Origin of the sequence: Rathayibacter sp. YIM 133350 (genome assembly GCF_037404875.1) — a bacterium.
Taxonomy (GTDB): domain Bacteria; phylum Actinomycetota; class Actinomycetes; order Actinomycetales; family Microbacteriaceae; genus Orlajensenia.
Genome location: NZ_JBBELO010000039.1, coordinates 114,535 through 167,936, shown reverse-complemented (window position 1 = coordinate 167,936; position 53,402 = coordinate 114,535). Strand labels below are relative to the sequence as shown.

Sequence of the window (53,402 nt, the reverse complement as noted above, 5' to 3'; positions counted from 1 at the left end):
GCGCCCGCGCCTCGACCAGTTCTCCCATCCACTCGACTTCGAAGCCGAAAGGCTTGTTCGCCTCGCGGTAGAAGATGATCGCGGCCAGCACGACGACGAGGAGAAGGGCGCCTGCCGCCGACACGACCCACCAGAGGCGGGCGATGCGAACCGGCGCAGGAGCGTCGGATGATGCGAGCTCCGCGATCTTCTCGTCCATCGTCCGATCCTAAGGCGCGCCTGCCGCTAAGCTCGGCGCGATGACTGACACGGCGAAGAAGGTGGCCCGAACGGCCAAGAACAGCAGGGCGATGCAGGTGCTCGCTCGGGCCGGATTCGTGGCCAGCGGGGTGCTGCATGTCATCATCGGGTTCATCGCCATCGCCGTGGCGAGCGGGGGAGGCGGCGGACAGGAGGCCGACCAGTCCGGGGCGCTTGCCCAGCTCGCGCAGATGCCCGGCGGGCTGTTCCTGCTCTGGGCCGCCGCGGTCGGCCTCGCCGCGCTCGGCATCTGGCTGATCCTGAGCGCTTTCCTCGACCGGGCGTGTGAGACCAAACGCAAACGGTCGGTGCACATCGTCCAGAACATCGGCAAAGCTATCGCCTACCTGGCGGTCGCTTTCACGGCATCCGTCTTCGCGATCGGGGGAACGACCAGTTCGGCGCAGTCGACGAGCCAGCTCGGGGCGACGCTTCTCGCCAGCCCCGGCGGAGTGTTCCTCGTCGGGCTCATCGGGCTGGTGCTGCTCGGCATCGGCGGTTACATGGTCTACAAGGGCGTGTCGAGGCGATTCGAAAGGGATATCCGGATGCCGGCTTCGTCCGCCGGCCACGCCGTTCGCGTTCTCGGCATCGTCGGGTACGTGGCCCGCGGTGTGGCATTCGGCGCCGTGGGTGTGCTGTTCCTCGTCGCCGCGATCACGAACGATCCCAGCAAGACGACGGGTCTCGACGGTGCACTCAAGTCTCTGGTGACTCTGCCGCTGGGTGTGCTGGTGCTGCTCGTCATCGGCGCGGGATGGATTCTCTACGGCATTTACGCGTTCTTCCGCGCGCGCCTCGCCCGGCTCTGACCCGTCCGTGCTCAGGCGCCCGGGGACTCGACTTTCACCGTTCGCCAGGTGTCGACGGCGATCACGCCGCCGAGTACGACGAGCGACAGCGACAAGGAGCCCAACACGTCGGTCGGCCAGTGGTAGCCGAGGTAGACGCGGCATGAGGCGGTCAGTGCGACCAGGACGATCGCGACGAGAAACGCCACCACCGTCGAGACGGGATTACGTCGGCGGGAGAAGACCAGGAACGTCGTGATGAGCAGGAAGTCCGTCGCCCCCATCACGTGGCCGGACGGGAACGACGGCGTGTGATCGACCTCGAGGAGCATGGAAGTTATGGGGGGCCGCTCTCGACCGACGATCGGCGCGAGAATCTGCACGATGGCCACGCCGAGAATCATGCCGCCGGCAAGCAGCAGCGGCCGCCATGCGTGCTTCGCTGCGAAGCCCCACCACACTGTCGTGACGAGCACGATGACAGGCATCGCGATCGGGCCGAACACCGTGGCCGCGATGGCCATGATCACCGTCAGCGTCGGGGACCGCATGCCCTCGAGCCAGCCTTGGATAGGGCCGTCGATGACCGACAGGCCGTCGCTCTCGCGCACGGAGTCGAGGATCAGGAGAAAGCACGCCAACCCGACCACGGCGAGCACCGCCGCGATGATGTACAGATTGCGACGCTTCGAGGCGGGCACCGTGCGTACCTCCACGATGAATCTCTCGTGGAAGCGACGCAGTCGTCCGGGCGTCTCGATCGTGGTCACCATCTGTCTCCTGTTTCGTGCGGTCAGCGCCCTCCACCGTAATACGGTCCGCATCCGCTCAGTGGCCATGACAGCTACGCCGACGGCGCTGGCGCCATCTCGATCGCCGCATGCATCTCGCGAACGGTGCCGGAGAAGCGGGCAGCACGGAAGCAGGGGATGCTCCCGCGACAGCTGACAGCAGAATCAGACGCTACAGCGCCCGATCAGCGTTCGCTGGCTCGGTCGACCACCTCGCGTGCCACGACCGACAGCAGGCGACCGCTCTCCCGAGCGCGTTGACGCAGAACGCCGAACGCGTGGTCCATATCGATCTGCTCGGTGTGCGCCAGAACGCCCTTCGCCTGCTCGATCACGACTCGGCTGTCCAAGGCACGTTGGAGCTGGTCGCGCGTGACGTCGGCCTCGCGGAGTGCACGTTCGTGGAGGATGCCGATCGTCGCGATGTCGGCAAGGGCCTGCGCGACCACCGCATCCTCGGTGCCGAGCGGGCCGGGGCGATCGCTGAAGAGGTTGAGTGAACCGATCGTCTGGTCACGCAGGCGCAGCGGGATCGCGTGCATCGAGCGGTATTCGAGCTCTGACGCGGCGAGTGCGAACGCGGGCCAGCGTGCATACGTCGAGGCGATGTCGTCGACGGTCACGACTCGGCCCGTCTCGTACGCATCGACGCAGGGCCCCTCGCCCGCATCCAACTGCAGGAGCCCGATGAGACGGCTCCGCTCGCTGGTAGAGGCGACGACCTCGAGATCTCCGGCGGCGTTGGGCAGGAGGATGCCGGCGTCTGCGGCCTCAAGAGTGTGGACGCAGCGGGTGACCAGGCCATAGAGGAGGTCCACCACGTCGTAGCCGACGACAAGTGTGTCGGCGAGATCGACGAAGGTCTGGACGATCTCCTTTTCCCTTGTGCCGGTGGCCATCTCACCAATCTACGCCTGTCGGAGAACCCTTAGTCGCTGAAATCGAGCGTGCGAGCGGTGATATCCGCCGCCACGTCCCTGACCGATCGGCCTGATGCGTAGGCGTGGCCCCGGATGACCAGGAGCGCGTCTTCCGCTGGGACATTCAACTGGGCGATCACCATGCCGGTCGCTTGGTGGACGATGCGCCGTGACGACGGGTCCTTCGGGTCGTGTATCTGTTCGACCGCGCGACGCAGAACTTCGAACGCAGCCTCCCGCGCGAGAGTCGCCGCCTGTGCGACCTCGCGCTCCGACAGCGCATCGGGAGTCGACGAATAGAGGTCGACCGCTCCGATGTCGAGCGAGCCGACGGCCAGAGGGAACGCATAGGCAGCCCTGATCTCGTGAGACGCGATGGCGGCCTGAAGAACCGGCCAGCGGGCCGCCGGGGATGAGTGCCGCAGGTCGCGAATCAGCACCGGCGACCTCGTGTCTCGCGCGGCCCAGCACGGGCCCTCGCCATAGTCGAGCTGCAACTCATCGAGCAGGGCGGCGAGTGGATCGCTCGCGCACACCGTCTCGAGCTCGAACGGGTCGCCGAGTGTTGAGATGGCGACGTGTTGCACAGGCAAGCCTGTGAGGAAGGCCGAACACAGACTCGCTGATTCGGCTTGGGAAGATGGCAGCGACATGGAGTCCCCTTGATTCGTACCGCCTGCGATGGCGGCCTGGGTCCACGACTACCTGGCATCAGTCTATAGCGCGATGCTGTGAGGGTCGGGGGAGGACCCTCACCCTGTCATTCGGCCGCAGTCCGGCCTACACTCGTGAGCGGAGGCATCCCACTCGGACGCGCACGCGCCCTGCAGAGAAGGAATGTCTCATGAAGAAGATGTTGGCCATAGCGGCTGCCACCGGAATCCTCGTATTGATCGGCGCATCGCCGGCGCACGCCAATGGATACACGCCGCCGGGAACTCTCGTCGACGTCGCCGTGGCGGCCTCGGGCGGTGGGACTCCCGATGACAACCCGAACGACTACGACATCCTGGTTCAGGCCGTCGTCGCCACGGGTCTCGCGCCCGTGCTCTCCGACACGTCGCGCTCGTTCACCCTGTTCGCTCCGAACGACCGTGCGTTCGAGCGCCTCGTGACCGACCTCACCGGCGTCGAGCCTGCCTCGGAGTCGGCAGCCCTCGCGACGATCACGACCGCCCTGACTCTCGACCAGATCAAGAACGTGCTGCTCTACCACGTGGTGCCGGACCGCCGGCTGGGTCCTCTGCAGGTCATCTTCGCGGGCTCACTGACGATGGCCAACGGCGGCATCGTGAAGCCGCGCATCATCACCCTGCGGGACGAGAACGGCGCCCTGCGTGATCCTCGCCTCGTCCTCAGTGCCATCAACATCAGGGCGAGCAATGGGGTCATCCACACGATCGACCGGGTTCTCGTTCCGGCTACGCTCTAGGCCCGCCGGGTTCCCGAAAAGTCGGTGATAGGCAGCCGAGAGGGTCGCGCGGAGGCATCGGATCGCGACCCTCTCGGTTCGCCGGGACCTCACTCATGCATGAGTGGGGAAACCCCTGACACTCCCATTTCCCTCCCGCGGGTGCAATCGGATGCAGTGAGGGGCGCATTCGTGGAACGAGCGGCGGAGGTCATTACTCGATCAGGGCTCCGCGGCGCTGGTCGTCCTCGACATCCTGGCGATGGCCGGACGGATCACCGCTCGCTCGGCCGGACTGAACAGCGATATGACCTGTTCGACGCTGGAGGAGATCATGGTCAGTTCTGATTCCATGCGGGCCCTGCCCCGACGGGTCAGGAAGTACTCGACGTGTTCGCTGTGCCGGCCTCGGATACGGCAGAGCAGTGCGCCGTCCCGGACGAGCCGGCGCACGATGTCGGTGCCGTCATCGACGCTGATCTGGAGAGTACCGACGAGGTACGCGACGGGGAAGGCCTCCCGGTCGCGCACATACTGCAGCGCGAGCAGCTCCTCGAGCCGTTCGTCGACCTCTTCGGGAATAGGGCTCTCGTGGACACCCTGCATGTTCGCCTCCGGTTCTCGGGAGAGTGCTCGATCGTGAGCCCCTTACCCTTGGAATACGGCCGTGACGGGCCGAACGGATGCACTGCGTACTTCGACCATCCGCCTCTGCCGTTGCGCCGAGGGGGCAGGGCATGCGGTCACTATGCTGGAGCCGACCATCGTGGGCCGAAGCAGGCGGCTCCCGTGCTGCTCACTGGGGCGGCGCATGGGCATCGTGGAGAGGCCTTGACGAAGGTGACCGGACTGGATGACGACGCGGCTGTCGCGACGGCATTTCGCGACGGCGACGAGCTCGCGCTGGCTGCGGCGTACGCCCGATGGTCCGGACTTGTCTATACGCTCGCGCTGCGTGCGCTCGGAGTGGCTGCGGATGCCGAAGACGTCACTCAGCAGGTCTTCATCTCCGCGTGGCGAGGGCGCGCGACCTTCGACCCCGATCGGGCACCACTAGCCGCATGGCTCGTCGGGATCACGAAGCGGAGGATCGCGGATGCGTTCGATGCTCGATCCCGCATCCGTCGTGCCGAGGAGGCCGCGGCATCGATCGTCGCCGTGCGTGAGCAAGGGCCGGCTGTCACGGACGTGACGGAGCGACTGCTCATCGCGGATGAACTCGCCCGACTCGAGCCCGTTCCGCGCCGCGTCATGTCGCTGGCCTTCTACGGCGACATGACCCATTCGGAGATCGCGGATGCGACCGGGCTGCCCCTCGGCACCGTCAAGAGCCACATCCGGCGCAGCCTCGGCCGCCTGAGAACACGATTGGAGGTGGATGACGATGCATCTCGATGAGGAGACCCTCGCCCTCTTGGCACTCGAGAACACGGCGCCGGATGACGCACAGCGCGCTCACCTCGGCAGCTGTTCCCGCTGTTCCGCCGAGCTCGAGTCACTCAGCCGTGTCGTCGCCACCGGGAGGGCATCGGGGGAGGTCGAGATCGCCCAGCCGCCCTCGAGCGTGTGGAGCGCCATTCACTCCGAGCTCGGACTCACCGCCGCAGTGGCCGCGGTACCCGTCGCACGGCCCGAGCCCCCGGTCGTCGACGTCGGGCCCGTCATCGCGCGGCGCCGATCGGGCTTCGCACGCTCGTGGCCCCTCGCGGCGGCGGCGCTCGTCGTGGGAGTGCTCGTGGGCGCGCTCGCGACGACGCTCTGGTTCGTGCCTGCGCCGCACGTGGTTGCCGAGGCCGCCCTCTCCCCATTCCCGTCCTGGCAGGCGTCCGGCACTGCTCGCGTCGAAAATCGCGGTGGCGTGCGGGACGTGGTCGTGCAGCTGAAGGCGCCCGGGGGCGGCCTGCGCGAGGTCTGGCTCATGGACCCCGACACCTCTGGACTCGTGAGCCTCGGCCTGCTCGACGGGAGTGCCGGAGAGTTCCGAATCCCGGCCGACCTCGACCTGGCACGCTACTCCGTCGTCGACATCTCCGAGGAGCCCGATGACGGGAACCCGGCGCACTCCGGCGACTCGATCGTGCGAGGACGGCTCCATCCCCTCTGAAGCACCGAGAGCGCACAGTCGAGGAGCGGCTAGAACGGGTATCGACCGGGCAGGGTGCTCGTCGTGATCAGCCGGATCTCGGTGAAGTCCTCGATGGCATAGTGGCCGGAGCGTCCCCAGCCGCTGTCCTTCACGCCGCCCACGGGCAGCGCCGCCTCGCTGGCCATGGTCGGAGCGTTCACGTGCACGATGCCGGCGTCGAACCTCTCGGCCAGCTCCAGCCCACGGGCTCGATCGCGCGTCATGATCGAGGCGCTGAGCCCGTATCGGGTGCTCTGAGCGTCTCGGAACGCGGACTCGACATCGTCGAAGGCCTCTACGACGAGCAGCGGCCCGAACGTCTCGTCCGACCCGGTGGTGCAGATCGCATCCGCCGGGACATCGGTGAGGATCGTCGGCGGGTACACACGCCCGTCGGCTCTGCCTCCGGTCACCAGCGTCGCGCCGCGGTCGAGTGCATCCTGAACGCGGGTCTGGATCTGCGTCACGGCGCCGTCGCTGATAAGCGGCCCGATGATGACTTCGGGGTCGGTCGGGTCGCCGATCTTGAGGGAGCGGACGCGAGAGGCGAGGCCGGCGACGAACTCGTCGTGGATCGCGCGGGCGACGTACACCTTGCGTGAGTTCATGCAGACCTGACCCTGATGCAGGAACGCCCCGAACGCGACCGCCTTTATCGATTCCTCGACATCGGCGTCCTCGAGCACGATGACCGGGTTGAAGCCGCCGAGTTCCAGCACCATGCGCTTGAGTGACCGCCCGGCGCGCTCGCCGAGGATGCGTGCGGTCCTGTCCGATCCGGTGAAGTTGATGCATCGCACGTCGGCGCTCTCGAAGAACACGTCGGCGATCGCGGCGGCGTCTCCCGGTGCGTGCGTGACGACGTTGAACGAGCCGGCAGGAAACCCGGCCTCCTGGAGGATCTCCGCGTGCACCAGCCCGGCCGACAGCGGGGCGAGTTCCGACGGCTTGATGACGGTCGTGTTCCCGAATGCCATGGGGAGCAGGAACGTGCGCCAAGCGAGGTAGAAGGCCCCATTCCAGGGTGTGAAGCCCGCGACGACGCCGAGAGGCTTTCGCGTGACCAGCGCCATCCGGCCGGGGGTGTCGCTGCGCAGCACGTCTCCAGCGGGAAGGTACCCCCACCCGGCCGCCTGCCGGAGCATCGCGGCCGATAACCGGATCTGGAAAGTGGAGAAGGTGCGGCTGGCCCCGCCCTCGACCGCCATCAGCCGCACGAGTTCCTCGGTGCGGCGCTCGACGATGTCGGCTGCTCTGAGAAACAGCCGCTGTCGCATCTCGGGAGCAAGGTCCGCCCAGGCGGGGAAGGCGGCAGCGGCAGCGGCAACGGCGGCTGCCGCATCGGCGGTGCCCCCGGCTGCCGCTTCGGCGACGAGTGTGTCGTCGAGCGGATTGCGAACCGGGAAGGTTCGATCGTCGGAGGTCGTCCATTCCCCGTTGATGAAATGCGACGTGGTGGTGGCAGTGCCTGCTTCTTCGGTGATGCTCATCGTCGTCCTTACTCAATCGGTGAGGCGTTGCCTCGGTCGAAGGCCGTCGCTTCAGATGTGGAGAAGCGATTCCGCGTTTCCGTGGGCGATCTTGTGCAGATCGCCGGAATCGAGGGGTGCTGATCGCAGGTAGTTGGTCGCCGTGGCGCTGTTGCCGAATGGGTGATCGACGGAGAACATGACGCGATCCACTCCGAACGCGGCCAGCGCGCACAGCAGCGGCGCATCGGAGTTGTAGCCGGAGGTCGTGAGGTGCAGATTGCGGCGCAGCGTGTCTGCGACGCCCAGGTCGTGTCCCGTCACGACCGGATCGAGCATGGTCGCGATCCTGTCGAGGTGAAACGGCAGGCCTTCCCCCATGTGCCCGACGATGAGCTTCAGAGTGGGCAGTTCCTCGAAGACGCCCGCGACCACCATCCGCAGCACGTGGAGCCCGCATTCCGAGTGCCAGCCCCAGCCCGACGTCGACAGGCAGGCGCTGACCTCCGGCGGCAGACCCGAGTAGTAGCTGTCGTAGACGGCGGAGGGCGGTGGGGCCGGATGCAGGTACACGGGCACATCCAGTCGTGCGGCTTCCCGCAGGATCGGCCGGACCGACAGGTGGTCGAGGAACACGCCACGCGTCTGGCCGTGGATCATCGCACCGAGGAAGCCCAGCTCCTCCACGCACCGGGTGAGTTCCCCGACCGCCCTCGTCGGGTCGGCCATCGGCAGTGCGGCGAATGCCCGGAAGCGATCGGGATGCCTCGACACCGTTCCGGCCATCCGGTCGTTGAGCTCGCGACTGAACCGCAGGGAGGACTCCGGTTCGAGGTCCTGCACGAAGTAGCCGAGCACGGAGAGCACCTGCACGTCGATGCCGGCCTCATCCATGATGCGCAACCTGCCCTCGCCGAGGTCGTCGAGCGCACCGGCCCGCGCACCCGCGCGCGCCCCGAGGTCGATGCCTGCAGCCGCAACGATGTCCCGAGGCAGCATGTGCTCTTCCAAAGCGATGATCCTCATCGAACTCCCAACGTGAGGAAGGTGGATCGCGGGCTGATCGAATCAGACACGACGGATGCCGGCGCACCAGACGCCCCGGATGGAGCGCGTCGCTGCGATGTCCACGGTGGGGTCGTGATCCAGCAGCACGAGGTCGGCGCGGAGACCCGGGGCGATCCTGCCGCGATCAGCCAGTCCGAAATGCCGGGCAGCAACCGATGTGGCGGCGTTCAGTGCCTCGACCGGGGTGAGTCCGGCTGCGACGAGAAGAGGGAGTTCGTCATGCAGGCTGCTCCCGAAGGGCGGAGACGCGGGAGCCGCGGGCGTCTCGTTGGCGTCTGTACCCGCGAGGATCGGCATTCCGGCAGCGTGCAGAGCGGTGACCGACGCCTGCGCCGGCGCGTAGTCCGGACCGGGAATCCCGGCGGCGGCGAGTCGATCGACGATGCGCTGCATCATCGTGAGGGTCGGAACGATCACTGCGCCTGCCGCCACGAGTTCGGCCGCCTGCGCGGCCTCGATCGACCGATCGAGCGGGGCATGGGTCAAGACGTCGACACCGGCACGCTGGGCCATGTCGACGGCGGCGTGGCGCGACGCATGCGCGACGACCATCAGGCCGCGCCGGTGAGATGCGTCGACGAGGGCGTCGACGGTCGCCTGGTCGAAGCCGGGGAGGTCGATCACGATCTTGATGTAGTCGGCGCCCTGCTCCATGTGAGCATCGACCCATCCGGCCGCGTCGGACGGGCCGCGAACGAGGGCCTCCCGTGCCGCCGGAATCGCCTTCATGCGTTCGGCGTGGGCGCTCGCCGGAGAGGTCGCAGCCATCAGCGGACTCCGGATGTCGGTGACGCCGGGCGAACCTCTGAGGGCGGCGACCAGCCGGGCGGGCGAGCTCATGTCGAGTCCCGTCGTGACACCGTAGGCGGAGAGCCTCTCCAGCGTCTCGGGTCCGGAGAGGTGCACGTGGCAGTCGATGAGTCCAGGAATGAGGTAGCCGCCGGATGCGACCTCCTGAGCTCCCAGAGCCTGGCTGCCGATGACTTCCCCGTCGATCACGACGTCTTCCGGGGCGCCGAATGCGTCGTCGCGGTAGACGCGCACACCCTGCAGCACACTCCGTGTCACGCGGCCACCGTGGCCGCGCACCTGAGCGCGAAGTCGAGCTCTGCGGCTTGGAACTCGTCGCTCGGCCGGTGGAAGTCGATGCAGTGGCCGGCACCCGGCTGCAGCTCGGCGTCGACCAAGACCGAAGAGGTGAAGCCGGCACGGAACTCGTCGATCTCGTCCTGACTGGTCACCCAGAGGTGGTCGAACTCGCCCTGCCGATGGAACACGGGCACGGTGACGCGGGCACAGGTCTCCGCCCGGCGCGCGATCCACCCGCCGGTGATATCGAGCAGCTCGGCCTTCGGCACGAGGGTGTTCGACGGGTAGCTCGCAGCGGGCATGCCTTCGTCGTAGCTCTCAGCCGGCCCGAACATGAGCTGGTCCTTGAGGCCGACCGGCAGGTCGATCATCGGGATGTCCGGGAGGGCCGCCCAGGCTCCGGCGGACTCCGCGGGCACGCGCACCAGGCATCCGGAGGTTGCGAGACCGAGCAGGGGCCAGGACTGAGGCGAGGCGGCGATCGCCGTCGCCACCGCGCCACCGATCGAGTGGGCGATGAGCACGACCCCCGCCGTTCCGCCGCCGTACTGCTCCCAGAGCGACCCGATGGCGTCGCCGATGACCTCTGCATTTGCGAGAATGATCGATTCGTCGGAGGTCAGCGGCGAGGAGCCGACGTAGTTCGGGCGGTCGAGTGCGATCACCGGGATGCCGCGCTCTGTTGCGATCTCGAGCAGGGAGTGGCCGCTGATGTCGAAGTACTCCGAGGTGTACGTGCCGCCATGCAGCGCGACGATCAGCGGGGCATCGGGGCGGGCGTCGAGGTCGTCGCCGATGTTGGTGCGACCGCTGAAGGTGAAGCCGGATGCTGCACCGGAGCCACGCACGGAGTGGGTGAGGGGAGTGGACATCGTCGTCCTTTCGGTTGGGTGTTGTTGGGTGGGTCAGATACGGGTGACGGCGAGCGCGGCCCGCACCTCGGCCCCGACGGCGAGCGCGGCCGTGAGGTCGCGCTGCTCCGCGCGCTGCGTGAGGATGGCCGCGCCGGTCAGATCGGGGGAGAGGTCAGCGGGGCGGGTGATCACGAGGAAGTGGAAATGCGGATAGTTCTCGCCGAAGCTCAGGAAGTACACGGTCGGCGCGGCTGTCGCCTGCTGAATGGCGGCGACGAGTCGTTTCGACAGTGGACCGAACCCGGCGAGTTCGTCGATGGTGGCACCGGCCCAGCCTTCGGCGTGGCGACGCAATCGCAGGATGAACCACCCGGGAACGTCGTATCCGTCCGCGATCTCACACGACCACACGTCGTCGCGGTAGACGACGGCGTTCGCATCCGCCTCTTCGAGGTCGCAAGGAAGACACGCGCTCACGCTGAGACCTCGTCGTGGGCGAGAGCCTCGTCGAGGAAGGCCTCGATCGTGCGTGGTGAGCGGCCCGTGACGGAGAGGACGGTGTCAGTGATGAACGCGGACTCCCCCTGCTTGAACAGCTCGTACATCTCGCGGAAGTGGTCCGCCTCCCACGGCGCCATCCCACGTTCGATCAGCGCGGAGCGCACGCCATCGAGGCTCACGTCGACGACGGTTGGGGAGGTACGGCTGCGCTCGGCGACGAGCCCGGCGATCTCGGCGTAACCCACGGCCCGTGGGCCGGTGATGCTCAGCGTCTGGCCGTCCCAGTCATGCCGCGTGAGAACGCGGGCGGCAACGGCTCCGACATCTCGCGCGTCGACCATGCTGATCCCGGCGGAGCCGATCGGGTTGATGAGGTTGCCGGTCGAGCGGAGCGCAGGAAGCAGAAGCTGGCCGACGAGCACCTGCATGTACGAGTTCGGGCGCAGGATGACGAACGGCTGGCCGCTGTCGTGAAGCACACGCTCGATCTCCCAGTGCTCCCGGCAGGCGTGGGGTCCATCGGGCGTGATCGCGGATGCCGTACCGGAGATCTTCACGATGCGGATGCCGGTTCGACGCAGCGTTCGGATGACGCTCAGTTGCAGGTCGGCCATGGTGAAACTGTGCGGCGAGAGAAGAAAGGCGCTGTCGACGTCGTCGATCGCCGAGTGCAGAACGGCGGGATCGGTGACATCGCCCGCGATCACCTCGATGTCCTCGCCGAGTAGGGCGCGGGCGCGATCACCATCGCGAACGAGCACTCGAGGAGTCGACCCGATGGCGCGCAACTCCGCCACGACGTGGGGACCGACGTTGCCGGTCGCACCGAGCACCAGAACAGACATCGGCGCCTCCTCGCTATTCGCTACGATATATCCTGCATGCTAAGCGCACGGCCCCGGGGTCACAACCCACGTTCGGGTCGCGCGTCAGCGATCTTCGAGTGGGCCGATGTGGTCGCGGATGCGGCTCTCGTTGACGCTGAGGTGCTCTCGCAGCGCCGCGGCCATTGCCTCGGCATCGGCCACGAGGGCGGCATCCCTCAGCACGCGGTGGGTCTCATAGCGTCGGGCGCGCTCCTCCTCCGTGATGCGCGTGGGATCGAAGACGAGGTGGGTATAGCGTTCCGCCGCAACCCACAGGGTGTGCAGCACGCGGTCGTCCCACGCGTTGGCGGCTGGGTGCACGAGCGCTTCGTGGAAGTCGTAATGAGCCTGCCACGCGACCTCCGGATCGGGGTCGCGACTGGCCTCGAGCAACGCGTCGAGTCGGGCGACCTGACTGGGCGTGCGGTTGCCCGCTGAGGCTCCCGCGAGCGGAAGCTCGATGACGTACCGTAGGCGGTAGATCGCCGCGAGGTCCGCCGTGCTCAGCGGTGCGACGCTCGCCGCACGAGCCTGGCGGAGCACGATCAGCCCCTGTGATTCGAGTCGTCTGAGAGCCTCGCGAATCGGGATGTGGCTGACACCGAGCTGAGCGGCCAGATCGCGGATGGAGAACTCCGCACCCGCGGGCAGGGAGCCGGTGAGCACGGCGCGCCGGATCTCGGCCGTGACCAGATCGACGGCCGAGTTGTTCGCCGATGCGACCGAGCGCACCTGACCCTGGACCACCATCGAGCCCCTCCTCGTCATCGTTGCCTGCGTTCATGGTGTCACCGCCGGCGTCGAACTCCTGCGCCGCCACTGCAGACCTCGCACGCTATAAGATATATTCTCCCGGAACAAGGAAGCTCGGATGCGCTTCTCACCATCATTGCGATCTCGAAGGAGAGATACATGCCGGAGAACAAGGCCACGCACTGGCCGGCGAACCCCCCCAAACTGCACCACACCACGTTCACGACGCTGCGCATGAGCCAGATGGTGGAGTGGTATGGGCTGGTCTGCGGGCTTCGCCCGGTCTTCCAGAGCGATGAGGCGTCGTGGCTCACGAACGACGAGGCGAACCACCGCATCGCCTTCCTCTCGCCCCCCGGACTGAAGCACCCGACCGACAAGGGTCACGAGACGGGCATCCACCACACGGCCTTCGAGTTCTCGACCTTCGACATGTGGATCAACAACTACATCCGTCTGCGCGCCCACGGCATCGTGCCTTTCCTGCAGCTCGATCACGGCATCACGATGTCGGTCTACTACCAGGATCCCGACGGCAACGGGGTCGAGATCCAGGTCGATGGCTTCGGCGACTGGGCCGACTCCAGCGAGTGGATCGCCAACGCCAAGGAGTTCGCTGAGAACCCGATCGGCACGTGGTTCGATCCGGAGAAGCTCGTGGAGGCACGCGAGGCCGGACTCTCCTTCCAGGAGATCCACGAGCGCACCCGCGCCGGGGAATACCTCCCCACGGTCATCCCCGACGACATCTTCCTTCCCGAGGTGTGGTGACGTCTCTGAGTGCCGAGGGTATTTCGGCCAGACGCGTGCCCGTCGCCATCGTCGGCGGCGGCCCCGTCGGTCTCACGATGGCCCTGGAACTCGCCCGGCACGGTCGTGGCTGCGTGCTCGTGGAGCCGCGCCTCGACGTCGACCACTCCCGGCCACGCGCCAAGACCACCTCCGCCCGAACGATGGAGCTCTTCCGGCGAACGGGGGCGGCCGACGAGATCCGCCGTCGAGCGGCCATTCCCGCGTCGTGGTCGGATGAGGTGCGGTTCTGCACGACCGCAGCCGGCCATGAGATCACTCGGTTGCGCGGAGTGCTCGGACTCGAGCTCCTCGACTCCGAGCTCACTGCCGAGGGGGCCCAGCAGGTGACTCAGTCAGCAGTCGAGGAGGCATTGCGGGCGATGCTCGACGCTGAGCCCCTCGTCACGACCCTGTTCGGCAGTCGGGTGACGTCGGTCGACCTGACGCGGGATGGCGCTCGCCTGCAGGTGGAGGACCTCGACGACCGGCAATCCGTCGTCGAAGCGGACTACGTCATCGGAGCAGACGGATCGCGCAGCATCGTGCGGGCGGAGCTCGGGGCTCGCTACGAAGGCGCCGCCGCCGGCCGACCCAACGTGAACATCACGTTCCGTTCCCGCGAGCTCGCGTCGATGCTTCCCGAGCGCCCCGCGATCCACCATTGGGTGCTCAACCCGACCTTTCCCGGAGTGATCGGCCCGCTCTCGCTCGACGGCGAATGGTGGGCCATCGCAACGGCCACGGAGGCGATCGCCGACGACGACGAGGCAGCCGCGGTCGTGCGCGGGCTGGTCGGCGCCCCCATCGACGTCGAGGTGATCGCCACCGACCCGTGGCAGGCGAGGATGCTGCTCGCGGACTCGTACGGTTTCGGGCGCGCGTTCCTGGTCGGCGACGCGGCCCACCAGAACCCGCCGTGGGGAGGTCACGGCTACAACACCGGGATCGGCGATGCCGTGAACCTCGCCTGGAAGATCGCCGCGGTGTCGGAGGGCTGGGCGACGCCGGCCCTGCTCGAGAGCTACGAGGCGGAGCGACGGCCGATCGCGCAGCAGACGATCGCGCTCGCAGCCGGCAACCTGCGGGCGCTCTCGCACGACCTCACGAGCCCGGCAATGATGGCGGCGGGAGTGGACGGCGAGTCGGCCCGGGCGTCCGCCGCTCTCGCCATCGAGCAGGTGAAGCGCGCCGAGTTCTACAGCCTCGGCCTCGTGCTCGGGTACGGATACGGCCCACACGCCGCGGCTCAGACGCCCTCACCCGACCTCTACCTGCCGGTCGCGGCACCGGGGAATCGACTTCCTCACTCCAGAAACGCGGCGGGCGACTCGCTGTTCGATCTTCTCGGCTTCGAATTCACGGCACTCGGTGCTGAGGCCGATGTCGAGCCGTGGATGGCAGTGGCCGGCCGGCGCGGGATTCCGCTGGTGCACGTAGATCCCGGCGCCCACGGCTTCGATTCCACCACGCCGGGCGAGGTCTCTCTCGTGCGCCCGGACCAGCACATCGCCTGGATGGGGAAAGCCTCGGCCGACCCCGACGAGGCGTTCGATGCGGCCCTCCTCGGCTTCACCTCTGCTCCCTGACGCACGCTCGAAAGGAAACCCCATGCGCATCGCCAACTCCGCCGGCCGGCTCGTTCTCGTCGACCAGGACCGCATCCTCGATGTCGAGGCCGCGAGCGAGGGCAGGTTCGCAGCAGACCCCGCCCTCGTCTTCTCCCGATGGCGCGAGTTCGAGGAGTGGGCCGCATCGATCGATGTCGGCGCGCACGCGGATGCGGCACCCGCCGAGATCGGGGCATTCGGCGCGCCGTCGCCGCGCCCTCGGCAGGTCGTCGGGGTCGGATTGAACTACGCCGACCACGCCGCCGAATCTGGCCTGCCGCTTCCCGAGCAGCCCGTGGTGTTCACGAAGTTCTCCTCGTCGGTGAGCGGGCCATCGACAGAGGTACCACTGCCGGGCGCCACCGTGGACTGGGAGGCAGAACTGGTGGTCGTGATCGGTCGTGGAGGGCGTCACATCCCTCGGGGCGAGGCTCGTGATCGGATTGCGGGATACACGGTCGGGCAAGACCTGTCGGAGCGCACGGTGCAATGGCAAGGTCAACCGGCGCAGTTCAGCATGGGCAAGTCGTTCGAGGGCTTCGCGCCGACCGGCCCGGTCATCGTCACACTCGACGAGCTCGCCGATCCCGACAGGCTGGCCATCTCGACGACGATCATCTCGGCCGACGGAGCTCAGACGGTCGTGCAGCGTGGCAACAGCGAGCAGCTGATCTTCGCCGTCGACGACCTCGTCAGCCGGCTCTCCGAGACGATCGAACTCCTACCGGGTGACCTCATCTTCACCGGAACACCCCCGGGAGTCGGTGCGGGAATGAACCCCAAGCGCTTCCTCGTCGCCGGGGAGAGCCTCGTGACCGAGATCGAGGGTATCGGGTCCATCACACAGCGTTTCGTGGCCAGCTCCTACGCGTGATCCTCGTCACCGCGGCGCACGGCAATCAGGGCAGACTGCTCATTCCGAAGCTGGTGGCCGGCAGCGAGCCCGTGCGCGCGATCGTTCGGTCCGAGGCATCCGCAGATCGGCTGCGTCTTCTGGGGGTGCACGACGTTCTCATCGACGACCTGGCAGACCCCCGACTTCTGGCCGAGGCCGTCGACGGCGTGCGCGCGATCTATCACGTCGGACCGACCCTGAGCCCCGACGAGCACGCGATGGGGATCGCTCTCATCGATGCAGCGCGTGCGGCGGGCGTCGAGCATTTCGTCTTCAGCTCGGTGCTCCACTCGATTCTCACCGACCTCGTGCAGCACGAGATCAAGCGCGACGTCGAGGAGCATCTGCTCTCCTCCGACCTCGAATTCACCATCCTGCAGCCGGCCAACTACATGCTCCCGCTCAAACTTCGCCCGGCTTTCGAGCGAGGCGTCTTCGAGCTCTCGTGGTCACTGGATCGGCGGCAGTCGTTGGTCGACCTCGACGACGTCACCGATGTCGCCGTCATGGCCTTGAGGCACGGCCAACGGCATGCGGGTGCGACCTATGAACTGGTCGCACCCGGCCGGTACACGGCTCGGGAGCTGCGCGACGTCATCGCGCGGGTCATGGAGCGCCCCCTCGACGTGCGTGAGATCGATGCCGAGACCTACGCCAAGGCGTGGCTCGGTGCGGGCGATCGGGCCGATGCGCCACACCAGCTCGCGGTGCTTCGATCCATCTCCGCGCGCTACAGCGCCCACGACTTCATCGGCAACGCCAACGTGCTGTCATGGTTGCTCGGTCGGCAGCCGACGAGTTACGAGAGCTTCGTGCGACGTGAATGGTCGGCCTTTCTCGCACGGGATGCCGGCAATGGGCGAAGTGGCAGCGGGTCGTGAGCGGCCTGGCTGCTCCGTGAGGTGAGGCGCTCACCTCACGACGTCGAGCGATGCCCTCACGATGCTCTCGGTGTCGATGCCGTGATAACGGTAGACCGACTCGAGATCGCCAGCCTGACCGAACCCGGAGACGCCCAGACGACGCGCTTTCACACGGTTGATGCCGGCGAGGAACGCGAGGGTGTGAGGGTGGCCGTCCAAGACGGTGACCATCGGTCGCGCACGATCGGCGGGGAGGATCTGATCGAGGATCCATGGCTGTCCCTCTCCGTCGGCGTCGCGTGCCTGAAACGCTTCGAACAAGAGACCCGGGTTCGTGACGCAGACGACATCCGCGGCGATGCCGATCCCCTCAAGACGGTCGGCGGCGGCGAGAGCCTCCGTCATGAGCGCCCCCATCGCGACGATCGTCATCTGAGGATCGGCGGCGCACCGCAGCAGGTAGCCCCCGGCGACAACCTGCCGTCTGCGCCGCTCGCGGGCGGCCGGATCACCCGGCACCGCGGCGAGCCTCTGGTCGACGGGCCGCGTTGAGAGGCGCAGATACGCCGACTTTCCTCCCGGTCGACCCATCTGCGCCATCGCTGCGAGGAGCGTCCACTCGACGTCGACGACGAACGCGGGCTCGTAGCTGAGGCACTGGGGCTGTTCGAGCCCGATCGACGGCGTCGTGATCGATTGGTGTGCGCCTCCCTCCGACGCCAGGGTCACTCCCGACGGTGTTCCTACGAGGATGGATTGTCCGCCGGCGTACATGCCGTACGACCACGGTTCGAGCGCGCGTTCGACGAATGGATCGTAAATCGTGCCGATGGGGAACAGGGTCTCTCCCCAGCGACTCCACGTCGTGCCGAGTTCGCTGATGAGGCTCACCAGGTTGACCTCGGCGATGCCCAGTTCGATGTGCTGTCCGCTGGGCCGCTCCCGCCAGTGCAGGAGCGTCTCGCCGTCGTCGTCGAACCAGTCATGGCGTTCCCGAGTCGACCAGACGCCCACCTTGTTGATCCAGCCTGCGAGATTGGTACTCGAAGAGACGTCCGGGCTGACGGTCACGACGCGGCGGGCCACAGCCGGCGCGACGCGCGTGAGGTCGAGCAATGCCCGGCCCAGCGCGGCCTGGGTGGTGCCCGAGCCCGTCGGCGTGTGCCCGAGATCCGTTGGTACCCGTGGGGCGGCGACGGCGGGGATGATCGGTCGGTCGAGTCGAGCCGCCGCCGTGGAGCAGAGCGCTCCCTCGGCCGATCCCGGCGCGAATCGCGACCACGGCGCATCCGTTCGCTCGCCGAGGGACGCGGCGAACGCGTCATACTGCTCGATCGACAGCAGCGAGGAGTGGTTCTGCGGGTGTCCCTCGATCGGAAGACCATGACCCTTGATCGTGTAGGCGATGATCACCGTTGGACGGGAGTCATCGATCTGAGCGAAGGCAGCACGCAGCGCATCCAGATCGTGACCGCCGAGGTTGCGGATGGCGCCCGAGAGTGTCGCATCGTCGAGTTCGCCGATCAACGCCGCCACCGCCTCGGCCTGCTCGTCAACGCCCGGCAGACGCAGACGCAGCTCAGCGGCGGAGCAGCGCAGCAGCCGCTGGTATTCGGCGTTGGACATGCCGACGATTCGCTCGCGGAGGGACGTCCCGCCGGGGCGTTGCATGAGGTCCTCGAGCAATCGGCCGAAGCGCACCGGGATGACCTGCCATCCGGCGGCTTCGAAGAGCTTCTCGATCTTGCCGGCGGCGATGTTGGGAACGACGCGGTCGAGGGATTGCCTGTTCAGGTCGACCACCCAGACGATCTCTCCCAGATCCTGGACGGCGGAGTCGAGCACGGCCTCCCAGATGGCGCCTTCATCGAGCTCGGCGTCGCCGAGCAGCGAGTACTGCCGACCCCGGTTGGGCGTTCCGGTGAGGGTCTCGGTGTATCGTCGCGAGATCGCGCCCCACAGCGGAGCGGTCGCCCCGATGCCCACCGAACCGGTGGAGTAGTCGACTGGATCGGGATCCTTCGATCGGTTCGGATAGCTCTGCAGTCCACCGAACTCACGAAGGGTCGGGAGGTAGCGCTCGTCAAGGCCGCCGAGCAGGTAGTTGATGGCGTGCAGCACAGGAGAGGCGTGCGGCTTCACCGAGACCCGATCCTCACTGCGCAACTGCTCGAACCACAGCGAGGTCATGATCGTGACCATCGATGCGCTCGATGCCTGGTGGCCACCCACCTTCATGCCCGAAGGGTTGGGTCGCACGCGGTTGGCGTGGTGCACGATCGAGGTCGCCAGCCAGAGCACGCGCTGCTCGATGCGCTGGAGGGCGTCGGCGGCACGGCGGTCCTCCGCATACGAGGACGTCGAGGCGGGTGCGGCCTCGAAGGTGGATGCCGCCGCCGAAGACAGTGCAGTCAAGGGGGCGTTCGACATCATCGTCTCCAGACGTCAGCCGGTTGAGGCCGTCAGCGAGGGTGATGGCCTCACGGCAGTGGAACTCCCTTGTGGAGAGGGCGGCGGTGCGCGAGATTTGCGCATCGCTGTGGATGAGCCGACCACTAATGGGACTCCTGCGCAACAGATAAGCCCGAAAATGCGCATAATGGTCACAGCGCTTCATCGGATGTGCGAGAAGGGTGACCACTATGACCAGTCGACGCCTGGCGGACGGGATCGACGTCGCCGTGCTGAAGCACCTCGCGGCGAATCCGGATGCGACGAACCTTGCCATCTCCGAAGCGACCGGCCTCGCCCGCAATACAGTCAGAGCACGCCTCGCGCGATACCGTGAGGAGAAGACCCTGCGTTCAGTGGAGCGACGGATCGATCCGGCGTACCTGGGCTTCCCGTTGCAGGCCTTCATCTTCACGACCGTCACCCAACGCAAGCTCGCAGTGGTCTCGTCGACCCTCGCCGAGGTTCCCGAAGTCTTGCAGGTGCACGGCCTTTCCGGCGTCGCCGACCTGCTCGTCCACGTCGTGGCCCGCGACGCAGACGACCTCTACCGCGTTGCCGGACGCATCCTGGCGATCGACGGCGTGAAACGCACGACCACGGCGCTCGCCATGGGTGAACTCGTCGAATATCGCATCGTGCAACTGCTGGGCGCCTGATCCTCGCAATCGGTCGCCTGAGCATCCGCCGCTCGGCCGGTGACGCCCTGGCCGCCCTCCTACCACTGCGTTGCATCTCGTGCGCACGATCGGCGAGGAGCCGGCGTCACGACCCACGCCGGGCGAATGAGACGAAGGACGAGACGAGCGGCGTCAGCGGCTCCCGTCGCCGGATGAGTGCCCACCGGACGGGCTCGGCGTCAGCGAAGGGCACGTAGGCGATGCCCGGCCGCGGATAGTAGCGTCGGCCTTCATCGGGGACAGGGGAGACGGCCTCGCCCGACGCGACAACGGCCAAGACTTCCTGAAAGGTCGACACCGAGTGCTCGCGCCTGATCGGGCGCCCTGACGGTGTGGTCTGCGGCAGCACGGCGGCGAGCCATTGTGCAGGTGCGGGCCCCACCACATCAGGAATGACAAGATCGCCGAGTGCCTCGAGCGGCACCTCGGGGAGACCGGCGAGCGGATGCCGCGCCGACATCATGAGGTTCAGCGGCTCCTCGCGCAGCACGCACGCGACCACGAGGTCGGCTTCCTCAACGGGCAGCCAAGCCGTCACCACGTCGACCTCGCCTCGCCGGAGCGCGCTGAACGGGTCGGTGAAGTACACCTCTCGAAACCGCACGTCCGCGAGCGGATGTGCCGCGCGGAACGACGTGAGAACGGGCTCGAGTTCGTGGGCCTGCGCACCTTGCACGCCGATCGTCAGTGTCTCGGCCGATAGCCGCGCCATCGCGACGACGTCGGCGATGGAGCGGCGGATGCCCTCGTAGGCAGGCTCGAGCCCGACCCGAAGCGCGGCGCCCACGGGCGTCAATTCGACGCGACGGCTCGACCGGATGAAGAGCGGTGCGTCGATCTCCGTCTCCTGAGAGCGAATGGCCTGGCTCACCCGCGACACGGAGACGTGCAGTCGCTCGGCCGTTCGGCCGAAGTGGAGTTCCTCGGCGAGCGTGAGGAAGATCTCGATGTCGCGCAGTTCCATTGCCGCCACTTCCATCGTGAATACACGGGTGAACGATCGTATCGTGATCGGCCGTTGATGCGACCATTCGGCGGCTCGAGGCTAGAGAACAACGAGACGAACGAGGAGGGTGAGCGAATTGGCCGCGAACTGGATGGACCGGATTGCCACCGACCTGCGACGCAGGGCGCGCTACCGGCAGTCGCTGAGTCGCCTCACGGCGCTTCCGGAGCCGTACCGGAGTGCCGCAATGGCTCTTCACCGCTACTGCGTGCGCTTGCCCACGCGGATGGATGCGGGTGCCCTGGCGAGGCTGACGAGCGATGAGGCCGACCTCTGGCAGCTCGCGGTCATCGACGGCACGCCGGTGCGCGTGATCCTCGGAGAGGATCCCGTCGATATCGCCGAGGCGTTCGCCAGGACGTACGCCGGGGGACAGCGGATGAAGAGGGAGCGCATCCGCCTGACGACGATGATCGACGCCATCGAGCAGCGCAGGCTGTGAGCGTACGGTTCGCCGCCGGCTCGCCGTCGACCGGAGGATGATGGCGGGCGCCGTCGCGTGGTGTCAGTCCACCTTCACGAACGTCGCCAAGGACTTGGACGGGTCGACGATGTAGGTCGAGAGCATCATGCCGGTTCCCGGACCGAGGTCGCGCGCGTTGTGGGGCGTTCCCGGCGGCATCAGGAACGGGTCGCCCGCGTGCAGGGTGAGCGTCGGTTGGCCGTCGATGCGCATCTCGACCGTGCCGGCGAGGATGTAGCCCACCTCCTCACCCGGATGCGTGTGCCAACCAGATTCGACGCCCTCGGGAATCTCGGTGAGCACCTGAACGATGTCCCTGCCGGGAATCGAGGAGGCCTGGTGCTGCAGCTCGGTGCGCTTGAGCTTCGCGGCGAGCTCGTCGACCGGCTGCTGATCCGTCATCGCGCGCCTCCCACGGATTCGAGCGCGCGCAGGATGACGTCGGTCACCGCATCCGGCTGCGAGACCATGATGAGGTGGGAGCCTTCCAGCTCGAGCAGTTCCGCGTTCGCCCGCCGTGCCATCGAGAGCAGCACGTCGGATCCCGCGGCCTTGTCGCCGGTGGCGACGACCGACCAGGTCGGAAGGTGCTTCCACGCCGGCGCTCCCGATTTCTCGTCGAAGGCCGCCGCCGCGATCGGCCGCTGCGAGGCCGCGAAGGCCCGCGCCTGGGACTCGGGAAGGTCCCCTCCGAATACTGCGGGGAACTTCTCGGGATCGACGTACAGCTCGACCGCGGTCTCGTCACCGTTTCCCGTGGGGAACTGCGCCTGGATGAGTGCCGGTCCGAGAGCGCTGTCGCGCGAGGTTCCCTCGACCTCGCCGAGCACCTCATCCTCTTCGGGGGCGAAGCCCGATACGAGCACGAGCCCCTTCACATTCGCGGCCTGCGTGGCGGCACTGCTGATGACGGCGCCGCCGTAGGAGTGCCCGACGGCCAGCACCGGCCCGGGAATCTGGGCGAACACGCTCGCGATGTAGGCGGAATCCGAGCCCAGCCCCCGCATCAGCAGCGCGGGCGCCGCGACGTGGACGCCCGCGGCCTGCAGGCGCTCGATGACGGGCACCCAGCTGCCGGCGTCGGCGAACGCTCCGTGTACCAGTACGACGGTCGGGGAATCGGGTGTTGCGGCCATGGTGCTCTTTCCTTCCGATCGGATGCGGTTCTCAGCGACGCGACGGGGAGGGCGTGATCGCCGCGCTCGGGCGATCGCGCGCACCGCGTGCTCGGCAGCGAGCACGGCACCGCGGTCGTGATCAGCGTGCCACAGATGTCGAGGGATCGTCAGGAAATTTCCGGCAGCGGTGATCGGGTGAGGAACGGGAGGTCGAACGGCCTATCGCGCGCCGCGGTGCCGCTATATCGTTGAGTATCGTTCAGGATCAGCGGAAGAGGTTGTCATGAGTGGTTCGTTCTCGGCCGGTGGGTTCGGCGCGGGCAATCGGCCGGAGGGCGTGTGGCAGCTGATGGAACAGCTGCGCACGACGTTCGAGAAGCGCGTGGGCACACGTGTCGGTCGCGGCGACGTGCGCGCGGCGGTGCTGGCGCTGCTCGCCGAGCAGCCGATGCACGGCTACCAGATCATCCGGGAGATCGAAGAGCGCAGCGGTGGCAGTTGGAAGCCCAGCGCAGGTTCTGTCTACCCGACCCTGCAATTGCTCGCCGACGAGGGCCTCGTCGCCGCTGTCGAGTCGAACGGCCGCAAGACCTACGCCCTCACCGAGGCAGGCCACGTCGAGGTCGCCGGTTCCGGCGGGAGCACGCCGTGGGATGCGGGCACGGAGGGCGGGTCTTTCGGAGCGCTTCCGAAGGCGGGCGTCGCGCTCGCGCAGGCCGCCGCCCAGGTGGCGCGCACCGGCTCCCCGGAGCAGGTGCAGCAGGCGGTCACCGCCCTGGATGAGGCGCGCCGTCGGCTGTACTCGATCCTCGCCCAAGGCTGACGAGGTGCCCTCGGCCGGTCGCCCCGGCGAAGCTCCGCGTGCCGGCGCCGGTGGCACTCGGGCCCGTTACCGCCGCATCCTGCGGTTCGCCGGCTGGCATCTGGCGGTGACCTGGTGGTTCGAACTCGTGCTTCCCCGTATCGGGCTCGCGGGGCTCGCGGCGCGCACGCGCTCGCGACGGATGCGGCGCTTCGCCCAGCGCTTCCACGCGCTCGCGGTCGAGCTCGGCGGCCTCATGATCAAGGTCGGCCAGTTCATGTCGTCGCGCCTGGACGTACTGCCGCCGGAGATCACGGCGGAACTCGAGGGGCTGCAAGACGAGGTGCCGCCGGTGTCGTTCGGTGCCATCCAGGTGCTCGCGGAGCGGGAACTCGGCATGCCGCTCGAGCGTGCCTTCGCGAACGTCGAGACGGCGCCGGTCGCCGCCGCCTCGCTCGGCCAGGCGCACCGCGCCCGGCTCGCGCCGGCCGACGTCGACGACGTGGGATTCGGCGGCGCGGTCGTGAAGGTGCAACGACCGGGCATCGACGCGATCGTCGACGTCGACCTGGCGGCATTGCGCAGGGTCGCCGGCTGGCTGAGCCACGTTCGGCTGGTCTCCGACCGCGTCGACACGCGAGCCCTCGTGGCCGAATTCGCGCAGACGAGCCTCGAGGAGATCGACTACCTGCACGAGGCGGCGGGAGCAGAACGATTCGCCGCCGACTTCGCAGATGATGACCGTGTCAGCGTTCCCGCCGTCGTCTGGGAGCGCACCACTCGCCGAGTGCTCACCCTTGAAGACGTGACGGCCATCAAGATCGCCGATGCGCCGGCGTTGCGCGCCGCCGGCATCGACCCGGCGCAGGTGGCCCCGGTGTTCGCGGCGGTCATGTTCGACCAGCTGTTCTCGAACGGATACTTCCACGCCGATCCGCATCCGGGGAACATCTTCGTCACTCCCATCAGGGACGGTTCGGGCACGACGGCGTGGACTCTGACCTTCATCGACTTCGGCATGATGGGCGAGGTCCCCGCCGGCACTCGGAGCGGCCTGCGCAAACTGCTCATCGCGGCCGCCTCGCGGGACGGCAAGGGCCTGCTCGACGGGATGCGGGAGCTCGGCGTGCTCCTTCCCTCGGCCGAGACGGCGGAACTGGAACGAGCGATGACCGCCCTGTTCGCCCGCTTCGGTGGCATGGGCTTCGCCGAACTGCGCGAGGTCGACCCGCGTGAGTTCCGGGACTTCGCCGAGCAGTTCGGCGACGTCGTGCGTTCCCTGCCGTTCCAACTGCCCGAGCACTTCCTTCTCATCATTCGCGCGATGTCGCTGACCTCGGGGGTGTGCAGCGCGCTGGATCCCGCCTTCAACCTGTGGGACTCGATCGAGCCGTATGCGGCTCGACTGCTGCGCGAGGAGCGCGGCAACGTGGTGCAAGACCTCGCGCAACAGGCACTCGAACTCGCCGGCATCGCCCGGCGCCTGCCCCAACGGGTCGACGCCCTGCTCACGCGTCTGGAAGACGGTTCCCTGCCTGTCGCCAACCCCAGCATGGAGCGGTGGGCCGCCCGGCTGGAACGAACGGGGCGGCGTATCGTCTCCGCGCTGCTCTTCGGCGGGTTGGTCGTGGCCGGGGCGGTCCTCCGGCCCTCCGACGCGGTGCTCGGCACGGTGCTGATGGCCGCCTCGCTGCTCCCGCTGCTGCATGCGCTGCTCGCCGGCCGTCGCCGCTGAGCGTCCATTCCCGCCTCGGCGTCGGGGGTGCTCGGTACCCTTTTCTCATGTCAGCACGCGTTCCCGGGGGATGGAATCGGTTCGGTCTCACCGTTCTGCGCATCCTCGTGCTGGGCATCGTCGCCGCGGGCGGACTGGTGCTGGAGGCCCGCAAAGACGCCAGGGGCGATTTCGTCGAGGGCTTCAGTTGGGCGTGGTTCCTCACCCTGCTCGGGTGGCTGCTCATCCTGCTCGGAATCGTCGTGCAGGTGCTCTGGGGGTGGCGGGTCGACCTCACCGAGGCGCGCAACACCGGCGACATCGCCAAGGTGCGCGTCGCGATGAAAGATGCGCTGAAGCCGGTACTGGCCAAGGTGTCGGAGATGCCCGACATGACTGTCGAAAACCGGGCGGCGCACCTGAAGACCGTCGCCGACGCGGCCTCGTGGGCGTTGGCGACCCTGCTGCTTCGCCATGTCGACCGTGCCAGGGCAGCCGTCTACGGGATGGATGCCGATGGCGGTGCCCTTCGCGTCGTGGGGTACGGCGGGCGGGGCGAGCCGCCGGGCGAGTTCCTCGCCGGACGACCGGGTGCCGACCTCGCGCTCCAGCGGGTGAAGCACGGCGACGTGCTCGTCGCACGGAACCGCCGGGAAGACCCGCCGCCGGGCTGGGATCGCGAGAGTGCCGAGTGGCTGTCGTTCGTGTCCGTCCCCCTCGTGAGCAACGACGGTTACGCCTACGGCATGCTCAACGTCGACTCGCCTGAGCAGGAGCAGTTCCAGGACACCGAGGTGCAGATCGTGTCGGTGGTCGCCGAGATACTCGCAGTGGCGTTCGCGCTGGCGTTTCCGAAGAGCGAGCGTGAGCACCTCTCACCTGTCGAAGGGTAGGATCACGACATGAGCACGGTATCCATTGCCGGGGTTCCCGACCGGGTCGGCCGCGTGCGCGTGACCGGGTACGAGAAGATCGAGGCGCCCGACCTGCGCGATCGAACGGCCGTCGAGGCCATCTTCGCCGAGGCCACGCGCGTGGCCAAGGCGGAGCGTTCCCGCCGTACGACCTGGTGGGGCAGGAGCCGATAGCGCCGTCGCCTTCGGCGCTTTCTGTGAACCTTCCCGCTCAGACGGGGTAGGGCGGGATTCCCGCCGCGATCGCGATCTCGCGGTAGGCGGATGCGAGGTCGGCGAGCGTGGAATGGGCGTTCAGGCCGCTGGGGTTGGGAGCCACCCACACCTGGGTGCGCTGCCAGTCCCGTGGCTGCCTGCCCACGCGTGCCGACGGGTCACCGAATGCCGTGCGGTAGGCCCCGATGCCGAGCACCGCCAGCACCCGAGGGCGCACTCTCGCGACGCGGTCGCGCAGAGCCGCGCCGCCCGCATGCAGTTGAGCCGTCGACAGCTCGTCGGCGCGTGCGGTCGCCTGCGGCACGATGCAGGTGAGGCCGATGCCGCGCGCCTCGAGATGCCGGATGTCGTCAGGATGGAAGCCCTCGGAGGCGTCGATGAGCCGATCGACGATGCCGGCGCGATAGAGCGCCGGCCAGAAGCGGTTTCCCGGGCGTGCGAAGTGCGCCTGCACGGCGACGGTGAGCAACCCGGGGTTGATCCCCGCGATCAGCAGCCGCGTGTTCTCCGGGATCAGATCGGGGAGCGTGCCGCCCGCGAACGCCGCCAGCTCGGCCTGGGTGTATCGCATGGAGCAATCCTCCCTCGAAGAATCGACCCGGTCAGCGGAAGACGCTGAAGTCGCGCAACGAGTCCTCGGTCACCAGCTCGGGGTCGGGCTTCGCCGACATCAGGGCGCGATAGCGCACGGCGTCGTCGGGCTGGTCGGTCACGATGCCGTCGACCGGGATGCGCAGGAACTGACGGATGCGGTCATCGCCGTCGACGGTCCACACGTAGACCGGCTTGCCCAGCGCGTGGGCATCGTCGAGGAACTGCCGAGTGAACGAGGCCTGCTCGATAACGAAGAAGTCGCAGGCACTCGCGGGCACCCCTCCCGCGCTCATGGCGATGGTCAGTCCCACGCGCAGCTCGGGGCGCAGGCGCTTGAGTACTTCCACGACCGACGGATCGAGGGAGTGGTAGATGTTGAGTTCGGTCGCGCCGAGCGCGTCGAGCTGCCTCAGGAAGTCCTCGACGAAACCCGGCTTCTCGTGGCCGTGCACCTTCAGCTCGATGAGTAGCGGCATCCGCAGCTGTTCGGCACGACGCACGTATTCGGCCATCGTGGGGATCTTCGCGGTGAAGCCGTGAACGCTGATGCTCGTGTGCGTGACCTCGTCGAGCGTCATGTCGTAGATGTTGCGATTGATGCCCGCGACCATGAGCAGGTTGCTGTCGTGGGAGGCGACGAAGCCTCCGTCGAGTGTCTGCTGCATGTCGGTCTCGACGTAGTCGGGGTGTGTCGCGACGGCCGCCTCGAGCGCCCCGATCGTGTTCTCGGCACCGCCGCCGATGAACCCGCGGTGCGCGAGCACGACGGTGTCGGCCGCCGCCGAGACCGGCGAGGCCACGGCAGGGGCGACCGAGAAGGCCAATGCCGCGGCGACGGCACCGGCGACGAGGCGCACGGTGACTCTGCGCACGATCCGGCGCCTGCGTGTCGAGGCAATGGGAGCAGGCGGCACGACGGCCAGGCCGAGGTGGTCGCGCGTCTCGGCCACGAGAACGTTGACGACGATCAGGGCTGTACCGGCCGTGAGGGTGAATCCGATGACCGAACCGACGCCGATGGCGACGGAGGCGGCGATCGTCGTGGCCCTGCTCGAGGGCGATCCCCATCCCACGAGGTCCACGACCATCTCGACGACGCCCGAGGATGCCAGGGCGGCGACCGCGAACGGAATCAGGATCATGACGGGCACGTGGAGCACGCGCCGGCGCGTCATCCGGATGCTCGTCGCCATGGCCGCGAGAGGCGTGAGCCGCGCGATCACGAGCGCCGGGACCGTGTAGACCAGCCGGGCGTTCAGGAGGAAGAGCCCGATCACGACCGTCGAGTAGACGAGGGCTCCGCCGGTCGACTTCATGAACTCGGCCGAGATGAAAGGGGGCACGGCGATGCCCCGCGTGATGAACGAGAACAGTCCCAGGCCGCCGAGTGGGACGACGGCGAGAAGATAGACGAGCAGCAACGGACGCTGCAGGGGTGCCCGACGTCGAAGCTCCCGAAGAACGCGCAGTACGTCAGCGGCGAGGGCGGGTACGGCGAGCGCGGTGCCTTCCTGCTGGCGGTCGGCGATGACGAGGGTGGTCGCCAGCTGCATCACGACCACGGCGAGTGCGATGCCGGCGATCAGGACGAGCAGCAGGTCGGCGAGAGGGTTCGCCACGAGCGCGCCCACCGTGCGATCGGTCACGTTCGCGATGGATGCCGCGTCGAGCCCGAACTGGAACAGCCGGGCGATGGCCGGGACCGCCAGGAAGATGGTGATCGCGTGGATCAGCGCGATCGAACCGAGGTGGAAGGCGAACGCGGAGCGCGTGTGGTGGACCGCGGCGCCCAGGAGCCGGACGTCCTCCCGCAATCGCCCGCGGATGTCCCTGTCACGCGGATGCGCCGAGCGGCCGGGTGCCGAGGCAACCGGCTGCGCTTGCGGGGTCCACCGGGGAGTCTGATTCTCTGAGGGCACGGGGTCTCGATGCTACCGAAGCGCGCCTGAGGGGATGCCGTGGGGACGCCCTCGACGCACGCACGAGGCGATGGGTACTGTGGCCCAATGACCCAGCACTCCTACAGCTCTCACGTCGCCTGGGACGGGACGACGGCCGGCGGATACCGCGCGTACTCGCGCGATCATGCGGCGGTGGCCCGACCCGCTCGCGACGAGCTGGCCCTCAGCGCCGACCCCGCGTTCCGCGGAAACCCCGAACTGCTGAACCCCGAACAACTGCTCGTCGTCGCGGCCAGCTCGTGCCAGTTGCTCTCGTTCCTCGCGGTGGCCGCTCGGGCCGGTCTGGACATCCGCGACTACGAAGACGAGGCGAGCGCTGTTCTGGACACCGCGATCGACCCGGTGCGCATCACCCGGATCGCCCTCGCGCCCGTCATCCGCGTGGCTGCCGGCACCGATCACGAGAGCGTGCGGGCGGCAGCGCGCACCGCACACGACGAGTGCTACATTGCGAACACCCTCAACTGCACGCTCACCCTCGACGTGACGGTGGAGGACGCATGAGCGCGCTGCGTGACATCGAGCTCATCCTGCCGAACGAGCCAGGAGCGCTCGCGCGCTTCGGTCGCACGGTGGGCGACGCGGGCGTCAGCCTCGAAGGCGGGGGAGTGTTCACGCACGGGGGAGTCGCCATCGCGCACTTCCTCGTCGACGACGCGGATCGGGCCGCCCACGCCCTCGACGCGGCGGGCCTGGGACCGGTGGGCGTCAACCGCGTGGTCATGGTCGAACTCGACCAGGAGCTTCCCGGCCAACTCGGCGCCTTCACGGGGCGGCTGGGTGAACAGGGCATCGACATCCTGGTGCAGTACAGCGACCACGACCACAGCCTCGTGATCATCACGCGAGAGGACCAGCACGACGCTGCGGAACGCGTCGCGCGTGACTGGATGACGCAGCGCGAGAACCGCTGATCGCCTCGGCTCAGCCGCGCCCGATGCCCAGCCAGCCGTCGGGAGAGTCGCTGCCGCTGCCCTTCTGCTCGCCGGCCGTGCCGCCGTCTTTCAGCGACTTCAGCTGACGCTCGACCTCCGTCTGCGTCGCCAGTGCGGAGAGCTGGCGTTCGATGTCGGCGTCGGGAGCTGCGGTGAGGTCCTTGAGCGCTCCGCTGGAGAGCAGCTCGTCGGTGGCCGCCGCGCGTGCCTGCATCTGGGCGACCCGGTCGCGGGCCCGGTCGAGGCTGACGCCGACGTCGTTCATGTTGGCGCCGATGCCGGAGACGGCCTCGTTCGCGCGCACCTGCGCCGCCGAAGCCGTGTACGTGGCCTTGATCGTCTCCTTCTCGATGCGGAAGGCGGCGATCTGCTCGGCGAGACGCCGCTCGCGTTCCTGCAGCTGCGCCGTCTGGGTCTGCAGGGCGCCGTACTGCTGCTGCAGCTTCGCCACCTGGCCCTCGAGGAAGGAGCGTCGCTCGAGGGCGGCGCGGGCCAGGTCGTCGCGTCCTTGCGCCATCGCCTCGCGGGCTTGGTCGGCCAGACGCTGGTAGCGTGCGCCCATCTCCTGGCCCTGCAGTTCGATGCGCTTCTTCGCGGTCGCGACCTCGGCGACGGCGTTGCGCACCTGGTGCAGCAGCTTGAGTTGCTGCTCGTAGCTGTCATCGAGAGTCTCGCGCGGGTCTTCCATGCGGTCGAGCGCGCGCGACGCCTTGCTGCGGAAGATGGTGCGCATCCGTGCGGTGTTGTCGCTCATTGTGATGCTCCCTTGGTCTGAAGGCGATCGGATGAGGGTGATGAGGTCGAGAAGGAACGCGTCGGGCTCTCACCGAGGTCTCGAAGCGCGCTGAGGCCGGCGTGCAGCGCGGCCACCTCGCGGTCCACGTCGGCGCGCAACGTTGCAAGGGCCTCGTCGGAGGGGTCGACGAGCCCCGAGGCGACGGATGCGCGTACCCGGTGCACCATGTCGGCGACCTTGTCGACCCGCAGGGCCGCGGCGGGAAGCTCGGCCGCCAGCTCGGCGGCATCCGTCTCGCTCTCCATGAGGCGCAGCTGCGCATCCAGAGCGAGGGCCTCGTTCTCGATGCGCCGGAACAATCGGGGGAGCTCGCCTCTGCGGCCGTCGCTGCGGACGGCGACGTCGATCGCCGCGCGGCCGCTCTCGAGGCACTCCCGCAGCCGAAGCCGCAGGGAGAGCACCCGGCGCTGCGGGCCCCAGCTGAAGCGCGCCCGGTTGCGCAGCACCGCCGTGCTGAGCGTTCGACTGCGACGGACGCGCAGGTACAGGGCGCGCAGCACCAGAACGACGGTGAGCGCGGAGACGACCACGATCGTCCCGAGGGCGAGAAGGATCCAGAGGATGGTGCTCATTTCGGCTGCCCCTGCTCGCCGACCACGCGATCACTGCTCATGTCGATGTCCCCTCGTCAGCCATCCCGCAAACGCGATATAACGCAATCTACGCTTGCTCGGCGAGAAGCGTTAGCACTCTCGCCGAATTCGAAGGTGGGCTGATGCGAGACGGGCGTCGGCGGCGCTCGCCGCAGCTCAGTCCCTGCGGTGCCGGGGACCGGGAGCCTTGTCGGCCTCAGCGCCCTCGAGGAAGCCGGTGCCGAGGGCGCCGTACTCCGCTTCGGCCACTCGGGCCGCGTCTTGGCCGTCGGACTGCGGCACTCCGCCGCCCTCCTCCAGTTCGTACTCCTCGCCGAGGTAGGGGTCTTCCACTCGGCGCATCTGCTCGTATCCGTCATGCTCGCGGCTCATGCACCGAAGTCAACGCCCCGCGCGCCCGCGAACGCAAGTGAACAGCCGACATCGATCAGCCGCGCACGGCGAGTTCCCGGCTGACCCAGAACGCGTAGCGATGCCACGGGTCCTCGACGCCGGCGCCCACGTCACGCAGGTGTGCGAGCAGGGCGTCGTTCACCCGGAACCATTCGCCGCCATTGACCTGCGCCTCGGCGAACTGGCGGTGACGTCGCTGCTCGAGCAGGCGTCCGCCCCGCTCGAAGGCGAGGACCTCGTCGTGCGGCAGGCTCGCGATGCGCCTGCGGGGATTCGCCGACGTGCCGATCTTGATCAGTGCGCCGAATCGGATGTAGTAGACGACGTCGACGACGGGCCGGGCACCCGGCTCGTCGGGCAGGTCGCCGACCTTCCACTCGCAGACCGCGCACAGCCAACCCGACGGGTAGCGCACCCCGACTCGCGATCCGCAGGCCAGGCACGGGGCGGGCAGCAGGTCGGTGACGCCGACGTCGCGCGTCACCCAGTCGTGAGCGGCGAGCAGGTGGTCGGTGCACAGCGGCAGCGCCGCCTGTGCGGCGACGGGATGGGGGCACGCTGTGCCATCGGCGCCGTTCAGCGCGCAACGCACGTCTGGGGCTGCCGGGGACATGCGGGCAGACTACGCCGCCGGTGCGACAGTGGGCCCAGCGGTGTGTCGCCTGCCGCGGCCGGCCGTTCCGACAGAATGGTGCAACCGAACAGGAGGTCCACCATGGCCGGACGCGTGAAGCGCTCCTTTCTCTGGCTGCTCAAGCACACTCTCAACCGGCTGACGCTGCGACTCGCCCGCGCCGGTCGGGGGCCGTTCTCACTCATCCGGCACGTGGGCCGCAAGAGCGGCAAGACGTACGAGACCCCCGTCATCCTCGCCCGCGTTCCCGAGGGCTTCGTCGCCGAGCTGACGTACGGGCCCGAGGTCTCCTGGTATCGCAACATCGTCGCGGCCGGCGGATGCGAGGTGCTCTCGCACCGCGCGGTGTACCGCATCGTCGCGGTGGAGCCCTACGGCGCCGAAGAGGGCATCCGCGCGTTCGGGAACCCGGCCGCTCTCGTGCTGCGCCTGCTGAAACGGCACGAGTTCCGACTGCTGCGGATGGAGGACGCCGCGCCGGCGGTGAGCTAGCACACAGCCGCCGCCGATCGGAGTTGGTGTTTGCGAGCAATCGAAACTATGTTCGATACATGGTCGAATGGCATCCGATACTCGCGGCGCACGAGCCGACCGCGGGCCGCTGGGAGCTGCGCGACGAGAGCGGCCGCCGCTACGGCCTCGTCGTCATCGTGCGCCGCGGTGGCGAGGTCGGCTATCGGGCCGAGGATGCCGCGGGGGAGCTCATCGGGCATTACACGAACCTGCGCGCCGCGTGCCGTGAGGTGCACAATCGCTTCGTACGCGCGCACGGCGAGTCACGGTTCTCCGGCTACCCGAAGCACCTGCCCCTGGCTTAGACGGCGCACCCGCCACCGTCGCAGCACGCCGGGAACCGCGACGCGATTCCGGGCGCGCTGCGCCGACGCTCAGAGAGAGGCGACGGCTGCGAGGATCGCGTCGACGGCCACGTCGGGGTGCGACACCATGGAGACGTGCGAGGCATCCACCTCGGTCACCGTGGCCCCTGCCCGCTCGGCCATCCGGCGCTGCAGGTCGATGGGGATGGTGCGGTCGTCGGTTCCGAGCACCGCCCAGCTCGGGATGCTCTTCCAGGCCGTCTTCGCCGTCGGCTCCAGGTTCGCCACGAGGGAGATGGGTCGTTGGCTCGCGAGGATGAGGTCGCGATCGCCCTCGGGGAGGTCCTGGGCGAAGGCCTCGTGCACCACCTGCGGCTTGAGGAACGCCTCCGGCGCGTTGTCGGGAGCGCCCGGGTAGGCCTGAAGGTCGAGCACGGTCGTGGGATCCTCCACAGCCAGCGCGGAGCTCGTGCCGGTCAGCAGGTTCACCACGGAGTCTCCCTCATCGGGGATGAACGCGTCGACGTAGACGAGAGCGCGTACGTCGCCTCCCTCTGCGCCGGCGTTCGTGATGACGGCGCCGCCGTAGGAGTGGCCGACGAGAACCACGGGGCCGCTCGTGCGCTGGGACAGGTACGAGGCGATGTAGCCGGCGTCCGCCGAGACGCCGCGCAGCGGGTTCGGCGGGACCAGCACGGTGAAGCCCTGCTGCAGCAGGAGGGAGGCGACGGCATTCCAGCTGGAGCCGTCGGCCCACGCGCCGTGCACGAGCACGATCGTGGGGCGGGTGGAATCGGATGTGACCGGGGTTTCGTCAGACATCGCTGTCCTTTCTTCAGCACCACCGCGCACGGTGGCCGAGGGGGTGAACGCCGCACTCCATCGCGGCGAGGGATGGTGGTACAGGCGGGGTCATGGTGCTGAAGCGACCGCCACGCCGCAGACTAGCCGATTGCGATGGCGCCATGCCAGACTCGGAAACCATGAGGCACTCGGCGTGGTGATGGATCCCGCGACGACCGTCGTCTGGATCGTCGCCTTCGTGCTCGTCACCGTGACGGTATCCGGCCTGGTGGGTCGCATCGGCTGGTCGGTGCCCGTGGCCCTCGTGCTCGTGGGCGCCGTCGTCTCGTACATCCCGTCGGTGCCCCGCATCGAGATCGAGCCCGAGTTCATCCTCTATGGACTGCTGCCGCCGCTGCTGTTCGCGGCCGCCATCCGCACATCCCTCATCGACATCCGGGCGCGCAACGACAGTATCCTCGCGCTCTCCGTCGGCCTGGTCGCCTTCACCGTCGTGGTGGTGGGCTTCACCACGTGGCTCGTCGTTCCCGCCATCACCCTCGCGGCGGCGTTCGCCTTCGGGGCGGTGGTGGCGCCGACGGATGCGGTCGCGGTCTCGGCGGTGGCCGGGCGGCTGCGCCTTCCGCGCCGACTGGTGACGATCCTCGAGGGCGAGAGCCTGCTCAACGACGCCACTGCGCTCGTCGCCCTGAACGCGGCCATCGCCGCGATCGTGAGCGTGCTGAACCCGTGGATGATCGTCGGCGACTTCGCGCTCGCCGTGATCGTCGGCGTCGCGGTGGGGTTGGGAGTCGGCTGGACGCTGTCCGAGGTGCGCAAACGCCTGCGCGCCCCGGTTCTCGACACGAGCATCTCGCTCATCACGCCGTACCTGGCGTACATCATCGCCCAGGCCCTGCACGGGTCGGGGGTTCTCGCGGTGGTGGTGGCGGGCATCCTGCTGGCCTACCGCTCGCCGACGGTGCAGTCGGCGGAGGCGCGGATCGCCGAACGCGTGAACTGGAAGACGATCGAGTTCCTGCTCGAGAACGCGGTGTTCCTCTTCATCGGCCTGAGCCTGTCGGGCATCGTGGAGGATGCCTCCGCCTCGGGCCCGGGGCTCTGGCTGACGATCGGCATCAGCGTCGCCATCCTCGTCGCGCTCATCGTGGCTCGCTTCGCCTGGGTGCTGGCACTCACGCTGCTCTACCGTCACGGTCCACGCCTCCTGAGGGCGCGGCAGTGGAGCTGGAAGAACGCGATCGCGGTCTCCTCCGCCGGCATCCGGGGCGTCGTCACCCTCGTGGCCGTTTTCCTCCTGCCGGAGGAGACGCCCCAACGGGCCTTCCTGCAGTTCCTTGCCTTCGTCGTCGTGGTCGGAACGCTGCTCGAGGGACTCGCCCTGCCGGCGATCCTGCGCGCGCTGAAACTGCCCTCGCCCAACTACGACCAGGAGTACATGGAGCGCGCGCTGCTCATGGCCGAGGCCGAGGAGGCGGGCATCGCCCGACTCGAGGAGGAACGCTCGGATGCCGATGACGGCGACGTCATCGAGACGCTCCGGGCCAACGCGGCGTTCCACTCGCGTTCGGTGCAACTGCCGACCCCCGATGGAGCGGAGCCGCGCCACATCACATACGCCCGGCTGCGGCGCAGCATGATCGGAGCACAGCGTCAGGCCGTGCTCGACGCGCGTCGGGCCCATCGCTTCCAGGAGAAGGCCGTGCTCGCCGTGCTCGCGGCCATCGATGCGGAGGAGAACGCCCTGAAAGCGGCCACCCCGCGCCCGAAGGCGGAGGCCGCAGCCGCTCGTCCCGTGCGCGAGGGTTCTCGCGCGCGCGGGGTGTCCCTGCGGCGCCGCCGGGACGCCGGAGCGCCGCCGTCGGTATAGGGTCTGAGGGCTGCGCCGGCGACGGCGCCCGCCGTTCCTGAACCCCTGGCGCGAAAGAGGCGTGGATGCCCTCCATCATCACCGACGACGACGTACGGCTGAACTACCTCGAGACGGGCGACCCGACGGGGCGCCCGGTGGTGCTCATCGCCGGATTCAAGGCGCCCGCGACCAGCTGGCGTTTTCAGCAGAAGGCCCTCGTGAAGGCCGGGTATCGCGTGCTCGCGCTCGACCGGCGCGGTCACGGCGACTCCGAGGCCCCGGAGCACGGCAGCACGATGCAGCGGCACGGCGCCGACATCGCCGACTTCCTCGCCGCACTCGAGGTGCGCGACGCATCCCTCGTCGGCGGATCGATGGGAGGCAACGCCATCTGGTCGTTCGTGCGGCAGTTCGGCACGGATCGGGTGCGCGACATCGTCATCGTCGACCAGACGCCGAAGATGCTGAACTCCGAGGACTGGCCCTACGGCTTCTACGACTACACCGCGGCCACGCGCGACACGGCCTTCGCGACCGGAATCCCCGACCCGGGCCGGGTCTCGGCCGCTTCGAAGGGGCCGGTACGCATCGCGCGCATTCTGCGCGCCCTCGATCCGGGTCGCGGCGCAGGGCGCCCGAGCTTCTCACCGGCCGAGCTGGCATTGCTCGGCGATCACGCCAGAGCCGACTGGCGGGTGAGCATCGCGGCGACCCCGGTCCCGATCCTGTTCGTGGCCGGCCGCGAAAGCGAGTTCTGGCCCGCCGAGCACGCCGCCGCCGCAGCCGCCCTCAACCCGCTGGCCACCTCCGTTGTGATCGAGCACGACGGGCACGCAGCGAACATCGAGCAGCCGGCGCGCTTCAACGCGGCGCTGCTGGGATTCCTGCGGCGCAGCTGAGGTCCGCCCCGTCCGGCCCGGAAGACCGGGATCCCTCAGGCGGGGAAGGCCTTGCCCGGGTTGAGCACGCCCGCCGGGTCGAGCGCCTGCTTGATGGCCCGGTGCATCGCGATCACGTTCTCGCCCAGCTCCGCGGCGGCGCCGGGAAGCTTGAGCAGGCCGACGCCGTGCTCGCCCGTGACGGTGCCGCCGAGGGCGCGGCACTGCTCGACGATGCGGTCGAACGCGTGCTTGGCCCGTTCCTTGGCAGCGTCGTCGCCGATCGGCGCGATGATGAGCGGATGCAGGTTGCCGTCGCCGGCGTGCGCGATGTTGGCGATCACGACCTCATGCGCCGCCGCGATCGCCTGGATGCGCGTCAGCATCTCGGGCACAGCGGTGCGCGGAACGCAGATGTCTTCGGTGAGCACCGGGCCCAGCCGCTCCAGCGCCGGGTAGGCCAGACGGCGGGCGAGGAAGAGACGGGCCACCTCGTCGGGCTCCGCGGCCTGCTCGACAGCCACCGCATCCGCGGCCGCCATGAGCTCCGCGATGCGGACAGCAGCCGCGGCTCCGACGTCGCCGGGCTCATCGACCTTTGCGAGCAGCATGGTGTCGGCGTCGTGCGGCAGGCCCACGTGCTGCCACTCGTCGACCGCGCGCAGGCAGGTGCTGTCGATGATCTCGAGGGCCGACGGGATGATGCCCGCAGCCGAGATGGCGGCGACGGCCTCGCCGGCCGCGCGGAGCGAGGGGAAGGAGCCGACGACGGCGCGCTCCTGGCGGCCGCCGAGGGGCCGCAGCCGCAGCGTGACGTCGACGATGATGCCGAGGGTTCCCTCCGAGCCGACGAGCAGGTGGGTCAGGTCGTAGCCGGTCACTCCCTTCGCGGTCCTGCGGCCCAGGCGCACGATGCTGCCGTCGGCGAGCACCACGGTCATCCCGAGCACGTAGTCGCGCGTGACGCCGTACTTGACGCAGCAGATTCCGCCGGCGTTGGTGGCGGCATTGCCGCCGATGGTGGAGATGGCCGAGGAGGCGGGATCGGGCGGATACCAGAGGCCGTGCTCGGCGACGTCTGCGCGGAGGGCATCGTTGAGGATGCCCGCCTGCGCGATCACGTAGCGTTCGGCGGCATTGACCTCGAGCACCGCCGTCATGCGCTCGAGCGAGAGCACGATGCCCGCCTCGACGGCGTTCGCACCGCCCGAGAGGCCGGTGCCGGCTCCACGGGCGACGATGGGGATGCCGTGCTCGGCGGCGACCCGCACGACGGCGGCGACCTGCTCGGTGCTCTCGGGAAGGACCACGGCGAGGGGAACGGCGAACGCCGCCCACTCGGCCCGATCGTGGCTGTACGCCTCGAGCGATTCCCGATCGGTGAGCAGGGCGCCGGCGGGCACGGCGCCTCGCAGGGCGTCCAGTGACTGGTCGCGGGCATCCGTCAGGGTAGGGCTCATGCATCCTCCGCGTTCGTGTCCGCAGGCGAACTTACACCTCCGGCCGCGACGGCTCGCCGCTGCCCGGCATCCGTGTCAGAGGTCGTAGCGGGCGAGCACCATGGCGTGATCCGAGGCGGGGTCGTCTTTGCGGGCGGCGGCGTTCACCGTGATGGAGGGAAGCGAACTCTGGGCGGCGACCGTCGTGACCGACTGCACCTTGTCGCGCAGCGCAGTGGAGATGAACTGGTGGTCGATCAGTTCCCTCCTGCCCTCGAAGACGCGGGAGTAGCGCTTGTCTTCGGGAATGAGCGGGGCGAGGTTGAGCAGGCGCCAGGCGTCTCCCTTGTCGGGGTGGTGTTCGCCGGCCGTGCCGATCTCGGACCCGGGCGGACCGTTCAGGATCTGCGTGGTGGCGGCGAGCACTTCGTCGTTGAGGTCGCCCATCACGATGACGCGACGCTGTGTTCCCTGCCCATCGAGCAGCGTGTCGGCGTAGCCGCGCACGGTGACCGCCTCTGCGGCCCGCCGGTTGAGCGCGTAGGCGCCGTAGCGGGCGCGCTCGCCCTCGTCGTGCGGCGTGAACGACGAGGTCTCGACGGTGCGCCCCGGAAAGCTCAGCAGCTTGGACTTGAAATGAGCCGTCACGAGGTGCAGGGCCTCGCCGCCCGGCTGCAGTTCGATGTGCACGGCGCCGCGACCCATCACCGTGAGCGGTGCGCCGTCGTCGGAGGTCGGCGTGTTGCGCAGCTGCTGCGGTATCTCCCACACCTCGCTCGTCGCGGCGATCGCCACGCGAGAGAGGAATCCGACGCGGATGGGGTGGCCGAGTTCGAAGTGGGTGGAGAGCACTCCCGTCCAGCTGCCCTCGAGCCGACCGCGCAGGTCGTCGAAGGGCGCGGGATCGCCGACCTCCTGCACGGCGAGCACGTCGAGGTCTGCGGACATGATGGTCCCGGCGAGCAGGTCGAGCTTGCGCTCGTAGATCTGCGTCGTCGACGGTCCGAATTCGCCGCCGGGAAGGAAGAGGTTCTCCAGGTTCCAGGTTCCGATGTTGAGCATTCCCGTCTCCCTTTTCTGGCCGTCGCATCCAGTCTGTTCCCCTCCTCCGACAGGCGGTACGGGTGCGGCCGATGCGATAGCAGGTCGATACCCGCTGTTCATCTGTAGGCAAGGACTCGGATGACTTTCACAGGGGATGGGGAGCACCTGTCCAGACGGGGTGTGCAGACTGGCCGCTTCGCCCGGGCCCCGGCCCGCGGACGCCCATTACCCGCGTCATCGGGCCTACCCACCGCTGACGCACGTGAAATCATGCGCCTTTCTTCCTCTTCTTCGTCCATCTCCCGCACCACCCCTGCCGAGCCGCCTCGGTCGCCCCGTCGCCGGCACGCACGCCGGGACTCGGTGATCGCCGCCGGCGCCGTCATCGCCATCAGCGCGGTCGTCGGCACCGGATTCGTCCTGCAATCCACCGTCGATGCCGAGCACAAGCGCGTCGTCGCGACCTCTCGGCTCACCGCGAGCACAGGCCTGCACGCCGAACAGCTCGGTTCGCACAGCGCCGTCCTCGCCGCCCAGGCCGAGCTGAAGGCCCGCACCGCCATCGCCGACGGGAACGCGGCCGTGGCCGCCGCCGCCGCCGGAAAGACGGATGCGAGCGCACTGGCGACCTCGGTCGCTCAGCTGGCGAACTACACCCTGCTCGCCCCCGAGCGCGTCTTCCAGCTTGCCGGCCAGACCCAGACGGCCACCGCATCCGTCACCGCTGCGGTAGCCGAAGCCGATCGCGTCGCGGCCGAGCAGGCCGCTGCTGCTGCCGCCGCGGCTGCTGCCGCGAAGGCCGCCGCCGACGCCGAAGCGGCCTCGGAGCGCTCGGCGGCGCCCGCGCCGGCCGCACGCCCGTCGGCACCGTCGAACCCGAGCGAGGCGCAGGCCATCGCTCGCGACATGATGGCTGCGCGCTACGGATGGGGTGACGACCAGTTCGGCTGCCTCGTGAGCCTGTGGAACCGGGAATCGGGCTGGAACGTCAACTCCTACAACGCCTCGAGCGGTGCGGGCGGAATTCCGCAGGCCCTGCCGGCGAGCAAGATGGCCTCGGCCGGTGCCGACTGGCAGACCAACCCGGCTACGCAGATCTCCTGGGGCCTCGGGTACATCTCCGGACGCTGGGGCACCCCCTGCGCCGCGTGGGACCACTCGGAGTCCTCCGGCTGGTACTGAGCCGAACGGGGGCGTTCCTCACGGGGCGCCCCCGTTCGCTAGCGGGGAGCCCCCGGCATGTTGAGGTCGGCGGGATCGACCTCGATGTCACCGGCGTCATCGGGGCCGCCCGTTCCCGGCGCTGCGCGCACGACCGGATCGCCCGGCTCGGCCTCGCCGGTATCGAAGGGTTCGTTCTGCCTGAGACCGGTCTCGGTCTCGCTCGCGGGTGAGTAGCTGCGATCCTTGCGGGTGAGCTCCTCGTCGTCGAGCGGTGCCGATGCGTCTGCGGGGCGGGTGATGTCGTCGTTCGTGCTCATGTCCCGACGCTACGTCCGGCCGGTCGCATCCGTGAGGCCCTTGTGCCGACCCCGACGTCCCGCTACGCCGTCGACGGTCGGGTGCGCCACACTGGACGCATGCCGAGCGTTCTTCATCTCGTGCGGGCCGCCTTCGCGCCGCTCACGCGCACGCGCCTGTTCCGCTGGGCCGGCCCGCACCTGCTCCCGCCGGTCGAGCGCCTGCTCACCCGCGTCACCGGCGGCCGAGTGCAGCTGAGCGCGCTCCTCGTGCCCTCGCTCGTGCTGCACACCGTCGGTGCGAAGTCGGGGCAGGCACGTGACTCACCGCTCATGTACACGCCCGACGGTCGCGGCAGCGCCATCGTCGCCGGAACCAGCTTCGCCCAGCGGCATCATCCGGCCTGGACCTACAACCTTCTCGCCCGCCCCGACGCCGAGATCACCGTGCGCGGCAAGCGGATGCCGGTGCACGCGATCCTGCTGCAGGAGACGGAGCGCGAGGACGCCTGGCGACGCATCGAGGCGCAGTGGCCCGGGTACCGCGGCTACGAACGCGACTCGGGCAGGGTGGTGCGACTGTTCCGGCTGCGTCTCGTTCGGCGCTGAGGAGCACCCCGCCTGCCGTCTGACCCCGCCGCTGAACCATTTCGCGCGCGTTGATCCGTTCCTGGCGGATCAACCGCCACCAAATGGTTCAACGGCGAGAGGGCGGCCCCGCGCGGGTGTGATGTTGCCGCGGGCGTGAGTACTGTGAAGGAGGGCGGGGGTGCCGTCCATGACAGGAGAAGTGGCGAGATGACAATCAGCGACGACGACATCACCAACGAGCCGGGCAACGGCGGAGAGGGTGTCGCCGACGGCGGCGCCAACGTCGGCGGACACGACGGCGGAGCCGACGGATCGGCGAACACCGGCGAGGGAACTGCCGACGGCGGAGCCAACCCCGACGGCCACGACGGCGGAGCCGACGGCTCGGCCGACGAGGGTGAGGGCACCGCGGATGGCGGAGCCAACGCGGGCGGTCACGACGGCGGCGCCGACGGATCGGCGTAGTGGGATTCGATGAGCGCGGGCCGGTCAGCCGGCCCGCGCTTTCGCGCTGCATCAACGTCTCCGCCGAGACGTTCGCCGCCGACTACTGGTCCACGCAGCCGCTGCTCTCGCGGGCCGAGACCCTGCGGGAGGGCGGCGACGGGGGATTCGGCGACGGGGGATTCGGCGACCTGTTCTCGACGGATGCTGTCGACGAGCTCGTCAGCCGACGCGGGGTGCGCACACCCTTCATCCGCATGGCCCACGAGGGCCGGGTGCTGAAGCCGGCCGACTACACCGCGCCGGGCGGCTTCGGCGCCGAGGTCGCCGACCAGGTCAGCTCGGACAAGGTGCTCGCCCAGTTCGCCGACGGTGCCACCATCGTGCTGCAGGGCCTGCACCGGCTCTGGCCGCCGCTGATCGACTTCACCCGCCGCCTCATCGACGACATCGGGCACCCCGCGCAGGTCAACGCCTACGTGACACCGCCCTCGTCGCAGGGCTTCGACCCCCACTACGACACCCACGACGTCTTCGTGCTTCAGGTCTCGGGCGAGAAGCACTGGCGCATCCACGCGCCCGTGCACCCCGATCCGCTCGCCGACCAGCCCTGGGGCGATCACCGCGAGGCGGTAGAGCGCGCCGCGCAGGGCGCGCCGGTCATCGACGAGGTGCTGCGTCCGGGTGACGCGCTCTACCTTCCCCGCGGCTGGATCCACTCGGCCATCGCGCTCGGCGCCACCTCGGTGCACCTCACGATCGGCATGTCGGCGTACACGCGGGCTGACGTGGTCGATGCCCTCGTCTCGATCGTGGGGCAGACGCCCGAGTTGCGCACCTCGCTTCCGCTCGGCGTCGACCTCGACGACGAGGAGTCGCTTCGCCCGATCGTCGATGCGACGGTGAGAGCGCTTCTGGCGACGCTGAGCGATGCCGGCGAGCCGGGCACCGCCTCGGCCCCCGCCCGGCAGGCCGTCGCCGGCCGGCTCTCGACCCGGCTGCGGAACGCGACCCGAGCCGAGCCCATGTCGCCGTTGGCGACGCTCGACGCGATCGCGGCACTGGGTGCGGCATCCGTCGTGCGCTGGCGCGGCTCGCTGCCGGCACGCCTGGACGAGCAGGGCGACCGGGTTCGGCTGAGCGCCCGCGGCCGCTCGCTCGCCCTGCCGGTCGAGGCAGTCGAGGCGTTGCGTGCTCTCGTGAGCGGTGAACCCGTCGCCGTGGGCGAACTGCCGGGTCTCGACCTCGAGAGCGCGATCGTCGTGGTGCGCCGGCTGCTGCGCGAGGGATTCGTGGTGAGCCCGGCGTGAGCGACGCGGAGCAGTGGGAGCCCTGCAGCGACCACTCCCGCGAACGACAGGATCCACTGGCCGGCACCGGCCCCAAGGGACTGCAGTGGTTCCTCATCGAGGTCTCGGGCCCATGGGGTCGCAGCGCCTTCCTCGATCCGCCCTTCGACGCGGTTCTCGGTCGTACGATCGTCAAGCGCATCGAGGCGGCGGGCATGCGCGCGCTCGCCATCCGCCGCACCGGCCGCCGCCTCGCCCAGCAGAGCTGGCGATGGGCCTTCGTCGACTCGCGTCCGGGCCACGAGCAGGTGCGCTGGGGCTCGGTCGATCACCCCTCCGAGTTGCTCGACGTTCCCCTCGACGGCTCGACGGGGCAACCGAGCGACCGGCCGGTGTTCTGCGTCTGCACCCATGCCCGCCACGACCAGTGCTGTGCGGTGCGCGGCCGCCAGGTCGTCACCCGGCTCGCGGATGCCTATCCCGACGAGACCTGGGAATGCTCGCACCTCGGCGGCGACCGCTTCGCCGGCACCATGGTCCTCCTGCCGCACGGCCTCTACTACGGCCGGGTCGACGACGGCGATGCCGTCGACATCGCGGGGGCGTACCTGGAGGGCCGGGTCGACGACGACTTCTATCGCGGGCGCAGCTCGCTCTCGCATCCGGTGCAGGCCGCCCAGCACTTCGCGCGGGTTCAGCTGGGCGATGACCGGGTGTCCGCCTATCCTCCGATCGCGGAGGAACGCGGGCACGGGCACCGCTGGTTCGTGCGACTGGGCACGGATGCCGGCCCCATCACCGTCGAACTGGCCGAGCGGGCGTCGGAGCCTATGCTCTCGACCTGCGCCGCCACGAAGTTCGTCAAGGTCATGGAGTTCGACCTGGTCGATATCCGCGACGAGTGATGCCGGGGCCGCGCTCGGAGGGCACTCACTCCTCCGGTCGTACCCCCGGCTCCAGCCCCACGGTGAGCCGTTCGCTCGCCGCGCGCAGCTGCTCGGGGGAGAGCTCGATGCCGGAGTCGCGCAGCCGGTCGGCGAGGAGGCGCTGCGGATCGCCGGCGTTGCCCAGGCGCAGGTCGCCCTCGAGTTGCACGAGGATGCCCTCGACCCGCTCGTCGTGGGTGGCATCGTCGTGGCCGCGCTGGATCGGCTGGTCCTGGCTCATCGGTGCCTCCTTCCGTTTCTTCGACGCTAGGCGATGTGCCGTGCGGCGCACGAGGGCTTGACGGGCTCGGATGCGGATGCGAGCGGTGGACTGTGCCCAGCGCGCCTCGAGGCCGTAGCGTTGGGCCATGCCGAGTGAAGCTGAGATCCTCACCGTTCCCGGGCCCGACGGCGAGCGACAGGTGCGCATCTCCAGTCCGAGCCGCGTGCTCTGGCCCGATGAGGGCATCACGAAGCTCGACCTGGCGCGCTACCTTCTCGCGGTCGCCGATCCCTTCGTGCGGGCCAACGGCAACCGGCCGGTCTCGCTCCAGCGTTACCCAGAGGGCATCGAGGGCGAGATGTTCTTCTCGAAGAACCCGCCGAGGGGAGCACCCGACTACGTCGGCGCGGTGACCGTGACCTACCCGAGCGCCCGATCGCATCCGCAGGTCGTGATCTCCGAGATCGCCGCCGCCGTGTGGGCGGTGCAGATGAACACGGTGGTCTTCCACCCGTGGGCCTCGCGCGCCGACGACACGGATGATCCCGACCAGCTGCGCATCGACCTGGACCCCCAGCCGGGCACCGACTTCGACGATGCGATTCCCGCGGCCATCGAACTGCGCTCCGTGCTCGAGGAGGCGGGGCTGGAGGCGTTCATCAAGACCTCGGGCAACCGCGGACTGCACGTGTTCGCGCCGATCGAGCCCACGCACGAGTTCCTCGACGTGCGCCACGCCGTCATCGCGGCCGCGCGCGAGCTCGAGCGCCGCATGCCCGAGAAGGTCACGACGGCCTGGTGGAAGGAGGAGCGGGGCGAGCGCATCTTCGTCGACTTCAACCAGGCGAACCGCGATCGCACGATGGCCGGTGCCTACAGCCCTCGTGCCCTTCCCAACGCGACGGTCTCGACCCCCGTGGGCTGGGACGAGCTCGAGACGGTGAGCCCGGGCGACTTCACTCTCGCAACCGTTCCCGACCGGCTGGCCGGTGTGGGCGACCCCTGGGAGCGGATGGGTGAGAAGCCCGGGCGTATCGACACCCTGCTGCAGTGGTGGCAGCGCGACCTCGACTCCGGTCTCGGCGAACTGCCGTTCCCTCCCGACTACCCGAAGATGCCGGGAGAGCCGCCGCGCGTGCAGCCCAGCCGCGCCCGGCAGGAGGGCTGAAGCCGGCGCGCGTTCACAGCAGCACGTCGCTCAGGTCGTAGGCCGCGGGCACGTCGAGCTGGGCGAACCGGCACGAGCGCGGCTCACGATCGGGCCGCCAGCGGTCGAACTGCACCGTGTGCCGAAAGCGCGAGCCCTCCATCTGGTCGTAGCGCACCTCGGCCACGAGTTCCGGGCGCAGCCGTACGAACGAGACGTCCTTGCTGGCCGAGAAACGGCTGCGCTCGCCCTCGCCCGTGACGGCCTCGCCGTCATCGCCGCGGAGCACGTACGGTTCGAGCTCCTCGACGAGCTCGAGCCGGCGGGCGTTCGAGAAGGCGGATGCGCCGCCGACGTTGCGCAGGTGGTCCTCGTCGTCGTACAGCCCGAGCAGCAGCGAGCCCACTCCCCGTCCGCTCGTATGCACGCGATAGCCCGTGAGCACGACGTCGGCCGTGCGGTGGTGCTTGACCTTGAGCATGGTGCGCTTGCCCGGGGCGTAGGCGCCCTCGAGCGGCTTGGCGACCACTCCGTCGAGGCCGGCGCCCTCGAACTCCTTCAGCCAGCGGCGGGCGAGGTCGACATCCGTCGTGGTCTGGGAGAGGTGGAAGGGCGGGGTCAGCGAACCCGCCAGGCTCTCGAGCACGGCGCGACGCTCCCGAAACGGCCGGTCCAGGTAGCTCTCGTCGTCGAGGGCGAGCAGGTCGAACGCGACGAAGCTCGCCGGCGTCTCGACCGAGAGCTTCTGCACCCGGCTGGCTGCGGGATGGATCCGCTGCGAGAGCGCCTCCCAGTCCAGCCGCTCGGCACCGCGGGTTCCGCGGCGCACGATGATCTCGCCGTCGATGACGCACGGGCCGGGAAGCAGGCGGCGGGCGGCATCCGTCAGCTCGGGGAAGTACCGGGTGAGCGGCTTCGAGCCGCGACTGCCGATCTCGACATCGGTCCCGTCGTAGGCGAGGATGCCGCGGAAGCCGTCCCACTTGGGCTCGTAGCTGAGCCCGCCGCGCACGCTGTCGGGCTCGGGAACCGTTGCGACCGCCTTCGCGAGCATCGGAGAGACGGGAAACTCGAGGGGAAGCTCCATGCATCGATCATGCTGCCCCGACGTCGCCGCCGATAGGCCGGCGGGCGGCGGGTCGCGAAGCAACGCGCTCCTGCTCCTGCGCGAACGGATGCTAGGGCGAGCCTCGTGATGCGTCCACCCCCTGCACGCCGCGCGCCCGCACGCGTTGAATGGGAGCACCGATCAGCAGCAGGCGAAGGAGGCGGCCATGGCCGAGACGACCGGCGACGTGTTCGATGACGAGGCGATGAGCAAGCAGACGGTGACGAACGACGCCGTCGCCGGGGAGACGGTGTTCGACGGAGTCGGCGACGGCAACGACGGGCCCACCGGGGGAGCACCGCGCGAGATCTCGCCCGACTACGCGCCGAACGACCTGGCCGGCGAGGAGATCGACCTCGACGACGACGAGAGCGACCTCGACGGCGACGTCTGAGCGGGCATGGGCACGCGACTGGTGCTCGTCTCCGACACCCACGTCCCGAAACGCGCCCGGTGGGTTCCCGACATCGTGCTGCAGGCGATGGCGGACGCCGATGTCGTCGTGCACGCCGGTGACTGGGTCGACGCGGGCACCCTCGACCTGTTCGAGCGGAGCAGCCGGCGCCTGGTGGGCGTCTACGGCAACAACGACGGGCCCGACCTGCGCTCACGCCTGCCCGAACGCGCCCGGTTCGAGATCGATGGCATCCGGTTCGCGCTCGTGCATGAGACGGGACCGTCGAGCGGGCGCGAGCGCCGGGTCGACGAAGCCTTCCCCGACACCGACGTGCTCGTCTTCGGGCACAGCCACATCCCGTGGGACACCCGCTCGCCCGGCGGCATGCGGCTGCTCAACCCCGGCTCGCCCACGGATCGCCGCAGGCAGAGCGTCTGCACCTTCATGACGGCGACGATCCGCGACGGCGAGCTCTCCGTCGACCTCGTTCGGGTACCGGGCCTCAGCCGAGCGCCGGCCTGACGTCGCGGACGATCGACTCGAGCAGCCGGGCGTTGAAGTCGACGCCGAGCTGGTTCGGCACGGTGACGAGCACCGTGTCGGCCGCCTGCACCGCGGCGTCCTTCGCCAACTCCCGCGCGATCTCGTCCGGTTCGCCCACGTAGCTCTTGCCGAACCGCGCGAGGCCGCCGTCGAGGAAGCCGACCTGGTCCTCGTCGTCTTCCCGTGCGCCGAAGTAGCGCCGGGTCTCGTCGTCGATGAGGGGGATGACGCTGCGGCTGACCGAGATGCGCGGCTCGCGGTCCCAGCCGGCCTCGCCCCACGCCTGGCGGAAGAGCTGGATCTGCTCGGCCTGCAGCTCGTCGAACGGCACTCCCGTGTCTTCGGTGAGCAACGTCGAGCTCATGAGGTTCATGCCCTGCTCGGCCGTCCAGCGCGCCGTCGCGCGGGTGCCAGAACCCCACCAGATGCGGTCCGCGAGCGACTCCGACTGCGGCTGGATGGCGAGACCGCCGCGGGCGCCCACCATCTGCGGGTTCGCCTCTGCGACGCTCGCGCCGGCGATGGCGGCGCGGAAGAGCTCGGTCTTCTGACGGGCGAGGTCGGCACCGCTCGTTCCCTCGGCGGGCACGTAGCCGAAGCTCTCGGCTCCGTTCAGGGCGGTCTCGGGTGAACCGCGGCTGACGCCGAGCTGAAGCCTGCCGCCGCCGATGAGGTCGGCCGCCGCGGCCTCCTCGGCCATGTAGAGCGGGTTCTCGTAGCGCATGTCGATCACGCCGGTGCCGATCTCGATGCGCGTGGTGCGTGTTCCGATCGCGGCGAGAAGGGGGAAGGGCGACGCGAGCTGGCGGGCGAAGTGGTGCACCCGGAAGTAGGCGCCGTCCACTCCGAGTTCCTCCGCCGCCACCGCGAGCTCGATCGACTGCAGCAGCGCGTCGGCCGCGGTGCGGGTGCGTGAACCGGGTATGGGCTGCCAGTGTCCGAACGAGAGGAATCCGATGCGCTTCACGTTCTCTCCCAGCCGATCCCTGCGCACCCCGGTCCGGATGCGCCCTCCCGAATTCTGGCACGCCCCTGCTGTTAGTGTGACGCGCGTGAGCGAAACCGAGCTGCCCACCGCATCCGAGACCTTCCGCTGGGTCGACCCGGCCGTCGCGCTGGCCGAACTGCCGCGACTCAGCGGTCTGGACTACCTGACGGGCATTCTCGATGGACGCATCCCGCCGCCGCCGATCAGCGCCCTGATGAGGATGGACATCGTCTCGGTGCGCCCGGGCGAGGTGGTCTTCGAGTCACGCCCGACGCAGGCGCATTTCAACCCGCTCGGGGGAGTGCACGGCGGGCTGGCGTGCACGGTGCTCGACACCGTGCTCGCCTGCGCGGGGCACACGACGCTCGGCGCCGGGGTGGGCTACACCTCCATCGACATCGCCGTCAGCTACCTGCGACCGATCCGGCCGGATGCCGGGCCGTTGCGCGCCACCGGACGGGTCGTGAAGGCCGGCAGCCGCGTCATCTTCACCGAAGGCGAGATCCTCGACCGCAACGGCGACGTGCTCGCGACCGCGACGAGCAGCCTGCTCGTTCTCGCGGCACGCTAGCCGACGCGACGCTGCGCCGCGATCAGCCGGTCGAAGAGGGCGTCGAGGCGCTCGTCCACCGTCCGTCGCTCGGCGGCGGCGTCGTACCAGGCGATGAGTTCGCGGGCGCCCTCCCAGAACGGCACGGTCGTGTGGAACTCGGGCACGAGCGCCTTCACCTTGCTGTTGTCGAAGACCATCGAGTGCGCCTTGTCGCCGAGCAGTCCGGCGCCGAGCTCGGGGTCGGCGGCGGCGATGCTCTCCGACGGCACGTGCACGATTTCCGCCTCCGCGCCGGCCGCCTCGCCGAGCCAGCGGTAGATCTCGTTCCACGTCGGGGCGTGGTCGCCCGTGATGTGGAAGGTGTCGCCGATCGCCAGCGGGTTGGCCAGCAGGCCGACGAACGCCACGGCGAAGTCGCGCACGTGGGTGATCGTCCACTGCGTCGTGCCGTCGCCGTGCACGATCACGGGCTTGCCCGCGCGCATGCGGGCGATGTCGGTCCAGCCGCCGAGGGTGGGCAGCAGGGTCTGGTCGTAGGTGTGCGACGGGCGGATGATCGTGGCCGGGAAGCCGCGGTCGCGATAGGCCGCGACGAGCAGGTCCTCGCAGGCGATCTTGTCGCGCGAGTACTGCCAGAACGGGTTGCGCAGCGGCGTTGACTCGGTCACCGGCATCCGTGCCGGTGGCGTCTGGTAGGCGGAGGCGGAACTGATGAAGACGTACTGCGCGGTGCGGTTCTCGAAGACCTCGACGTCGGCGGCCACGTGCTCTGGCGTGAAGGCGAGGAACTCCGCGACGACGTCGAAGTGCTCGTCGCCGATCGCGGAGCGCACGCTCTGCGTGTCGCGCAGGTCTGCCGTCAGCTCCCGCACGCCATCGGGAACCGGTCTCTCGTGTGATCGGCCGCGGTTGAGCACGGTCACGTCGTGACCCTGCTGCAGGGCGCGTGCGACGCAGCCCGTGCTGATGACGCCGGTGCCGCCGAGGAAGAGGATGCGTGCCACGCGTTGATTCTGGCACGCCGCATTCGTTGCGCAAGCCGTTGCGGTGCGGGGTTCACGTGTGCAGTGCCGGCGCCATAGAGGGCGGCGCGCGCCGCGTCAAGCCGCGGGACGAGTCGCAGCGAGCGCCCTAGACTGCCCAGCATGCGATTCGGAACCTTCATTCCCCAGGGCTGGCGTCACGACCTTCTCGGCATCGAGCCGGCGCAGCAGTGGGAGACGATGCGCTCCCTGGCGCAGAAGGCCGACGAGGGGCCGTGGGACTCGATCTGGGTCTACGACCACTTCCACACCGTGCCGGTTCCGAGCGACCAGGCCACCCATGAGGCGTGGACCCTCATGGCGGCCTTCGCCGCCAGCACGTCGCGGGTGAAGCTCGGCCAGATGTGCACGTGCATGAGCTACCGCAACCCGGCCTACCTCGCCAAGGTGGCGGCCACCGTCGACATCATCTCGGGCGGCCGCGCGCAGATGGGCATCGGCGGTGGATGGTACGAGCACGAGTGGCGTGCCTACGGCTACGGCTTCCCGGGCGTGGGCGAGCGGCTCGGCCGGCTGCGCGAGGGCGTCGAGATCATGAACCAGGCGTGGACGACGGGCTCCGCCACCCTCGACGGCACGTACTACCAGGTCGAGAATGCCATCGTGCAGCCGCAACCCCTGCAGCAGGGCGGGGTGCCGTTCTGGATCGCCGGCGGCGGCGAGAAGGTCACCCTCAAGATCGCGGCCCAATACGCGCAGTACACCAACTTCGCCGGAACGCTCGAGGAGTTCGACCACAAGAGCGAGGTGCTGCGCGGGCACTGCGATGCCCTCGGCCGTGATTTCGCGTCCATCACCCGCTCCTCGAACTTCAACACCCTCATCGCCGAGACGGAGTCGGAGGTGGCCGATCGCATCGAGGCCCTGCGCGCCCGCGTGCTTCCCTTCCTCGGCGAGGAGAAGACGGCCGGCTTCATCGCGGAGTACACGGGCGGAACGCCCGCCGTCGGCACGCCGGAGCAGGTCGTGGAGCGGCTGCGGGAGCGGGCCGAGCACGGACTGGGCTATAGCATCCACTACTTCCCCGAGGCGGCGTACGACCGCTCGGGCATCGAGCTGTTCGAGCGTGAGGTCATTCCCGCGCTCGCCGGCTGAGCTCCTCCGCGCCCACCGGAATAGGGTGGGTCACGGAACGGTTGGTGCATGCATACGCATTGATCTGAGGAGGATCCGTGATTCCCACGCTGCAGTTCGGCATCGACACCTTCGGCGACGTGACCAACGATCCGAGCGGCCGCGCGCTGCCCTACCCCGAGGTGCTGCGCAACCTCGTCGCACAGGGCGTGCTCGCCGAGAATGTCGGCATCGACGCCATCGGGGTGGGGGAGCACCACCGCGAGGACTTCGCGGTGTCGGCGCCCGAGGTCGTGCTCGCGGCGATCGCCGGACGCACCGAGCGCATCCGATTGGGCACGGCGGTCACGGTGCTGAGCTCCGATGACCCGGTGCGCGTGTACGAGCGCTTCGCGACGCTCGACGGCGTCTCGGGCGGCAGGGCGGAGATCACCCTCGGGCGTGGATCGTTCACCGAGTCCTTCCCGCTGTTCGGCTATGCGCTGAGCGAGTACGAGGACCTCTTCGAGGAGAAGATCGAGCTCTGGTCCCACCTCGTCACCGAACAGCCGGTCACCTGGGCCGGACGCAAGCGCGCGCCGCTGACGGAGCAGTCCGTCTTCCCCAAGACGGAGTCCGGATCCATCCCCACCTGGGTCGGAGTCGGCGGCAGCCCGGAATCGGTCGTGCGTGCCGCGCACTACGGCTTTCCGATGATGCTCGCCATCATCGGCGGATCCTCGGCGCGCTTCCGGCCGTTCGTCGACCTCTACCACCGGGCGCTCGGCCAACTCGGCAAGGACGTGCTCCCGGTCGGCGTGCACTCGCCCGGCCACATCGCCGAGACGGATGCGGAGGCCCGCGAGCAGCTCTGGCCGCACCACCAGGCCATGGTCGCCCGCATCGGCCGCGAGCGCGGCTGGGCGCCTCCCACGCGCGCCCAGTTCGAGAACGAGGTGGACGAGGGCGCCGTCTACGCGGGCTCGCCCGAGACGGTGGCCCAGAAGATCGCGACGACGGTCCGGGCGCTCGGCATTGCGCGCTTCGACCTGAAGTACTCCAACGGAACGCTGCCGCACGAGCAGATGATGCGCTCGATCGAGCTCTACGGCTCCGTCGTCATCCCGCGGGTGCGGGAGCTGCTCGCCTCGGATGAGGAGCAGCAGCCCGCCTGATCACCGGCCTCGCAACCGTTCCATCTCACGCCGCTCGCGTTTGGTCGGTCGACCGGCCCCGCGGTCGCGCAGCGGGACGGCGGCGGCGAGCTCTCTCGGCGGGAGCGGCGGCGTCTTGTCGAGGTAGGCGGTGGCCGCCTGCTCCGCTCCCACGCGCTTCACGAGGATGCCCTGCACCACGAGGATGCGATCGAATCCGTTCAGGCGCACGCGCACCTCGTCGCCTGCCTTCACCGTCTGGGCTGCCTTCACCCGCTCGCCGTTGACGCGCACGTGCCCGGCACGGCACGCTGCCGTGGCGAGCGAGCGGGTCTTGAACTGCCGCACCGCCCAGAGCCACGCGTCCACGCGCGCCGAGGAGGAGGTCACCTCCTCACACTAGTTGCCACCAGATCAGCAGGAGCGTCACGAGGAACCCGACGACGTAGTTGATGCCGAGGAAGGCCCGCCAGCCGCGATTGGCCGCGCCGGAGCCGGCGTCGCTCACCGACCAGAACGGCGCCGCGGCGACGATGTAGGGCAGCACGAGCAGCGCGGCGAGGGGACCCGGCCATTCGGTCAGCAGCATCAGGCAGCCGGCCGCGGCCCAGAGCACGATCGCCAACCGCACGGTGCGGGCGGCCCCCAGCCAGGTCGCGATCGAGGCGATGCCTCCCGCTCGGTCCGGCTCCACGTCCTGCACCGCCCCGAAGGCGTGGCTGGCCATGCCCCAGAGGAAGAAGGCGACGAGCAGCGCGAGCAGCGGCGGTGTGAGCACTGCACCGGCGACCGCGAGTCCGTAGACGGCGGGGCTGACGAAGTGCGTCGCCGACGTCGCCGAGTCCAGCAGCGGGCGCTCCTTGAAGCGCAGGCCGGGCACCGAGTACGCGAGCACGGCGAAGATGCTGACGGCGAGCACGATCCACGACAGCGGCTGCGCGGTGCCCGCTGCGATCAGCAGCGCGACGACGAAGACGCCGCTGCTGATGCTCGCTGCGAGCATGATCGGGCGGTGCAGTCTCGGGCTCAGCAGTGCGCCCTCTGCGCCGCCCTTCCGCGGGTTGCGCAGGTCTGACGCGTAGTCGAAGACGTCGTTGACGCCGTACATGAGCAGGTTGTACGGCACGAGGAAGAACAGCGTGCCGATCACGAAGACGGCATCGATCCGGCCGGTCGAGAGCAGGTACGCCGCGGCGAAGGGATACGCCGTGTTCACCCAGCTCAACGGGCGCGAGGAGAGGAACAACGCGCGCGCGATGCCGGTGCCCTCAGTCGTTGCTCTCACGCCGGCCTCCCAGAAGCACCCAGAGCGATGGCAGCAGCACCGCCGCGGCCACCGGGTA

At 69.0% G+C, this 53,402-nt stretch carries 64 protein-coding genes (2 of these 64 only partly in view); 31 read left to right on the top strand and 33 right to left on the bottom strand.

Going from position 1 to position 53,402, the window contains the following annotated elements; translation table 11 throughout:
• A protein-coding gene (locus WDJ51_RS15285; protein WP_337853328.1) for a phosphatase PAP2 family protein crosses the window boundary here: on the bottom strand, positions 1-199 show its 5' portion. The gene continues 512 nt to the left of window position 1, outside the view; only the first 199 of its 711 coding nucleotides appear in the window; the start codon lies at positions 197-199; its stop codon lies beyond the left edge, outside the window.
• 40 nt (positions 200-239) lie between these two features.
• Between WDJ51_RS15285 and WDJ51_RS15280 the strand changes: the two genes are divergently transcribed.
• Positions 240-1,052 (top strand): DUF1206 domain-containing protein, encoded by an 813-nt coding sequence (locus WDJ51_RS15280; protein WP_337853327.1) that lies wholly within the window; start codon positions 240-242, stop codon positions 1,050-1,052.
• Between the two features lie 11 nt (positions 1,053-1,063).
• Here the strand turns inward: WDJ51_RS15280 and WDJ51_RS15275 are convergent, their stop codons facing one another.
• The 3 genes from WDJ51_RS15275 to WDJ51_RS15265 form a co-directional block, all read right to left on the bottom strand.
• A complete protein-coding gene (locus WDJ51_RS15275; RefSeq protein WP_337853326.1) occupies positions 1,064-1,804 on the bottom strand; it encodes a phosphatase PAP2 family protein in 741 nt (246 codons plus the stop codon).
• Positions 1,805-2,007: 203 nt separating this feature from the next.
• Positions 2,008-2,721 (bottom strand): GAF and ANTAR domain-containing protein, encoded by a 714-nt coding sequence (locus tag WDJ51_RS15270; protein WP_337853325.1) that lies wholly within the window; start codon positions 2,719-2,721, stop codon positions 2,008-2,010.
• Positions 2,722-2,750: 29 nt separating this feature from the next.
• Positions 2,751-3,395: a GAF and ANTAR domain-containing protein gene (locus tag WDJ51_RS15265; protein WP_337853324.1), complete on the bottom strand. Its 645-nt coding sequence runs from the start codon at positions 3,393-3,395 to the stop codon at positions 2,751-2,753.
• Between the two features lie 191 nt (positions 3,396-3,586).
• Here WDJ51_RS15265 and WDJ51_RS15260 point away from each other — a divergent pair, with 191 nt between their 5' ends.
• Complete coding sequence (locus tag WDJ51_RS15260) at positions 3,587-4,174, top strand: fasciclin domain-containing protein (RefSeq protein ID WP_337853323.1); 588 nt, start codon at positions 3,587-3,589, stop codon at positions 4,172-4,174.
• Positions 4,175-4,375: 201 nt separating this feature from the next.
• On the opposite strand, the gene WDJ51_RS15255 is transcribed toward WDJ51_RS15260, so the two are convergent.
• Positions 4,376-4,759, bottom strand: coding sequence for a hypothetical protein (locus tag WDJ51_RS15255; protein ID WP_337853322.1), 384 nt, complete (start codon positions 4,757-4,759; stop codon positions 4,376-4,378).
• Positions 4,760-4,993: 234 nt separating this feature from the next.
• Between WDJ51_RS15255 and WDJ51_RS15250 the strand changes: the two genes are divergently transcribed.
• Entirely contained in the window at positions 4,994-5,551 is a 558-nt protein-coding gene (locus WDJ51_RS15250) for an RNA polymerase sigma factor (protein ID WP_337853354.1), read from the top strand.
• Positions 5,532-6,257, top strand: a complete 726-nt coding sequence (locus WDJ51_RS15245) for an anti-sigma factor (RefSeq protein ID WP_337853321.1) — start codon at positions 5,532-5,534, stop codon at positions 6,255-6,257. The genes WDJ51_RS15250 and WDJ51_RS15245 overlap by 20 nt, the downstream gene beginning before the upstream one ends.
• Positions 6,258-6,286: 29 nt before the next feature.
• Here WDJ51_RS15245 and WDJ51_RS15240 read toward each other — a convergent pair whose 3' ends face one another.
• The 7 genes from WDJ51_RS15240 to WDJ51_RS15210 form a co-directional block, all read right to left on the bottom strand.
• Positions 6,287-7,768, bottom strand: a complete 1,482-nt coding sequence (locus tag WDJ51_RS15240; protein ID WP_337853320.1) for an aldehyde dehydrogenase family protein — start codon at positions 7,766-7,768, stop codon at positions 6,287-6,289.
• A gap of 51 nt (positions 7,769-7,819) precedes the next feature.
• Positions 7,820-8,773, bottom strand: a complete 954-nt coding sequence (locus tag WDJ51_RS15235) for an amidohydrolase family protein (protein WP_337853319.1) — start codon at positions 8,771-8,773, stop codon at positions 7,820-7,822.
• Between the two features lie 42 nt (positions 8,774-8,815).
• Positions 8,816-9,883, bottom strand: coding sequence for an amidohydrolase family protein (locus WDJ51_RS15230; RefSeq protein WP_337853318.1), 1,068 nt, complete (start codon positions 9,881-9,883; stop codon positions 8,816-8,818).
• Positions 9,880-10,776, bottom strand: a complete 897-nt coding sequence (locus WDJ51_RS15225) for an alpha/beta hydrolase (RefSeq protein WP_337853317.1) — start codon at positions 10,774-10,776, stop codon at positions 9,880-9,882. Before WDJ51_RS15225 ends, WDJ51_RS15230 begins: the two co-directional genes overlap by 4 nt.
• A gap of 33 nt (positions 10,777-10,809) precedes the next feature.
• Positions 10,810-11,235 carry a hypothetical protein gene (locus tag WDJ51_RS15220; protein ID WP_337853316.1) on the bottom strand — a complete coding sequence of 142 codons (426 nt, stop codon included), beginning with the start codon at positions 11,233-11,235 and terminating at the stop codon, positions 10,810-10,812.
• Positions 11,232-12,104 carry an NmrA family NAD(P)-binding protein gene (locus WDJ51_RS15215; RefSeq protein ID WP_337853315.1) on the bottom strand — a complete coding sequence of 291 codons (873 nt, stop codon included), beginning with the start codon at positions 12,102-12,104 and terminating at the stop codon, positions 11,232-11,234. Before WDJ51_RS15215 ends, WDJ51_RS15220 begins: the two co-directional genes overlap by 4 nt.
• 84 nt (positions 12,105-12,188) lie before the next feature.
• Positions 12,189-12,875, bottom strand: a complete 687-nt coding sequence (locus WDJ51_RS15210; RefSeq protein ID WP_337853314.1) for a GntR family transcriptional regulator — start codon at positions 12,873-12,875, stop codon at positions 12,189-12,191.
• A gap of 162 nt (positions 12,876-13,037) precedes the next feature.
• On the opposite strand from WDJ51_RS15210, the gene WDJ51_RS15205 reads away from it, so the two are divergent.
• The 4 genes from WDJ51_RS15205 to WDJ51_RS15190 are packed head-to-tail and all read left to right on the top strand — an operon-like array spanning position 13,038 to position 17,053.
• The gene (locus WDJ51_RS15205; protein ID WP_337853313.1) at positions 13,038-13,649 is read left to right on the top strand and encodes a VOC family protein; all 612 of its coding nucleotides are present in this window, start codon (positions 13,038-13,040) and stop codon (positions 13,647-13,649) included.
• Entirely contained in the window at positions 13,646-15,256 is a 1,611-nt protein-coding gene (locus WDJ51_RS15200) for an FAD-dependent monooxygenase (protein WP_337853312.1), read from the top strand. Before WDJ51_RS15205 ends, WDJ51_RS15200 begins: the two co-directional genes overlap by 4 nt.
• Before the next feature lie 22 nt (positions 15,257-15,278).
• The gene (locus WDJ51_RS15195) at positions 15,279-16,151 is read left to right on the top strand and encodes a fumarylacetoacetate hydrolase family protein (protein ID WP_337853311.1); all 873 of its coding nucleotides are present in this window, start codon (positions 15,279-15,281) and stop codon (positions 16,149-16,151) included.
• A complete protein-coding gene (locus WDJ51_RS15190) occupies positions 16,148-17,053 on the top strand; it encodes an NmrA family NAD(P)-binding protein (RefSeq protein ID WP_337853310.1) in 906 nt (301 codons plus the stop codon). The genes WDJ51_RS15195 and WDJ51_RS15190 overlap by 4 nt, the downstream gene beginning before the upstream one ends.
• Before the next feature lie 30 nt (positions 17,054-17,083).
• Here WDJ51_RS15190 and WDJ51_RS15185 read toward each other — a convergent pair whose 3' ends face one another.
• Positions 17,084-19,450: a transketolase-like TK C-terminal-containing protein gene (locus tag WDJ51_RS15185; protein WP_337853309.1), complete on the bottom strand. Its 2,367-nt coding sequence runs from the start codon at positions 19,448-19,450 to the stop codon at positions 17,084-17,086.
• A gap of 227 nt (positions 19,451-19,677) precedes the next feature.
• On the opposite strand from WDJ51_RS15185, the gene WDJ51_RS15180 reads away from it, so the two are divergent.
• Entirely contained in the window at positions 19,678-20,145 is a 468-nt protein-coding gene (locus WDJ51_RS15180) for an Lrp/AsnC family transcriptional regulator (RefSeq protein ID WP_337853308.1), read from the top strand.
• A gap of 106 nt (positions 20,146-20,251) precedes the next feature.
• Here WDJ51_RS15180 and WDJ51_RS15175 read toward each other — a convergent pair whose 3' ends face one another.
• Positions 20,252-21,130 (bottom strand): LysR family transcriptional regulator, encoded by an 879-nt coding sequence (locus tag WDJ51_RS15175; protein WP_337853307.1) that lies wholly within the window; start codon positions 21,128-21,130, stop codon positions 20,252-20,254.
• Between the two features lie 109 nt (positions 21,131-21,239).
• On the opposite strand from WDJ51_RS15175, the gene WDJ51_RS15170 reads away from it, so the two are divergent.
• On the top strand, positions 21,240-21,614 hold the full coding sequence (locus WDJ51_RS15170; RefSeq protein ID WP_337853306.1) for a hypothetical protein: 375 nt from the start codon (positions 21,240-21,242) through the stop codon (positions 21,612-21,614).
• A gap of 63 nt (positions 21,615-21,677) precedes the next feature.
• Here the strand turns inward: WDJ51_RS15170 and WDJ51_RS15165 are convergent, their stop codons facing one another.
• Both WDJ51_RS15165 and WDJ51_RS15160 read right to left on the bottom strand, forming a co-directional pair.
• A complete protein-coding gene (locus WDJ51_RS15165; RefSeq protein ID WP_337853305.1) occupies positions 21,678-22,037 on the bottom strand; it encodes a cupin domain-containing protein in 360 nt (119 codons plus the stop codon).
• Entirely contained in the window at positions 22,034-22,771 is a 738-nt protein-coding gene (locus tag WDJ51_RS15160) for an alpha/beta fold hydrolase (protein ID WP_337853304.1), read from the bottom strand. Before WDJ51_RS15160 ends, WDJ51_RS15165 begins: the two co-directional genes overlap by 4 nt.
• Positions 22,772-23,036: 265 nt before the next feature.
• Here WDJ51_RS15160 and WDJ51_RS15155 point away from each other — a divergent pair, with 265 nt between their 5' ends.
• From WDJ51_RS15155 to WDJ51_RS15140, 4 genes are read left to right on the top strand one after another with little or no spacing between them, the layout of a single operon-like run.
• Positions 23,037-23,576, top strand: a complete 540-nt coding sequence (locus WDJ51_RS15155) for a PadR family transcriptional regulator (RefSeq protein ID WP_337853303.1) — start codon at positions 23,037-23,039, stop codon at positions 23,574-23,576.
• A complete protein-coding gene (locus WDJ51_RS15150) occupies positions 23,533-25,290 on the top strand; it encodes an ABC1 kinase family protein (RefSeq protein ID WP_337853302.1) in 1,758 nt (585 codons plus the stop codon). The genes WDJ51_RS15155 and WDJ51_RS15150 overlap by 44 nt, the downstream gene beginning before the upstream one ends.
• A gap of 47 nt (positions 25,291-25,337) precedes the next feature.
• Entirely contained in the window at positions 25,338-26,162 is an 825-nt protein-coding gene (locus WDJ51_RS15145) for a GAF domain-containing protein (RefSeq protein ID WP_337853301.1), read from the top strand.
• Between the two features lie 9 nt (positions 26,163-26,171).
• A complete protein-coding gene (locus tag WDJ51_RS15140) occupies positions 26,172-26,357 on the top strand; it encodes a hypothetical protein (RefSeq protein ID WP_337853300.1) in 186 nt (61 codons plus the stop codon).
• 37 nt (positions 26,358-26,394) lie between these two features.
• Here the strand turns inward: WDJ51_RS15140 and WDJ51_RS15135 are convergent, their stop codons facing one another.
• Both WDJ51_RS15135 and WDJ51_RS15130 read right to left on the bottom strand, forming a co-directional pair.
• Positions 26,395-26,970 (bottom strand): mismatch-specific DNA-glycosylase, encoded by a 576-nt coding sequence (locus WDJ51_RS15135; protein WP_337853299.1) that lies wholly within the window; start codon positions 26,968-26,970, stop codon positions 26,395-26,397.
• Positions 26,971-27,001: 31 nt separating this feature from the next.
• Entirely contained in the window at positions 27,002-28,912 is a 1,911-nt protein-coding gene (locus WDJ51_RS15130) for a glycerophosphodiester phosphodiesterase (protein WP_337853298.1), read from the bottom strand.
• Between the two features lie 87 nt (positions 28,913-28,999).
• On the opposite strand from WDJ51_RS15130, the gene WDJ51_RS15125 reads away from it, so the two are divergent.
• On the top strand, positions 29,000-29,458 hold the full coding sequence (locus WDJ51_RS15125) for an OsmC family protein (protein WP_337853297.1): 459 nt from the start codon (positions 29,000-29,002) through the stop codon (positions 29,456-29,458).
• Entirely contained in the window at positions 29,455-29,868 is a 414-nt protein-coding gene (locus WDJ51_RS15120; protein ID WP_337853296.1) for a hypothetical protein, read from the top strand. Before WDJ51_RS15125 ends, WDJ51_RS15120 begins: the two co-directional genes overlap by 4 nt.
• Positions 29,869-29,878: 10 nt before the next feature.
• Here WDJ51_RS15120 and WDJ51_RS15115 read toward each other — a convergent pair whose 3' ends face one another.
• The 4 genes from WDJ51_RS15115 to WDJ51_RS15100 form a co-directional block, all read right to left on the bottom strand.
• Positions 29,879-30,643, bottom strand: coding sequence for a PspA/IM30 family protein (locus tag WDJ51_RS15115; RefSeq protein WP_337853295.1), 765 nt, complete (start codon positions 30,641-30,643; stop codon positions 29,879-29,881).
• Entirely contained in the window at positions 30,640-31,257 is a 618-nt protein-coding gene (locus WDJ51_RS15110; protein ID WP_337853294.1) for a hypothetical protein, read from the bottom strand. Before WDJ51_RS15110 ends, WDJ51_RS15115 begins: the two co-directional genes overlap by 4 nt.
• A 177-nt stretch (positions 31,258-31,434) precedes the next feature.
• Entirely contained in the window at positions 31,435-31,650 is a 216-nt protein-coding gene (locus tag WDJ51_RS15105) for a hypothetical protein (RefSeq protein WP_337853293.1), read from the bottom strand.
• A 55-nt stretch (positions 31,651-31,705) separates the two neighbouring features.
• Positions 31,706-32,284, bottom strand: a complete 579-nt coding sequence (locus WDJ51_RS15100; protein WP_337853292.1) for a GIY-YIG nuclease family protein — start codon at positions 32,282-32,284, stop codon at positions 31,706-31,708.
• A gap of 102 nt (positions 32,285-32,386) precedes the next feature.
• Here WDJ51_RS15100 and WDJ51_RS15095 point away from each other — a divergent pair, with 102 nt between their 5' ends.
• Both WDJ51_RS15095 and WDJ51_RS15090 read left to right on the top strand, forming a co-directional pair.
• The gene (locus WDJ51_RS15095) at positions 32,387-32,797 is read left to right on the top strand and encodes a nitroreductase family deazaflavin-dependent oxidoreductase (RefSeq protein WP_337853291.1); all 411 of its coding nucleotides are present in this window, start codon (positions 32,387-32,389) and stop codon (positions 32,795-32,797) included.
• A gap of 59 nt (positions 32,798-32,856) precedes the next feature.
• Positions 32,857-33,123 carry a hypothetical protein gene (locus tag WDJ51_RS15090; protein ID WP_337853290.1) on the top strand — a complete coding sequence of 89 codons (267 nt, stop codon included), beginning with the start codon at positions 32,857-32,859 and terminating at the stop codon, positions 33,121-33,123.
• 69 nt (positions 33,124-33,192) lie between these two features.
• Here the strand turns inward: WDJ51_RS15090 and WDJ51_RS15085 are convergent, their stop codons facing one another.
• Positions 33,193-33,945 (bottom strand): alpha/beta fold hydrolase, encoded by a 753-nt coding sequence (locus WDJ51_RS15085; RefSeq protein ID WP_337853289.1) that lies wholly within the window; start codon positions 33,943-33,945, stop codon positions 33,193-33,195.
• 181 nt (positions 33,946-34,126) lie between these two features.
• Here WDJ51_RS15085 and WDJ51_RS15080 point away from each other — a divergent pair, with 181 nt between their 5' ends.
• Complete coding sequence (locus WDJ51_RS15080) at positions 34,127-35,797, top strand: Na+/H+ antiporter (RefSeq protein ID WP_337853353.1); 1,671 nt, start codon at positions 34,127-34,129, stop codon at positions 35,795-35,797.
• A 65-nt stretch (positions 35,798-35,862) separates the two neighbouring features.
• Positions 35,863-36,678 (top strand): alpha/beta fold hydrolase, encoded by an 816-nt coding sequence (locus WDJ51_RS15075; protein WP_337853288.1) that lies wholly within the window; start codon positions 35,863-35,865, stop codon positions 36,676-36,678.
• 35 nt (positions 36,679-36,713) lie between these two features.
• Here WDJ51_RS15075 and WDJ51_RS15070 read toward each other — a convergent pair whose 3' ends face one another.
• Together WDJ51_RS15070 and WDJ51_RS15065 are read right to left on the bottom strand one after the other, a co-directional pair.
• Positions 36,714-38,117 (bottom strand): FAD-binding oxidoreductase, encoded by a 1,404-nt coding sequence (locus tag WDJ51_RS15070; protein ID WP_337853287.1) that lies wholly within the window; start codon positions 38,115-38,117, stop codon positions 36,714-36,716.
• A gap of 75 nt (positions 38,118-38,192) precedes the next feature.
• Complete coding sequence (locus WDJ51_RS15065) at positions 38,193-39,158, bottom strand: endonuclease/exonuclease/phosphatase family protein (RefSeq protein WP_337853286.1); 966 nt, start codon at positions 39,156-39,158, stop codon at positions 38,193-38,195.
• Positions 39,159-39,503: 345 nt separating this feature from the next.
• Between WDJ51_RS15065 and WDJ51_RS15060 the strand changes: the two genes are divergently transcribed.
• The gene (locus WDJ51_RS15060; protein WP_337853285.1) at positions 39,504-40,322 is read left to right on the top strand and encodes a hypothetical protein; all 819 of its coding nucleotides are present in this window, start codon (positions 39,504-39,506) and stop codon (positions 40,320-40,322) included.
• Positions 40,323-40,360: 38 nt separating this feature from the next.
• On the opposite strand, the gene WDJ51_RS15055 is transcribed toward WDJ51_RS15060, so the two are convergent.
• Positions 40,361-40,621 carry a hypothetical protein gene (locus tag WDJ51_RS15055; RefSeq protein WP_337853284.1) on the bottom strand — a complete coding sequence of 87 codons (261 nt, stop codon included), beginning with the start codon at positions 40,619-40,621 and terminating at the stop codon, positions 40,361-40,363.
• 99 nt (positions 40,622-40,720) lie between these two features.
• Here WDJ51_RS15055 and WDJ51_RS15050 point away from each other — a divergent pair, with 99 nt between their 5' ends.
• The 4 genes from WDJ51_RS15050 (at position 40,721) to WDJ51_RS15035 (ending at position 43,829) form a co-directional block, all read left to right on the top strand.
• Complete coding sequence (locus WDJ51_RS15050) at positions 40,721-41,209, top strand: nitroreductase family deazaflavin-dependent oxidoreductase (protein ID WP_337853283.1); 489 nt, start codon at positions 40,721-40,723, stop codon at positions 41,207-41,209.
• A gap of 189 nt (positions 41,210-41,398) precedes the next feature.
• The gene (locus tag WDJ51_RS15045; RefSeq protein ID WP_337853282.1) at positions 41,399-41,656 is read left to right on the top strand and encodes a BatC protein; all 258 of its coding nucleotides are present in this window, start codon (positions 41,399-41,401) and stop codon (positions 41,654-41,656) included.
• Positions 41,656-42,945 (top strand): cupin domain-containing protein, encoded by a 1,290-nt coding sequence (locus WDJ51_RS15040; RefSeq protein ID WP_337853281.1) that lies wholly within the window; start codon positions 41,656-41,658, stop codon positions 42,943-42,945. The genes WDJ51_RS15045 and WDJ51_RS15040 overlap by 1 nt, the downstream gene beginning before the upstream one ends.
• The gene (locus WDJ51_RS15035; RefSeq protein ID WP_337853280.1) at positions 42,942-43,829 is read left to right on the top strand and encodes a sucrase ferredoxin; all 888 of its coding nucleotides are present in this window, start codon (positions 42,942-42,944) and stop codon (positions 43,827-43,829) included. Before WDJ51_RS15040 ends, WDJ51_RS15035 begins: the two co-directional genes overlap by 4 nt.
• Before the next feature lie 25 nt (positions 43,830-43,854).
• Here the strand turns inward: WDJ51_RS15035 and WDJ51_RS15030 are convergent, their stop codons facing one another.
• The gene (locus WDJ51_RS15030; RefSeq protein WP_337853279.1) at positions 43,855-44,091 is read right to left on the bottom strand and encodes a hypothetical protein; all 237 of its coding nucleotides are present in this window, start codon (positions 44,089-44,091) and stop codon (positions 43,855-43,857) included.
• A 127-nt stretch (positions 44,092-44,218) separates the two neighbouring features.
• On the opposite strand from WDJ51_RS15030, the gene ligD reads away from it, so the two are divergent.
• Positions 44,219-45,241: a non-homologous end-joining DNA ligase gene (gene ligD / locus WDJ51_RS15025; protein ID WP_337853278.1), complete on the top strand. Its 1,023-nt coding sequence runs from the start codon at positions 44,219-44,221 to the stop codon at positions 45,239-45,241.
• Between the two features lie 13 nt (positions 45,242-45,254).
• Here the strand turns inward: ligD and WDJ51_RS15020 are convergent, their stop codons facing one another.
• Positions 45,255-46,307 (bottom strand): ATP-dependent DNA ligase, encoded by a 1,053-nt coding sequence (locus WDJ51_RS15020; RefSeq protein ID WP_337853277.1) that lies wholly within the window; start codon positions 46,305-46,307, stop codon positions 45,255-45,257.
• A gap of 187 nt (positions 46,308-46,494) precedes the next feature.
• On the opposite strand from WDJ51_RS15020, the gene WDJ51_RS15015 reads away from it, so the two are divergent.
• Together WDJ51_RS15015 and WDJ51_RS15010 are read left to right on the top strand one after the other, a co-directional pair.
• Positions 46,495-46,722: a hypothetical protein gene (locus WDJ51_RS15015; RefSeq protein WP_337853276.1), complete on the top strand. Its 228-nt coding sequence runs from the start codon at positions 46,495-46,497 to the stop codon at positions 46,720-46,722.
• A 6-nt stretch (positions 46,723-46,728) separates the two neighbouring features.
• On the top strand, positions 46,729-47,247 hold the full coding sequence (locus WDJ51_RS15010) for a metallophosphoesterase family protein (protein ID WP_337853275.1): 519 nt from the start codon (positions 46,729-46,731) through the stop codon (positions 47,245-47,247).
• On the opposite strand, the gene WDJ51_RS15005 is transcribed toward WDJ51_RS15010, so the two are convergent.
• On the bottom strand, positions 47,228-48,235 hold the full coding sequence (locus WDJ51_RS15005) for an LLM class flavin-dependent oxidoreductase (RefSeq protein WP_337853274.1): 1,008 nt from the start codon (positions 48,233-48,235) through the stop codon (positions 47,228-47,230). The genes WDJ51_RS15010 and WDJ51_RS15005 overlap by 20 nt on opposite strands.
• A gap of 85 nt (positions 48,236-48,320) precedes the next feature.
• Here WDJ51_RS15005 and WDJ51_RS15000 point away from each other — a divergent pair, with 85 nt between their 5' ends.
• Positions 48,321-48,827 carry a PaaI family thioesterase gene (locus tag WDJ51_RS15000; RefSeq protein ID WP_337853273.1) on the top strand — a complete coding sequence of 169 codons (507 nt, stop codon included), beginning with the start codon at positions 48,321-48,323 and terminating at the stop codon, positions 48,825-48,827.
• Here the strand turns inward: WDJ51_RS15000 and WDJ51_RS14995 are convergent.
• Positions 48,824-49,813 carry an SDR family oxidoreductase gene (locus tag WDJ51_RS14995; RefSeq protein WP_337853272.1) on the bottom strand — a complete coding sequence of 330 codons (990 nt, stop codon included), beginning with the start codon at positions 49,811-49,813 and terminating at the stop codon, positions 48,824-48,826. The two genes, WDJ51_RS15000 and WDJ51_RS14995, sit on opposite strands and share 4 nt — an antisense overlap.
• Before the next feature lie 141 nt (positions 49,814-49,954).
• On the opposite strand from WDJ51_RS14995, the gene WDJ51_RS14990 reads away from it, so the two are divergent.
• The gene (locus tag WDJ51_RS14990) at positions 49,955-50,947 is read left to right on the top strand and encodes an LLM class F420-dependent oxidoreductase (protein ID WP_337853271.1); all 993 of its coding nucleotides are present in this window, start codon (positions 49,955-49,957) and stop codon (positions 50,945-50,947) included.
• A 77-nt stretch (positions 50,948-51,024) separates the two neighbouring features.
• Complete coding sequence (locus tag WDJ51_RS14985) at positions 51,025-52,080, top strand: LLM class flavin-dependent oxidoreductase (RefSeq protein ID WP_337853270.1); 1,056 nt, start codon at positions 51,025-51,027, stop codon at positions 52,078-52,080.
• On the opposite strand, the gene WDJ51_RS14980 is transcribed toward WDJ51_RS14985, so the two are convergent.
• The 3 genes in view from WDJ51_RS14980 to WDJ51_RS14970 are tightly spaced (at most 4 nt apart) and all read right to left on the bottom strand, a layout consistent with a single transcriptional unit that may run on beyond the window.
• Entirely contained in the window at positions 52,081-52,449 is a 369-nt protein-coding gene (locus tag WDJ51_RS14980; RefSeq protein WP_337853269.1) for an RNA-binding S4 domain-containing protein, read from the bottom strand. It abuts the gene before it with no gap.
• A 4-nt stretch (positions 52,450-52,453) separates the two neighbouring features.
• Positions 52,454-53,344: a prenyltransferase gene (locus tag WDJ51_RS14975; protein WP_337853268.1), complete on the bottom strand. Its 891-nt coding sequence runs from the start codon at positions 53,342-53,344 to the stop codon at positions 52,454-52,456.
• Positions 53,328-53,402: the 3' end of a lycopene cyclase domain-containing protein gene (locus WDJ51_RS14970; RefSeq protein ID WP_337853267.1), read on the bottom strand. Its footprint extends 231 nt past the window's final position; the window shows 75 of its 306 coding nt (coding positions 232-306); its start codon lies beyond the right edge, outside the window; it ends in the stop codon at positions 53,328-53,330. Before WDJ51_RS14970 ends, WDJ51_RS14975 begins: the two co-directional genes overlap by 17 nt.

Excerpts from the sequence above, each read along its gene's own strand:
- WDJ51_RS15135 (WP_337853299.1), bottom strand. The coding sequence starts at position 26,970 with ATGCGATACACCCAGGCCGAGCTGGCGGCGTTCGCGGGCGGCACGCTC.
- WDJ51_RS15055 (WP_337853284.1), bottom strand. The coding sequence starts at position 40,621 with ATGAGCACGAACGACGACATCACCCGCCCCGCAGACGCATCGGCACCG.
- WDJ51_RS15120 (WP_337853296.1), top strand. The coding sequence starts at position 29,455 with ATGAGCGCGCTGCGTGACATCGAGCTCATCCTGCCGAACGAGCCAGGA.
- WDJ51_RS15215 (WP_337853315.1), bottom strand. The coding sequence starts at position 12,104 with ATGTCTGTTCTGGTGCTCGGTGCGACCGGCAACGTCGGTCCCCACGTC.
- WDJ51_RS15045 (WP_337853282.1), top strand. The coding sequence starts at position 41,399 with ATGACAATCAGCGACGACGACATCACCAACGAGCCGGGCAACGGCGGA.
- WDJ51_RS15265 (WP_337853324.1), bottom strand. The coding sequence starts at position 3,395 with ATGTCGCTGCCATCTTCCCAAGCCGAATCAGCGAGTCTGTGTTCGGCC.
- WDJ51_RS15085 (WP_337853289.1), bottom strand. The coding sequence starts at position 33,945 with ATGTCTGACGAAACCCCGGTCACATCCGATTCCACCCGCCCCACGATC.
- WDJ51_RS15125 (WP_337853297.1), top strand. The coding sequence starts at position 29,000 with ATGACCCAGCACTCCTACAGCTCTCACGTCGCCTGGGACGGGACGACG.
- WDJ51_RS15150 (WP_337853302.1), top strand. The coding sequence starts at position 23,533 with ATGAGGCGCGCCGTCGGCTGTACTCGATCCTCGCCCAAGGCTGACGAG.
- WDJ51_RS15090 (WP_337853290.1), top strand. The coding sequence starts at position 32,857 with ATGGTCGAATGGCATCCGATACTCGCGGCGCACGAGCCGACCGCGGGC.
- WDJ51_RS14990 (WP_337853271.1), top strand. The coding sequence starts at position 49,955 with ATGCGATTCGGAACCTTCATTCCCCAGGGCTGGCGTCACGACCTTCTC.
- WDJ51_RS15155 (WP_337853303.1), top strand. The coding sequence starts at position 23,037 with ATGAGTGGTTCGTTCTCGGCCGGTGGGTTCGGCGCGGGCAATCGGCCG.
- WDJ51_RS15270 (WP_337853325.1), bottom strand. The coding sequence starts at position 2,721 with ATGGCCACCGGCACAAGGGAAAAGGAGATCGTCCAGACCTTCGTCGAT.
- WDJ51_RS15145 (WP_337853301.1), top strand. The coding sequence starts at position 25,338 with ATGTCAGCACGCGTTCCCGGGGGATGGAATCGGTTCGGTCTCACCGTT.
- WDJ51_RS15245 (WP_337853321.1), top strand. The coding sequence starts at position 5,532 with ATGACGATGCATCTCGATGAGGAGACCCTCGCCCTCTTGGCACTCGAG.
- WDJ51_RS15015 (WP_337853276.1), top strand. The coding sequence starts at position 46,495 with ATGGCCGAGACGACCGGCGACGTGTTCGATGACGAGGCGATGAGCAAG.
- WDJ51_RS15075 (WP_337853288.1), top strand. The coding sequence starts at position 35,863 with ATGCCCTCCATCATCACCGACGACGACGTACGGCTGAACTACCTCGAG.
- WDJ51_RS15205 (WP_337853313.1), top strand. The coding sequence starts at position 13,038 with ATGCCGGAGAACAAGGCCACGCACTGGCCGGCGAACCCCCCCAAACTG.
- ligD (WP_337853278.1), top strand. The coding sequence starts at position 44,219 with ATGCCGAGTGAAGCTGAGATCCTCACCGTTCCCGGGCCCGACGGCGAG.
- WDJ51_RS15080 (WP_337853353.1), top strand. The coding sequence starts at position 34,127 with ATGGATCCCGCGACGACCGTCGTCTGGATCGTCGCCTTCGTGCTCGTC.
- WDJ51_RS15225 (WP_337853317.1), bottom strand. The coding sequence starts at position 10,776 with ATGTCCACTCCCCTCACCCACTCCGTGCGTGGCTCCGGTGCAGCATCC.
- WDJ51_RS15255 (WP_337853322.1), bottom strand. The coding sequence starts at position 4,759 with ATGCAGGGTGTCCACGAGAGCCCTATTCCCGAAGAGGTCGACGAACGG.
- WDJ51_RS15140 (WP_337853300.1), top strand. The coding sequence starts at position 26,172 with ATGAGCACGGTATCCATTGCCGGGGTTCCCGACCGGGTCGGCCGCGTG.
- WDJ51_RS15165 (WP_337853305.1), bottom strand. The coding sequence starts at position 22,037 with ATGACGGATCAGCAGCCGGTCGACGAGCTCGCCGCGAAGCTCAAGCGC.
- WDJ51_RS15280 (WP_337853327.1), top strand. The coding sequence starts at position 240 with ATGACTGACACGGCGAAGAAGGTGGCCCGAACGGCCAAGAACAGCAGG.
- WDJ51_RS15065 (WP_337853286.1), bottom strand. The coding sequence starts at position 39,158 with ATGCTCAACATCGGAACCTGGAACCTGGAGAACCTCTTCCTTCCCGGC.
- WDJ51_RS15010 (WP_337853275.1), top strand. The coding sequence starts at position 46,729 with ATGGGCACGCGACTGGTGCTCGTCTCCGACACCCACGTCCCGAAACGC.
- WDJ51_RS15195 (WP_337853311.1), top strand. The coding sequence starts at position 15,279 with ATGCGCATCGCCAACTCCGCCGGCCGGCTCGTTCTCGTCGACCAGGAC.
- WDJ51_RS15175 (WP_337853307.1), bottom strand. The coding sequence starts at position 21,130 with ATGGAACTGCGCGACATCGAGATCTTCCTCACGCTCGCCGAGGAACTC.
- WDJ51_RS15210 (WP_337853314.1), bottom strand. The coding sequence starts at position 12,875 with ATGGTGGTCCAGGGTCAGGTGCGCTCGGTCGCATCGGCGAACAACTCG.
- WDJ51_RS15275 (WP_337853326.1), bottom strand. The coding sequence starts at position 1,804 with ATGGTGACCACGATCGAGACGCCCGGACGACTGCGTCGCTTCCACGAG.
- WDJ51_RS15180 (WP_337853308.1), top strand. The coding sequence starts at position 19,678 with ATGACCAGTCGACGCCTGGCGGACGGGATCGACGTCGCCGTGCTGAAG.
- WDJ51_RS15030 (WP_337853279.1), bottom strand. The coding sequence starts at position 44,091 with ATGAGCCAGGACCAGCCGATCCAGCGCGGCCACGACGATGCCACCCAC.
- WDJ51_RS15070 (WP_337853287.1), bottom strand. The coding sequence starts at position 38,117 with ATGAGCCCTACCCTGACGGATGCCCGCGACCAGTCACTGGACGCCCTG.
- WDJ51_RS15260 (WP_337853323.1), top strand. The coding sequence starts at position 3,587 with ATGAAGAAGATGTTGGCCATAGCGGCTGCCACCGGAATCCTCGTATTG.
- WDJ51_RS15020 (WP_337853277.1), bottom strand. The coding sequence starts at position 46,307 with ATGGAGCTTCCCCTCGAGTTTCCCGTCTCTCCGATGCTCGCGAAGGCG.
- WDJ51_RS15105 (WP_337853293.1), bottom strand. The coding sequence starts at position 31,650 with ATGAGCCGCGAGCATGACGGATACGAGCAGATGCGCCGAGTGGAAGAC.
- WDJ51_RS15050 (WP_337853283.1), top strand. The coding sequence starts at position 40,721 with ATGCCGAGCGTTCTTCATCTCGTGCGGGCCGCCTTCGCGCCGCTCACG.
- WDJ51_RS15240 (WP_337853320.1), bottom strand. The coding sequence starts at position 7,768 with ATGAGCATCACCGAAGAAGCAGGCACTGCCACCACCACGTCGCATTTC.
- WDJ51_RS15100 (WP_337853292.1), bottom strand. The coding sequence starts at position 32,284 with ATGTCCCCGGCAGCCCCAGACGTGCGTTGCGCGCTGAACGGCGCCGAT.
- WDJ51_RS15115 (WP_337853295.1), bottom strand. The coding sequence starts at position 30,643 with ATGAGCGACAACACCGCACGGATGCGCACCATCTTCCGCAGCAAGGCG.
- WDJ51_RS15110 (WP_337853294.1), bottom strand. The coding sequence starts at position 31,257 with ATGAGCACCATCCTCTGGATCCTTCTCGCCCTCGGGACGATCGTGGTC.
- WDJ51_RS15160 (WP_337853304.1), bottom strand. The coding sequence starts at position 22,771 with ATGGCCGCAACACCCGATTCCCCGACCGTCGTACTGGTACACGGAGCG.
- WDJ51_RS15235 (WP_337853319.1), bottom strand. The coding sequence starts at position 8,773 with ATGAGGATCATCGCTTTGGAAGAGCACATGCTGCCTCGGGACATCGTT.
- WDJ51_RS15095 (WP_337853291.1), top strand. The coding sequence starts at position 32,387 with ATGGCCGGACGCGTGAAGCGCTCCTTTCTCTGGCTGCTCAAGCACACT.